Source organism: Xanthomonas sp. LF02-5 (assembly GCF_034105325.1).
GTDB lineage: Bacteria > Pseudomonadota > Gammaproteobacteria > Xanthomonadales > Xanthomonadaceae > Xanthomonas_A > Xanthomonas_A sontii.
On sequence record NZ_JAXGGF010000002.1, the window covers coordinates 647586 to 705256 of the forward strand.

Annotated in this window: 26 protein-coding genes and 2 pseudogenes (2 of these 28 cut by a window edge); 20 read left to right on the top strand and 8 right to left on the bottom strand. The window is 65.4% G+C overall.

What is annotated here, in order from left to right; genetic code table 11:
• From SLW52_RS08935 to SLW52_RS08945, 3 genes are all read right to left on the bottom strand, one after another.
• Positions 1-589 carry the 5' portion of a YggN family protein gene (locus SLW52_RS08935; protein WP_267084836.1) on the bottom strand. It extends 254 nt beyond the left edge of the window, so only the first 589 of its 843 coding nucleotides appear in the window; it begins with the start codon at positions 587-589; its stop codon lies beyond the left edge, outside the window.
• Between the two features lie 215 nt (positions 590-804).
• Positions 805-3477 (bottom strand): glycerol-3-phosphate 1-O-acyltransferase PlsB, encoded by a 2673-nt coding sequence (gene plsB / locus SLW52_RS08940; RefSeq protein ID WP_267084835.1) that lies wholly within the window; start codon positions 3475-3477, stop codon positions 805-807.
• Positions 3477-4415 carry a hypothetical protein gene (locus SLW52_RS08945; RefSeq protein WP_267121614.1) on the bottom strand — a complete coding sequence of 313 codons (939 nt, stop codon included), beginning with the start codon at positions 4413-4415 and terminating at the stop codon, positions 3477-3479. Before SLW52_RS08945 ends, plsB begins: the two co-directional genes overlap by 1 nt.
• Positions 4416-4793: 378 nt before the next feature.
• Here SLW52_RS08945 and SLW52_RS08950 point away from each other — a divergent pair, with 378 nt between their 5' ends.
• The 4 genes from SLW52_RS08950 (at position 4794) to SLW52_RS08965 (ending at position 13667) form a co-directional block, all read left to right on the top strand.
• Entirely contained in the window at positions 4794-7859 is a 3066-nt protein-coding gene (locus SLW52_RS08950) for a discoidin domain-containing protein (protein ID WP_267121613.1), read from the top strand.
• Positions 7856-8917 carry a LacI family DNA-binding transcriptional regulator gene (locus tag SLW52_RS08955; protein WP_267084832.1) on the top strand — a complete coding sequence of 354 codons (1062 nt, stop codon included), beginning with the start codon at positions 7856-7858 and terminating at the stop codon, positions 8915-8917. Before SLW52_RS08950 ends, SLW52_RS08955 begins: the two co-directional genes overlap by 4 nt.
• A gap of 90 nt (positions 8918-9007) precedes the next feature.
• On the top strand, positions 9008-12031 hold the full coding sequence (locus SLW52_RS08960) for a TonB-dependent receptor (RefSeq protein ID WP_267098893.1): 3024 nt from the start codon (positions 9008-9010) through the stop codon (positions 12029-12031).
• Between the two features lie 118 nt (positions 12032-12149).
• Positions 12150-13667, top strand: coding sequence for a tryptophan halogenase family protein (locus tag SLW52_RS08965; RefSeq protein ID WP_267121611.1), 1518 nt, complete (start codon positions 12150-12152; stop codon positions 13665-13667).
• Between the two features lie 187 nt (positions 13668-13854).
• Here the strand turns inward: SLW52_RS08965 and pyrF are convergent, their stop codons facing one another.
• From pyrF to SLW52_RS08980, 3 genes are all read right to left on the bottom strand, one after another.
• Positions 13855-14589, bottom strand: coding sequence for an orotidine-5'-phosphate decarboxylase (gene pyrF, locus SLW52_RS08970; RefSeq protein ID WP_043093730.1), 735 nt, complete (start codon positions 14587-14589; stop codon positions 13855-13857).
• Positions 14586-15500, bottom strand: a complete 915-nt coding sequence (locus tag SLW52_RS08975) for a 5'-nucleotidase, lipoprotein e(P4) family (RefSeq protein ID WP_295967565.1) — start codon at positions 15498-15500, stop codon at positions 14586-14588. The genes pyrF and SLW52_RS08975 overlap by 4 nt, the downstream gene beginning before the upstream one ends.
• Before the next feature lie 95 nt (positions 15501-15595).
• Complete coding sequence (locus tag SLW52_RS08980) at positions 15596-16201, bottom strand: hypothetical protein (RefSeq protein WP_320740041.1); 606 nt, start codon at positions 16199-16201, stop codon at positions 15596-15598.
• Between the two features lie 343 nt (positions 16202-16544).
• Between SLW52_RS08980 and SLW52_RS08985 the strand changes: the two genes are divergently transcribed.
• The 14 genes and pseudogenes from SLW52_RS08985 to SLW52_RS09050 all read left to right on the top strand — a co-directional run bounded on the left by SLW52_RS08985 (position 16545) and on the right by SLW52_RS09050 (position 51509).
• Positions 16545-18185 carry a ShlB/FhaC/HecB family hemolysin secretion/activation protein gene (locus SLW52_RS08985; RefSeq protein WP_320740088.1) on the top strand — a complete coding sequence of 547 codons (1641 nt, stop codon included), beginning with the start codon at positions 16545-16547 and terminating at the stop codon, positions 18183-18185.
• Positions 18186-18264: 79 nt separating this feature from the next.
• Positions 18265-33894, top strand: coding sequence for a hemagglutinin repeat-containing protein (locus tag SLW52_RS08990; protein ID WP_320740042.1), 15630 nt, complete (start codon positions 18265-18267; stop codon positions 33892-33894).
• Positions 33891-34682 (top strand): hypothetical protein, encoded by a 792-nt coding sequence (locus SLW52_RS08995; protein ID WP_267098885.1) that lies wholly within the window; start codon positions 33891-33893, stop codon positions 34680-34682. Before SLW52_RS08990 ends, SLW52_RS08995 begins: the two co-directional genes overlap by 4 nt.
• A 143-nt stretch (positions 34683-34825) precedes the next feature.
• Complete coding sequence (locus tag SLW52_RS09000; RefSeq protein ID WP_320740089.1) at positions 34826-38269, top strand: hemagglutinin repeat-containing protein; 3444 nt, start codon at positions 34826-34828, stop codon at positions 38267-38269.
• Positions 38250-38666 carry a hypothetical protein gene (locus SLW52_RS09005; protein WP_153751371.1) on the top strand — a complete coding sequence of 139 codons (417 nt, stop codon included), beginning with the start codon at positions 38250-38252 and terminating at the stop codon, positions 38664-38666. The genes SLW52_RS09000 and SLW52_RS09005 overlap by 20 nt, the downstream gene beginning before the upstream one ends.
• A gap of 650 nt (positions 38667-39316) precedes the next feature.
• Positions 39317-39523, top strand: a complete 207-nt coding sequence (locus SLW52_RS09010) for a hypothetical protein (protein WP_320740043.1) — start codon at positions 39317-39319, stop codon at positions 39521-39523.
• A gap of 241 nt (positions 39524-39764) precedes the next feature.
• Positions 39765-44117 (top strand): hemagglutinin repeat-containing protein, encoded by a 4353-nt coding sequence (locus SLW52_RS09015; RefSeq protein WP_320740090.1) that lies wholly within the window; start codon positions 39765-39767, stop codon positions 44115-44117.
• 4 nt (positions 44118-44121) lie between these two features.
• Complete coding sequence (locus SLW52_RS09020) at positions 44122-44598, top strand: hypothetical protein (RefSeq protein WP_320740044.1); 477 nt, start codon at positions 44122-44124, stop codon at positions 44596-44598.
• A 165-nt stretch (positions 44599-44763) separates the two neighbouring features.
• Positions 44764-48259 (top strand): annotated as a pseudogene (locus SLW52_RS09025) (hemagglutinin repeat-containing protein); the annotation flags it as partial.
• Positions 48260-48419: 160 nt separating this feature from the next.
• The gene (locus SLW52_RS09030) at positions 48420-48731 is read left to right on the top strand and encodes a hypothetical protein (protein WP_320740046.1); all 312 of its coding nucleotides are present in this window, start codon (positions 48420-48422) and stop codon (positions 48729-48731) included.
• Positions 48732-48995: 264 nt separating this feature from the next.
• Positions 48996-49331: pseudogene (locus SLW52_RS09035) on the top strand (integrase core domain-containing protein); the annotation flags it as partial.
• Positions 49332-49457: 126 nt separating this feature from the next.
• Entirely contained in the window at positions 49458-49928 is a 471-nt protein-coding gene (locus SLW52_RS09040) for a hypothetical protein (RefSeq protein ID WP_320740048.1), read from the top strand.
• A 266-nt stretch (positions 49929-50194) separates the two neighbouring features.
• Complete coding sequence (locus SLW52_RS09045; protein ID WP_320740049.1) at positions 50195-50614, top strand: hypothetical protein; 420 nt, start codon at positions 50195-50197, stop codon at positions 50612-50614.
• 244 nt (positions 50615-50858) lie between these two features.
• Positions 50859-51509 (top strand): DUF480 domain-containing protein, encoded by a 651-nt coding sequence (locus SLW52_RS09050; protein WP_320740050.1) that lies wholly within the window; start codon positions 50859-50861, stop codon positions 51507-51509.
• A gap of 161 nt (positions 51510-51670) precedes the next feature.
• Here SLW52_RS09050 and SLW52_RS09055 read toward each other — a convergent pair whose 3' ends face one another.
• Both SLW52_RS09055 and SLW52_RS09060 read right to left on the bottom strand, forming a co-directional pair.
• Complete coding sequence (locus SLW52_RS09055) at positions 51671-52213, bottom strand: DinB family protein (protein ID WP_152238360.1); 543 nt, start codon at positions 52211-52213, stop codon at positions 51671-51673.
• Positions 52214-52215: 2 nt separating this feature from the next.
• On the bottom strand, positions 52216-52752 hold the full coding sequence (locus SLW52_RS09060) for a GNAT family N-acetyltransferase (RefSeq protein ID WP_320740053.1): 537 nt from the start codon (positions 52750-52752) through the stop codon (positions 52216-52218).
• A gap of 215 nt (positions 52753-52967) precedes the next feature.
• On the opposite strand from SLW52_RS09060, the gene SLW52_RS09065 reads away from it, so the two are divergent.
• Both SLW52_RS09065 and SLW52_RS09070 read left to right on the top strand, forming a co-directional pair.
• Positions 52968-54749 (top strand): autotransporter assembly complex family protein, encoded by a 1782-nt coding sequence (locus SLW52_RS09065; protein WP_320740054.1) that lies wholly within the window; start codon positions 52968-52970, stop codon positions 54747-54749.
• A protein-coding gene (locus SLW52_RS09070) for a translocation/assembly module TamB domain-containing protein (protein ID WP_320740055.1) crosses the window boundary here: on the top strand, positions 54746-57671 show its 5' portion. The gene runs 914 nt beyond the window's last position; the window shows 2926 of its 3840 coding nt (coding positions 1-2926); its start codon is at positions 54746-54748; its stop codon lies off the right edge, out of view. Before SLW52_RS09065 ends, SLW52_RS09070 begins: the two co-directional genes overlap by 4 nt.

Genomic DNA, 57671 nt, shown 5'->3' on the forward strand with positions numbered 1-57671 from the left:
TGCGGTCGGCGCGTTCGCCGATGGCCTCCGCGCGGCCCGTCACGACCTGCCAGAGCACGTGACGGGTGATGCTGCCCACGAAGCTTTCCGCCTGCGTCTCGACATAGTCCTCGAACCGGTCGTCGAACGCCTCCTGGTCCCAGCGCCCCTTGCCGAGGGTGCCGTCGACATAGGCATTGGCGTGCGTGCGCAGCCGTTCGATCTTGCGCGCGTTGCCGGCACTGCCGGTCAGCATCTCCACAACGGAACCCAGCACGTCGTAGCTGAGATCGACCACCTCGTGCGAAAGATCGGCCACCTGCGGCATCAGCGCGCGGGTTTCGTGTTCCATCTCCAGCAGTCGCTGCGCATCGGCGTCGCCGATCTGCTGCACCTGGCGATCCACGCTCAATTCGCCCGCATGGAAGAAGATCTCGCGCGGCCCGTCGCCATCGCTGCGGGTCAGCCAGATGCCGCCAGTGTCGGCGAGCACGTTGAACGGCGTGCTCAGGCCGCACTGGCGCGAGGACACCTGCGGCCGGTGGTCGTGCTTGCCAGCGTCGTCGCCTTGGTCGGCCCACGCGGGCCCGCTGGAGGCGGCAAGCAGCAACAGAGCGAAAAGAGGAGCTGTGCGCATCGCCGGAACCCGCAGCAGGGAGTTTGGAGCATGCTCGGGCCGCACAGGCCCACGGTCGCGTGTCGGAAGTCACTGTGCCGCGACGTCAACCGCCGCGCCGCAGTGATACCAGGGCGCCCTTCTGTTTGGCGCGTCGCCACGCGCCAGGATCTCACCGCATCACGACGGCAAGTGCTGCGACTGTCGCCTCAATCCTGCGGAACCGGCGGCTCCTCCACCTTGGCCGCTTCCGGGCTGACCCGCTCGATGGTGTGGCGCAACTCGCGGCCAAGGATGAACTTCGCGTCCTTCGCCCACGCATCCAGCCGTTCGTCGAACACCAGCTTGCTGTTCTCGTCCGGCCACACCAGCTTCAGTTCGCGCAGTTTCTGGATGAAGCCGCGGAACAGGGTCTTGTCGAAGAACTCCGGCGCCGCCGGTGCGTACAGCAGGCTCAGACGTTGCGCGGCCTGCTGGCACAGGCTCTCCAATTCGCCGGCGCCGAGCTTGCCCGGGCCGTTCTTCACCAGGACCGAGATGGCGATGTAATAGCGCTCGAACGCCTGTTGCAGCGAGTGGCCGATCGCGCGCAGGCGGAACACCTCGTCGGTCTGGCCGGTGTTGCGCGCCAGCACGCTGCCGTCGTCCTCGGCGAGCTGCAGCAGCAGGCCTTCGCGCACGAACACCTCGATGGTGCGTTCGATGCGCTCGGCGAACTGGTCCTCGCTCCACGGCAGGAACAGCTCCGCCTGCAGGAACGGGTACACGGTGCGGCCCAGCCGCAGCAGGCCGGCGCGGCTCATGCGGCGGTTGTTCTGGAAACAGCACGCCACCCACGAGGAGGCGGTGAACAGGTGCAGCACGTTGTTGCGGAAGTAGCTCAGCAGCACCGCGTTGTCGCCGTTGACGCTAAGCACGTCGCCGAGCGGATGCGGCGTGCGGGTGAGCACGTTGATCTCTTCGGCGTGGGCGATGATGCGCTCGGGCGAATGCGGGGTCACCGTGACCCGGTCCGAGTACGGCAGTTCCGCCAGCAGCTTCTTGCACAGTTCGATCTGCGCGATCAGGTCGGCCTCGCCCATGGCGTGCTTGGGCGTGGACAACAGCGCCAGCGCCAGCAGGTTGACCGGGTTGACGTCGGCGGCGGCGTTGATGTGCACCTGGATCTGCTGCGCCAGCGCATCGACGGTGCCGTTCAACCAGGCCGGTTTCTCGTCCTCGCCCAGCGGCTGGCCGTCCCATTCCGGCGCGCGCTGCGCCAGCACCTGGCTCAGCGGAATCGGCTCGCCGAAGTTCACCACCACCTGGCCGTAGTTCTGCTTGAGCACCTTGGGGATGCCCCACAGCAGCGCCCAGATCGATTCCTTCTCCTTGGGCCGGCCGCTGAGTTCGTCGAGGTAGCTGTTGCCTTCCATCAGCTTCTCGTAGCCGACGTAGATCGGCTGGAACAGCACCGGCTTGCGCGGCTGGCGCAGGAACGCGCGCAGGGTCATCGCGATCATGCCGCCCTTGGGCTGCAGCAGGCGGCCGGTGCGCGAGCGCCCGCCCTCGACGAAGTACTCGATCGAGTAGCCACCGGCCACCAGTTGCGCCACGTACTCGCTGAGCACCGCCGAGTACAGCGCGTTGCCCTTGATCGAGCGGCGGATGAAGAACGCGCCGCCCTTGCGCAGCAGGGTGCCGACCACCGGCAGGTTGAGGTTGATGCCGGCCACGATGTGCGGCGGCACGATGCCGCGTTCGTACAGCAGGTAGGACAGCAGCAGGTAGTCCATGTGGCTGCGGTGGCTGGGCACGTAGATCACTTCGTGCCCGGGCGCGGCGTCCTTGAGCTTGTCCAGGTGGTGGACCAGCACGCCCGCGTAGATGCGGTTCCACACGTGGGTCAGCAGGAAGCTGGCCGAGCGCACCACCGGGCTGGAATAGTCGGCGGCGATTTCCCAGGCGTAGGCGTGCGCCTTGCGCCAGGCGTCCACCGGTTTGCTGTTGTCGCGCTTGGCCTGCGCGGCGATGGCCTCGCGCACCGGCTCGGCGGCCAGCACCTGGTCCACCAGCAGGCGCCGGGTCGACAGGTCGGGGCCGATCACCGCCTCGCGGATGCGCCGGAAGTGGGTGCGCAGCACGCGCTGCAGCTTGCGCACGGTGCGCTCGGGCGGCAGCCCTTCCTCCACCGTCTGCCGCATCGACACCGGTGGGGCGAAGCGCACGATGGTGCTGCGGCCGTTGAGCAGCACGCCGAGCAGGCGCCGGAAGCTGCCCACCAGCGCCCAGTTTTCCGAGAACAGCACGGCGAACCAGCCGCTCTGCTTGTCCGGTGCGCGGCCGACGAAGATCGACACCGGCACCAGGTGGATGTCCAGGTCCGGGCGCTCGCGGTGCGCCTGCAGCAGCTTGGCCAGCGAATCGGAGTGGGTCTTGGCGCCGCGCTGCTCCGGCAGCAGCGCGTGGTTGCTGCTGCGCCGGGACAGCGCCAGGTAGGCGCGCTTGCGCCCCAGCGGGTCGCCGGGCAGCGGCACCAGCGGCGAGGGCAGGCCGGATTCGCGGCAGGCCTTGTCCAGGATCAGCGCGTTGGACAGGCCGTAGTCCTCCAGCACGTACACCACCGGGCGGCCGTCGTTGTACTGGCCCGGCTCGGCCGGTTCGATCTTCAGGCCCAGCCAGGGATCGGCCAGGCGGCCGAGCAGGCGCGCCCACAGCGGCCCCTTGGCCTGGCGCGCGGCGGTCGCGGCCACCGGCAGGGTGGAGGGAGCGGCGGTCGAGGAAAGAGACGCGCCGGGGTCGGCCGGGGAGGCGTCGGCGGGCGCACGTGCCGTGTCGGCCGCGCGTGCGGCCGCGGCGTCGTCGGGGAACGGGAGGGGATTCTGTTCTGGCATCGGGGCCATTATCGCTTAGCCGGCGGGACGGGGTCGGCGGCGGGTGCCGCGGCCGCGGCGGCGGTGCCGGCGCTGGCCGCCAGCAGCGCATCCACCTCGCTGAGGGTGTCGCGCAGGTACCAGTGCCCGTCGCGGCGCACCAGCACCGCGGTGGTGTCGATCTGTTCGCCGTCCAGCGGGTACTGGATGCGCACCACCGCCTGGTCGCCCTGCTGGTTGACCAGGCCGGTGCGCAGCGCGCCGGCGCTGGCATCCAGGTCCAGACCGTAGTCGGCCAGCACGGCCTTGAGGTCGGCCAGGAACGGGCCCAGCCGGCGCAGGCTCTCGTCCATGCCCAGGGTGCGCAGGTCGGCATCGTTGCGCACGCCGGTGCGGCGCGCGCCCGCGCACAGCCGCGCGAGCGCCGCCTGGGCGCGTTTGCGCTCGGACAACGGTGCGCGCGCGGCCCAGGCGCTCAGCGCCTGCACCAGTTGCACGTAGTGGCCGCGCTGTTCGGGCGTGTAGTGGCCCTGGTTGCGCAGGAACTGCACGCCGAACAGACCCAGCGAGTGCGCCGCCTGCTTCAGGCTCGCCGCCTGGCCGCCGAACTGCGCGTCGAAGGCGCGCTGCAGCTGGCGCTCGGCGTCCGGCGCGGCGAGGGTGTCGAGCACCTCGGGCAGGCGTTCGGCCAGCGGCAGCTCGGTCAGCGGCCAGCGGCTGCGGTCCTCGCTCCAGGCCTGTTGCAGGCGCTGGTACTGGGCCGGCGGCACCGCGGCGCGGGCGTAACCGAGCAGGTCGTTGCGTTGCAGCGCGTGCGCCAGCGTGCGCACCGCGGCGGCCGGCTCGGCGCTGGCGCCGGGCAGTTCGGCGGGCGCGCGCTTGCATCCGCCCACGGCCAGGGCGAGCATCGCCAACAGCAGGATGCACAGCGCGCGCGAGGAGATGACCCGGGTCGGGCAGGACGACATACGATGCGGGCTCGTTCCCCAAAACGTCCCGCATCTTGCTGGGCGCGGGCGATTCCGGCAAGCCGGGCGGGGGTGTGGCGCGGGGAGCACTGGCAGGCATCCAGGGGGCTGGGCTTGTCGCAGCAGGACATTTCATGACCCGGCGTGGGACCGTCGGGACAGGCATGTCGGCGTATGACCAGACGTGCCAGGGGATTGCACATGTTGCAACGCATCATGTAACCGCTTGCAGTTGCTGCTAACGTCCGCCCACCTCGATTGAGGCGGTGCTGGCCGGGGGACCCAGTGCGATATTCGTCAGAGATCATCCGAGTGCTCGGTCACGGTGGCGCGCGCCGCTGCGCCTGGGTGTTGTCCGCAGTCCTGTACGGACTTGCGATGACGGCCCCGGTGCAGGCGCAGGACGGCCGCCTGCCGCCGCGTGCGCAATGGCAGGCGTCCAGTTCCTCCAAGCAGGTCAAGGCGCAGGCGATCAGCTATCTGATCGACGGCGACGCCAGCACCCGCACCGCCGGCGCCTTCAGTCCCGGCCACTGGTTCCAGATCGACCTGAGCCGCGCCGCGCAGGTCGGCGGCGTGCGCCTGCAATGGGACACCTCCAATCCGGAAGGCTTCCTGCTGCAGACCTCGCGCGATGGCCAGCGCTGGGACACGGTGTACACGATGGCCGATTCGCTGGGCGGCACCGAGACCGTGTTCTTCGCGCCGCATCTGGCCCGCTACCTGCGCCTGGCTGCGCCCGCGCGCAGCGCCGACTGGGGCGTGTCGATCTACGAGATGGAGCCGCTGGGTGCCGGCGCCGTGCAGTTGCGTGGCGTGTCCGCGGCCGACGCCGCGGCGCTGTGGCAGGGCGGTGCCGCGGTGGCGATGCCGGGCACCGGCGCGCAGGCGCGGCAACTGGATATCGCCTTCCCGCGTGCGTTCGACAGCGCCGGCCTGATCGTCGAGTTCGCCGGTGCGCATGGCGCGGCGCAGCTGCAGGCGCAGGACGCCGCGGGCCGCTGGCGCACGCTGGCCGACGACCCGCAGGCCGGCGACAGCGACAGCGCCTACCTGGCCGGCACCGCGCCGCTGCCGGTGCGCGCGCTGCGCCTGCGCGTCGACGCCGCGCCCGGTGGCGTCGCGCCGACCCTGGCGCGCCTGCGCCTGCTGGGGCCGAAGGCGGTGATGACGCCGATGAAGCGCTACCAGGTCGCCGCGCAGCGCGGCACCACCCGCGCGCTGTTCCCGGCCTCGCTGCACATGCAGCAGACCTATTGGACCGCGGTCGGCATCCACGCCGGCCGGCAGAAATCGATCTTCGACGAGTACGGCAACCTGGAGGCGTGGAAGGGCGCGCCGCTGGTACAGCCGCTGTGGCGCGACGCCTCCGGCACCGCCGCCGGCGCCGACGGCCATGCGCTGACCCACGCCTTGCGCGACGGCTGGAAGCCGATGCCGTCGGTGCGCTGGTCGCCGCAGCCGGGGCTGGAACTGCGCAGCGAGACCTTCACGATCGAACGCGACGGCCAGCCGGTGACGCTGCTGCGCCATCGCCTGCGCAACACCGGCACCACCCCGGTCAGCGGCACCCTGTCGCTGCTGGTGCGGCCGATGCAGATGAATCCGCCGTGGCAGAACGGCGGCCTGTCGCCGATCCACGACGTCGCCGTCGACGGCGACGTCGTGCGGGTCAACGGCCGTGCGCTGCTGACCTCGCTGAGCGCGCCCAGCGGCGGCGGCGCCGAGGCGTTCGGCGCGAACGGCGCCACCGAGATCACCCGCCACGTCGTCGCCGGCACGCTGCCGGCGCAGCGCCAGGCCCGCGACGCCGACGGCCTGGCCGCGGCGATGCTGAACTACACGGTGCGCCTGGCGCCGGGCGCGCAACAGGATGTGGTGCTGGCGTTCCCGCTGGGCACCGCCAGCGCCGACGCCCAGGGCCGCCTGCCGCCGGCGCCGCCGCTGGACCGCGACGCCCTGCTCGCCGCCGGCCGTGGCGACGCGGGCCGCAGCTTCGACGCGCTGGCCGAGCAGGTCTCCGCGGACTGGCAGCAGCGCCTGGGCAACGTCGGCCTGCGCCTGCCCGACGCCAGCCTGGTGGACATGCTGCGCGCGCAGGCCGCGTACATGCTGATCAACCAGACCGGCCCGGCGATGCAGCCGGGGCCGCGCAACTACAACCGTTCCTTCATCCGCGACGGCATGGCCACCTCGGCGATCCTGCTGCGGATGGGCCAGGCGCAGGTCGCGCGCGACTACCTGCAGTGGTACAGCGACCACGCGGTGCACCCGAACGGGCTGGTCTCGCCGATCCTCAACGACGACGGCAGCGTCAACGATGGCTTCGGCTCGGACCTGGAGTACGACAGCCAGGGCGAGTACATCACCCTGGTCGCCGACGTCGCGCGGCTGGACGGCGGCCCGGAAAGCGTGCGCGCCTACCTGCCGAAGGTGAAGCTGGCGATGCAGTTCCTGCAGGAACTGCGCGAGCGCACCCTGGTGCCGGGCTACATGGCCGAGCAGCCGGCGCCGGAACGCTTCCGCGGCATCCTCGCCCCGTCGATCAGCCACGAAGGCTATTCCAGCCCCACCCACAGCTACTGGGACGACTACTGGGCGCTGAAGGGCTGGCACGACGGCGCCTGGCTGGCCGACTCGCTGGGCGATGCCGCCACCGCCGCCTGGGCGCGCGAACAGTACGCGGCGCTGCGCAACTCGCTGGCCGCTTCCATCCGCGCCACCATGGCGTGGAAGGGCGCGGACTACATTCCCGCTGCGGCCGACCTGGGCGACGGCGATCCGACCAGCGTCTCGATCGCGCTGGATCCCACCGGCCAGCAGGACCTGCTGCCGGAGGCGGCGCTGCGCACCACTTTCGCGCGCTATCTGGAAGACGTGCGCCAGCGCAAGCAACCCAATGCGCTGTGGGCCTACACCCCGTACGAGATGCGCAACGTGCTGACCTACGTGCATCTGGACCAGCCGCAGGTGGCCGACGAACTGCTGCAGGATCTGCTGCGCGACCGCCGCCCGTTCGAATGGCAGGTGCTGGCCGAGGTGGTGCAGTCGCGGCTGCGCTTCCCGCGCTACCTGGGCGACATGCCGCATACCTGGATCGGCGCCGAGTACGCGCGCGCCCTATTCGGCATGCTCATGCACGAGGGCGACGATGCGCTGGTGCTGCTGCCCGGCGTGCCGCCAGCCTGGCTCGCCGACGATGGCCTGGCCGTGCAGCGCCTGCCCACCGCCTACGGCACGCTCGGCCTGCGTGCGCGCCAGCGCGACGGGCGGCTGCGGGTCGAACTCGACAGCGGCCTGCGCGCTGGCACCGCCGTGCGCGTGGTCTGGCCGACGCGCACGCGGCCGGCGCAGGTGCGCGTGGACGGCCGCCGGATCGACCACTACGACGCCGGCGGCGTGACCCTGTCCAAGCCGTTTCGGACCCTGGAGGCACGCTGGTGAGCCCGCCCCCCGTCCCGGCGCCGGATGCGCGCGCCAACATCACCATCAAGGACGTGGCGCGCCTGGCCAACGTCTCGGTGGCCACCGTGTCGCGCACCATGAACGGGCACCAGCACGTGGCCGAGTCGGTGCGCGCGCGCGTGCTGGAAGCCGCGCGCACCCTGCACTACGTGCCGCACCACGCCGCGCGCAGCCTGAGCAGCCGCCGCACCCACACCATCGGCGTGGTGCTGCCGGACCTGCACGGCGAGTTCTTCTCCGAACTGATCCGCGGCATCGACACGGTGGCGCGCGAGCGCGGCCTGCACCTGCTGGTGTCCAGTTACCACGGCGAACCGGAACAGCAGCGGCTGGCGGTGCGGCGCATGCCCGGGCGCGTGGACGGCTTGCTGATCATGTCGCCGTCCCTGGCCAGCGATGCCGAGGACCCGGCCGACATGCTGCCCGGCACGCTGCCGGCGGTGCTGATGAACTGCGCCGAGCGCATCGGCGAGGCGCAGGTGCTCAACGTCGACAACTACGGCGGCGCACGCGCCATGACCCGCCACCTGCTGGACGTGGGCCATCGCCGCATCGCCTTCATCGCCGGGCCGGACGACAACTTCGACGCGCGCGAGCGCCTGCGCGGCTACCGCGACGAACTGCGCGAGCGCTGCCCGCAGGTGGCGCCGCTGGTGTTGCCCGGCGCCTTCGACGAGGCCTCCGGCTACCGCGCCGGCGAAGCCCTGCTGCAGGGCCAGCGCCCGGACGTGGTGTTCGCCGCCAACGACATGATGGCGCTGGGCTGCCTGTTCGCCTTCACCCATGCGGGGCTGCGCGTGCCCGAGGACATCGCCCTGGCCGGCTTCGACGACGTGCCGATGGCACGCTACGTGCATCCGGCCCTGACGACCATGCGCGTGGACATCGCCGGCTTCGGCGCCCGCGCCATGCAACTGCTGCTCGGTGCGCTGGAGCCGCATGCCGCTCCGGCGGCGTCGGCGGCAGCGGCCAATGCGATCGCTCCGCAACTGATCGTTCGTGCTTCCAGTGCCCAGCGAGGGACCGCCATGGACTGACACCGACGCATGCAGCACCGATGTCGTTTTTTGCACCACCTAGAAGAACACAACAATGATCCCGTTGACCGCCCTGGGAGGGCTTTAGTCATGAAGAAATCGCGTTCCGCCTCCAACCTGCCCGCACGCAGCCTGCTGTGCTGCGCGCTGGCCACCTGCCTGTTCGCCACGATGCCGGCGATGGCCCAGTCCAGCAGCGCGACCCTGCGCGGCCAGGTCGCCGCCGCCCAGGCCGGCACCGAAGTCACCGTCACCAACGTCGCCACCGGCTCGGTGCGTCGCGCGCCGATCGCCGCCAACGGCAACTACACCGTGGTCGGCCTGCCGCCGGGCACCTACAAGGTCGAGGCCAACGGCGTCACCAAGACGGTGACCCTGCAGGTCGCGTCCTCGTCCACCGTCGATCTCGACGCCGGCACCACCGCCGCCGGCGGCAACGCGACCACCCTGGACACCGTCACCGTCAGCGCGCCGCTGCTGAAGGACGTCAAGACCTCGGAAGTGGGCAACGTGGTGTCGCTGCACCAGATCCAGCAGCTGCCGCAGGCCACCCGCAACTTCCTGGAGTTCGCCGACACCGTGCCGGGCATGGTGTTCCAGATCGACGGCAACGGAAACACCAAGCTGCGCGGCGGTGCATCCAATGCCAGCGCCGGCAACCTGTACATCGACGGCGTCGGCCAGAAGAGCTACGTCAAGGGCGGCGGCATCGCCGGCCAGAGCGACACCCAGGGCAACCCGTTCCCGCAGTTGGCGATCGGCGAGTACAAGGTCATCACCTCCAACTACAAGGCGGAGTACGGCCAGATCAGCGGCGCGGCGATCACCGCGGCCACCAAGTCCGGCACCAACGAGTTCCACGGCGAAGCCTTCTACCGTTACACCGACCAGGATCTGCGCGACAAGCGTCCCGACGAAGCGAACGGCAAGATCGATTCGCAGACCAAGGAATACGGCTTCGCCCTGGGCGGCCCGATCATCCAGGACCGCATGCACTTCTTCGTCGCCTACGAAGGCAAGGAGAACGTGGTGCCCAAGAGCGTGCAGGCGGACAGCACCGCGCAGCCTTACGTCGGCCTGCTGCCGTCCAACCTGTCGAGCCAGTTCGGTGCGGCCAACATGCCGTTCACCGAGGACCTGTACTTCGGCAAGATCGATTTCGAACCGACCGATCGCGACCGCATCGAACTGAGCGGCCAGTACCGCGACGAGACCCAGACCGGCAACGTCGGCGGCACTAGCACGCCGGAGCACGGCACCAACAAGATCAACAAGGACAAGCGCGCCAACATCCGTTGGCAGCACAGCGCCGACAACTGGTTCAACGAGCTGATCGTCGGCACCGAGGATTCGGAGAACAACCCGAATCCGAAGAGCATCGGCAATGGCGTCGTCTACAAGTACCTCAACTACAACGATCCCAACGTCGGCGAATACACCTTCCTGGAAACCGGCTCCGCCGGCGGTCTGAACGTGCAGCGCAAGAGCCAGAAGGGCTGGTTCCTGCAGAACGACCTGACCTTCACCAGCTTCCAGTGGCATGGCGAGCACACCATCAAGATGGGCGTCAGCTACAAGGACATCAAGCTGACCTCGCAGGATGCCGCTGCGCTCAACCCGCAGTTCAGCTATGCGGTCAACAACAACGGCGTCGCCGCCACGCCGTATCGCGTGGACTACGTCGCGCCGTACAACACCCCCGGCCAGAAGGCCACGGTGGAGTCGCCGTCCAAGCAGTACGGCATCTACATCCAGGACGACTGGGCGGCGACCGACAAGCTGATGATCAACGTCGGCGTGCGTTGGGACTACGAGGACAGCCCGGCCTACACCGACTTCGTCACCTCGCAGGCCTTCGTCAACGCGCTGTACTCCAACGATCCGGCCAACCCGGGCCAGCCCTGGGCCAACCGCCTGCTGCCCAGCGGCATCAATGTCGCCGACTACATCAGCACCGGTCGCAACCGCAAGAACTTCAAGGATGGCTGGGCACCGCGCCTGGGCTTCTCCTACGACTTCTTCGGCGACGAGAGCTCGGTGCTGCACGGTGGCGCCGGCCGCTCCTACGATCGCAACCTGTTCGAACAGCTGGCGCTGGAAACCAGCAAGGCCGCGCTGTCGCCGGTCGCGGTGTACTTCCAGAACCCGGCTACCGGCCAGTGCTACCGTGGCGACCGCGTCTGCACCGCGTGGGATCCGCGCTACCTCAATGGCGTTGACCAGTTGAACACCATCCCCGGCGTCAGTGGCAGCGCCGAACTGTTCATGTTCAACAACCACCTGAAGACGCCGTACAGCGACCAGTACAGCATCGGCATCACCAACCAGGTCGGGGACTGGCAGACCGACGTGACCTTCCAGCGCGTGCTCAGCTACGACGGCTTCGCCATGTCGCTGATCAACCGCTACCCGGATGGTTCCTACTTCCAGAACGGCAGCGCCCCGTGGGGCCAGCCGGTGCCGGGCTACCAGAACACGATCCTGGGCATGAATGGCCTGGAGCAGCGCAGCAGCCAGGTGCTGCTGTCGGCCGACAAGCCGTACACCAAGGAATCGGGCTGGGGTCTGACCCTGTCGTACACCCACACTAGCGCGCGTCAGAACCGCAACATCGACGAGCCGTACGCGTTCGACAAGGCGACCATCCACGACTATCCGTTCGTGAAGTCCGATGCCGTGTCGGCGCACCGCTTCGTCGCCTCCGGCTCGATCGACGGCCCGTGGGGCCTGACCTTCGGTGCCAAGGTGGTGCTGGCCACGCCGGAGCCGATCAACACCATCGCGTGCTATGGCAAGACCGATCCCGATGGCGCGACCTGCCAGCAGGTGGCGGCGGTGCCGCCGGGCAGCGGCAAGTTCCTGGTCGGCGGCAAGATCTGGGGCTACCGCACGGTCGACTTCCAGGCGACCAAGGACTTCACCGTGTACAACGACTTCAAGTTGACGGCGCGCGTGAACCTGCTCAACGCCTTCAACTTCAAGAACTACGCGTCGTACTCGTACAACGATTTCGGCTCCAATGGCCGTTTCGATCCGAACATCACCATCAACAAGACCGGCGACATCATGTACGTGCCGCGGACGGTGACCTTCGAGATCGGCGCCAAGTTCTGATCCACCGTATGACCCACGCGCGTGCCCGACCGGCGCGCGTGGGGTTTCAACGGACGGGGCCGCGTGGCCCCGTCCGCGTTTGCGGTCGCCTCTTTCCTCGGTACAGGACCCTGCACGCATGATCGCCGCCCCTCTCCGCAACCTGGTCATCGTCGGCGGCGGCACTGCCGGCTGGATGGCCGCTGCCGCGCTGGTGCGTGTGCTGGGCCCCGACTACCGCATCACCTTGATCGAGTCCGAGCAGATCGGCATCGTCGGCGTCGGCGAGGCCACCGTGCCGCACATCAAGGCCTTCAACAATCTGCTCGGCATCAACGAGGCCGAGTTCGTGCGCCATACCCAGGGCAGTTTCAAGCTCGGCATCGAGTTCGCCGACTGGCAACGCCCGGGCACGTCCTACGTGCACGGCTTCGGCACCGAGATCGGGCATCCGCTCGGGCTGCTGCCGTTCCAGCAGTACTGGTTCAAGCAGGCGCTGGCCGGCAAGGCCAGGCCGCTGGGCGCCTACACGCTCAACACCGTCGCCGCCAAGCGCGACCGGTTCATGACCTCGGCCACCGACGTGCCGCCGAATTCGCCGCTGGCCAACATCGCCTACGCCTACCATTTCGATGCGGCGCTGTATGCGGGCTTCCTGCGCCGCTACGCCGAGCAGCGCGGGGTGACCCGGCGCGAAGGCATCGTCGAGGAGGTGCAGCTGCACCCGGAATCGGGCGACGTGCGCGCGGTGCGCCTGGCCTCGGGCGAGGCGATCGCCGGCGACCTGTTCATCGATTGCTCCGGCTTCCGCGGCCTGCTGATCGAGCAGGCGCTGCACACCGGCTACCACGATTTCAGCCATTGGCTGCCGTGCGACCGTGCGCTGGCGGTGCCTTGCGCCAAGGTCGGCCCGCCCACGCCGTACACCCGCGCCACCGCGCGCGCCGCCGGCTGGCAGTGGCGCATCCCGCTGCAGCACCGCACCGGCAACGGCTACGTGTACTGCAGTGCGCACATCAGCGACGACGAGGCCGCGGCCACGCTGCTGGCGAACCTCGACGGCCCGGCCCTGGCCGATCCGCGGCCGCTGCGCTTCGTCACCGGGCGCCGCAAGCAGGTGTGGAACCGCAACGTGGTCGCGCTGGGCCTGGCCAGCGGCTTCATGGAGCCGCTGGAATCGACCAGCATCCACTTGGTCCAGTCCGGCATCTCCAAGCTGCTGGAGCTGTTCCCGCGCGAGGGCATCAGCCCGGTGCTGGTGCGGCGCTACAACGAGCGCATCGCCTTCGAGTTCGACCGCATCCGCGACTTCCTGCTGTTGCACTACCATGCCACCGAGCGCGACGACAGCGCGTTCTGGCGGCACTGCCGCAGCATGCCGATCACCCCGGAGCTGCAGGAGACGCTGGCGCTGTTCCGCGACAGCGGCCGCTTCTACCGCAACGGCGAGGAAATGTTCGCCGAGATCAGCTGGGTGCAGGTGATGGTGGGGCAGGGCATCCTGCCGCGCGCCTACCATCCGCTGGTGGACCAGGTGCCGCAGGCCGATCTGGAGCGCTTCATGGCCAGCGTCGAGCAGACCATCGGCCATTGCGCCGACGCGATGCCGCCGCACCAGGCCTTCATCGACCGCTATTGCGCGGCCAGGCCTGTGTGAGCACGGCCCGCGCCGCGCGGGCACAAAAAAAGAGGCCACGCGCACCAGGCGCGGGCCTCTTCAAATCCGACCGAAGCCGGAGAACGGTATGGCACATCTCCGGCAGAGCCGGACGCTGGGCATGCTACCGGCACGCCGAAGCTAAAGCAACACTTTACAATTTATTGCCTAAGTCATTGATTTAAAATCAATGCACAGCGCCGCCAGCCAGTGTCGCCGCGATCTCCCGCTGGATCGCCTCGGCGGCAGCACGCGGATCGGCCGCCTGGCGGATCGGCCGGCCGACCACGATCGCATCGGCGCCGTCGGCGAAGGCCTGGGCCACGCCGACGGTGCGCTGCTGGTCGTCGCCGACCGGGCCGCCCGGGCGGATGCCGGGGCAGACGATGGAGAAGCCGGCGCCGGTGGCGCGGCGGATCGGCGCCGCTTCCTGGCCGGACGCGATCACGCCGTCGATGCCGGCCGCCTGCGCGGCCAGCGCGCGCTCCACCACCACGTCTTCCGGCGCGCGGTCGATGCCCATCGACGCCAGGTCGGCGCGGCCCATCGAGGTCAGCACGGTCACCGCCAGCAGGCGCATGTCGCTGCCGTTGGCCTCGGCCGCGGCCTGCATCATCGGCGGGTGCCAGCCGTGGATGGTGCAGTAGTCCACCGGCCACTGCGACAGCCGCCGGATCACCCCGCCCACCGTGGCCGGGATGTCGAAGAACTTCAGGTCCACGAACACCCGCTTGCCGCGCCCGGCCAGCGTGTCCAGCACGTCGAAGTATTCGCCCGAGGCCAGCAGTTCCATGCCGATCTTGTAGAACGCCACCGCATCGCCGAGCCGCTCGATCCACTCCAGCGCCTCGCTGCGCCCGGGCACGTCGAGGGCGAAGATCAGGCGCTCGTGCGGCGCCAGCGCCAGCGGCGCGTGACTCACTGCGCCAGCTCCAGCGCCTGCACCTTGGCCTGGTGGCGTGCGGCGCGCGACTGGGTGAAGTCGTTGTTGAACAGCGCCGGCTCCCAGGAGCCGTAGCTGGGGTTGGGCAGCATCCACCAGCGTTCGCCGAACCAGTCGTGGTACTGCTGCAGCAACTGCGCGCGGCCTTCCGGGGTGTTGGCCACGACCTGCGCGAAGTCGCCGAGCTGGTCGCCGAACTGCATCAGCACGCGGTACTGCTGGCCGACCAGCTTGCGCCGGCAGTTCTTCTCCGAGCCGTTCTGCTCGCAGTCCTTGACCACCGTGCCCAGGCCCAGCAGCACGCTGTTGTCGGCCACCGGCAGGCCGGCGCTGCGCAGGTTGGCCAGGGTCGCGTCGGTCAGGTGCACCGCGCGGTTGGTCACGTACAGCACGGTGATGCCCTTGGCGTCGGCCGTCTTGGCGAAATCGACCACGCCGGGAATCGGCTTGGCCTTCTTCTCGGCCACCCACTGGTCCCAGGTGACCTCGTCGTATTCCTTGCCGTTGCGGATCAGCCGCGCCTGGTAGGGCGAGTTGTCCAGCACCGTCTCGTCCACGTCCATCACCACCGCCGGCTTCAACCCGGTGGCGGCGTTGCCGCGTTCCTCCGGCACCAGCGCGTCCCAGTTCGGTTCCTTCAGCGCCGCATCCAGGCGGTCGGCGGCGGCGCGATAGGTCTGCTCGGCCAGGGCCTGGTACTCGGCCGAGCGCTGCATCCACAGCACTGCGTTGAGGTTGTCGTCGGCCGCACCCGGCGTGGCAGCTGCGGGCGTGGCGGCAGCGGCAGGGGCGGCCGGCTTGGCGGCGGGGTCGGCGACCTGCGCCTGCGGCTTGCAGGCGGACAGGGCGAGCACGGCGCAGGCCAGTGCGGTGCGGGCGATCGGCGTCATCGGGCGTGGGAACCTGGGCAAATGAATCGCGGATTTTAGCCGGTTGCGATGACAGGCGCGGCGCAGCGCGCGGTGGCGCAGGCAGGTCGCCGCGCTCAGGGCGCGAACGTCAGTCCGTGCAGGTCCGGGGCGAGCACCGCCTCGATGGGGTCGGCATCGTCGTGGCCGGCATAGGCGCTGAAGCGGATGCGCAGGCGGTCGTCGCGGACCGTGTAGGGCGTCAGGTCGTCGAGGTCGGGCGCGTCCAGATCGATGTTGTCCAGGCAACTGGACACCGGCACCCGCGCCAGGATCGACGGCGTGCCGTGCAGATCGACCACGGTCAGCGCCATCTCCGCACCGGCGCCGCAGTAGCCGTGTCCATCCCCGGGCGAGGAACGGCGCACCGACAGGTACAGCAGGCGGTCGCGCGCCAGATACGGCTGCAACCGGGTCGGCAGCAGGCGGATGGCGCGCGCGCTGCCGATCAGCTCCGGTGCGTAGGCGCGCGGGATGGTTTCCAGCACGGTGGGTGCGCGCCCCGGCACCTGCAGCACGATGCGGCCGGCGCGATAGGCCAGATGCAGGACGCCGCGGCGTGGATCGCAGACCTCGGTCTCGGCCAGCGCGGCCGATGCCGCGCCGCAGCCCGTCGGCGTCGGCGTTGCGGCGCTGTGGGCAGCGGGCGAGGCCAGGGCCAGCAGGAGGAGGAGCGGCAGCATGCGAGGCCTTCGAGGTGTGAGCCAAGAGTGTGGCAGCCGCCGTGGATTGCGCGCCAGTTGTGATGCAGGTCCTTTGCGGAAGTGACGAAATTCTCGCAAGCGCCCGTTTTGCAGGGGATTTACCGACAGCGTGTCGGGAGCCTCCCGATGCCGCCGCGCTGTGGTTTCCACCACACTTCCAAGTATGGAAAACCGCGCGACGCGGCGCCTGGTGCGCTGCGACGCGATCGCGCCTGCACCGCAGGCAAACGCGGGAAGCGTCACAGGGGACGTCGCAGTGGATCGCCGGAGAAAAGGAGCTTCTCGCATTGTGCTGGCTGCGTGCCTGTTCGCCAGCGTGCCCATGGCGCAGGCGCAGGAACCGCCGAGCACGCTCGATCGCCAGGAACAGCTGCGCCAGGCCGAGCAGGTCCAGCGCCAGCAGGAGCAGGACCGGCAGGCGCCGTTCGTCGGCCCGCGCGAGGCCGAAGCGCCGGCGGACATGCGCAGCACCATCTTGCCGACCGAAGCCCTGTGCTTCCCGATCCAGCGCGTCCGCCTCAGCGGCGCCGGTCCCGACGCGGCGCGCTTTTCCTGGCTGTGGCAGTCGCTGCGCCGCTACGAGGGCCGCTGCATCGGCACGGCCGGCATCGACCTGATCCGCCGCCGCGCGCTGGACCAACTGGTCGCGCGCGGCTTCGTCACCACTCGCATCGGCGTTCCGGCGCAGGACCTGTCCCGCGGTGAGCTGCGCTTCGAACTGCTGCCCGGGCGCCTGCGCCAGGTGCGGGTGCAGTCGGCGGACGGCCGTGTGTTCTGGCGCGGTGCGCTGCCGCTGCGGCCGGGCGACGTGCTCGACTTGCGCGCGATCGAGCAGGGCGTGGAGCAGTTCAAGCGGGTGCCGTCGCAGGACGCCAAGATCGATATCGCGCCGGGCGAGCAGCCGGGCGAGTCGGACCTGCTGATCACCATGCAGCGCAGCAAGCGCTGGCGCGCGGTGCTCAACGCCGACGATTCGGGCGTGCAGGCGACCGGCCGCTACCAGGGCGGTGTCGATTTCGCGCTGGATGCGCCGCTGGGCATCAACGACCTGCTCTCGATCGGCTACAACCACGACCTGGTGGACGATGGCGCCGCGCGCGGCACCCGCGGCAACAGCCTGTCCTACAGCGTGCCCTGGGGCTGGTGGACGTTCTCCCTGTCGCTGTCGTCGTATCGCTACCACCAGCAGGTGGACGGCTTCCGCCAGAGCTTCCAGTCCAGCGGCAGCTCCGACAGCGCGCAACTGGATCTGCAGCGGGTGATCCACCGCACCGGCACCAGCAAGACCACGCTGGGCATGGTGGTGGCCAAGCGCGCCGCACGCAGCTACCTGGACGGTGTGGAGATCGGCATCCAGCGCCGTCACACCACCAGTGCCGAGTTCTACCTCAGCCATCGCCATTACCTGGGCAAGCTGCAGCTGGACACGCGCCTTGGGCACCGCCGCGGCACCCCGTGGTTCGACGGGCAATGGACCGGCTACGACCCGGCGGTGGGCTTCCCCGGCTACCGCTACGGCGTCACCACCCTGGATGTCAGCGCCGGCCTGCCGTTCGCGCTGGGCCCGGTGGCGATGAGCTGGGACAGCAGCGTGCATGCGCAGACCTCGCCGCACCTGTTGCTGGGTTCGGAATTCATCACCCTGGGTGGGCGCTACAGCGTGCGCGGCTTCGACGGCGAACGCACCCTCGGCGCCGAGCGCGGCGCGTACTGGCGCAACAGCCTCAACCTGCCGGTGCAGCGCCTGGGCATCACCCCGTACCTGGGCGTGGATGCCGGCCGCATCGCCGGGCCCAGCGCCGCCGGCCTGGCCGGGCGCAGCCTGGTCGGCGGCTTCGTCGGCGTGCGTGGCGCGCGCGGCGGGCTCAGCTGGGATGGCTTCGCCGGCTGGGACCTGCATGCGCCACGCGACTTCCACAGCGCGCAGCCGGCCTACGGCGTGCGCCTGATCTACCAGTTCTGACACGTCCTGCCGCCGGCCGGCGGCAGGCAACGCGATGGGTTTTGCCGCGGTGTGCGGCACGAGAGAGACGACGATGCACATGGACCGTACCGACGACCGCCGCCACTGCCTGCTCGAGCCGCTCAAGCGCGGCCTGGCCGCGCTGCTGTGCTGCACCGTCACCTGGACCTCGCTGCCGCTGTACGCGCAGGTCGCACCGGTCGCCAATCCGGACGGACGCCAGCCCGGCCAGCAGGCCGCCGCCAACGGCGTGCCGGTGGTCGACATCGTCGCCCCCAACGCACGCGGCGTCTCGCACAACCGCTATTCGCGCTTCGACGTCGGCAGCAACGGCCTGATCCTCAACAACAGCGCGCAGATCTCCAAGACCGAACTCGGCGGCTACATCGCCGGCAACGACAACCTGAAGAACAGCGGCGCGGCCACGCTGATCCTCAACGAAGTCACCTCCACCACCAGCCGCCTGCAGGGCTATACCGAAATCGCCGGGGCCAAGGCGCAGTTGGTGATCGCCAATCCCAACGGCATCGTCTGCGACGGCTGCGGCTTCCTCAACACCTCGCGCGTCACCCTGGCCACCGGCACCCCGCTGCTCGGCGCCGACGGCGCCTTGAACGGGTTTTCCATCACCGGCGGTGCGCTGAGCATCGGCAGCAACGGCCTGGACGCGTACAACGTGGACCGCCTGGATCTGCTGTCGCGGCAGTTGAGCGTGGGCGGTTCGGTGTGGGCCAAGGATCTGCTGGCCAGCGCCGGTGCGCAGCGTATCGGCTACGACGGCATGCTGCTGGAGGTGCTGCCGGGCAGCGACGGCGCACCGCCGGCGATCGGCATCGACGTGGCGTACCTGGGCGGCATGTACGCCGACCGCATCCGCCTGATCGCCACCGAAGCCGGTGTCGGCGTGGTCAGCCGCGGCACCCTGTCCGCGCAGAGCGGCAGCCTGCAGATCGACAGCGCCGGCCAGCTCAGCCTGGCCGGCACCGCGGTGGCCCGCGACGACGTCGACCTGCGCGCGGCCGGCGCGCTGAGCCAGCATGGCGTGCTCGGCTCGCAGCAGGCCGGCGTGCGCCTGCGCGCCGCGCAACTGGCGCTGAGCGGCGACACCATCGCCCATGGCCTGCTCGATGCCGCGGCCAGCGGCGCGCTGGCGCACAGCGGGCGCAGCAGCGCCGGCGCCATCAGCTTGTTCGGTTCGGAGCTGGATGCCGGCGGCAGCCTGTACAGCGGCGGCGATCTGGCGCTGAGTGCCAGCGGCGAGTTGCGCAGCAGCGGCAGCGCCTACGCCGGGGGCGCAGCGCAGCTGCAGGCCGGCGCGGCCTGGCTGCAGCGCGCCGGCACCGTGCAGAGCGCCGGCAGCCTCGCGGTGCAGGCGGCGCGGATCGATGCGGCCGGCGTGCTCGACGCCGGCGCCGGCCTCAGCCTGCGCAGCGACGCCGACATGCGCCTGTCCGGCCTCGCGCAGTCCTGGCAGGACGCCAGCGTGCAGGCCGGTGGACGCCTGGACACGCTCGGCCAGCTCAGCGCCGGCGGGCGCCTGGACCTGGGCGCGGCGGCGATCGGCAATGCGGCCGGTGCGGTGGTCTCGGCCGGTGGCGACATCGCGCTGGCGACGCCGGGCGCGCTGGACAACGCCGGCACCCTGTATGCCGGACGCGACCTGCGCATCGACGCGGCCAGCGTCGGCAACACCGGCGGCAGCTACGCCGGGCGTAACGCCACGCTCGCCAGCACTGCGGCGCTGAACAACAGCGGCAGCCTGGTGGCCGGCGCGGCGCTGAGCGTGGACGCGGCGCAACTGCGCAGCAGCGGCGAACTCGGCAGCCAGGGCGGCGATGTCGCACTGCGCAGTCGCGGCGACCTGGCCCTGGCCGGGCAGGTGGCGGCAAAGGGCGCGCTGACCGCGCAGGCCGGCGGCGCCTTGCTGCAATCGGGCACCCTGGGCGCGGGCAGCGCGCAACTGCAGGCGGCGGGCGACGCCACGCTGGATGGTGTGGTGCGCACCGATGGCGATCTGCAGCTGAGTGCCGATGGCCAGTTGCGCAGCAGCGCCACCTTGGGGGCCGGCGGCAACGCCACGCTGCATGCGCAGGGCGCGTTGCTGCAGAGCGGGCAGGTGCAGAGCGGCGGCGCACTGGCGCTGGACGGTGCCAGCATCGCCCAGGCCGGCGTGCTGGATGCCGGCACCACACTGGCGCTGCGCAGCGCCGGCGACCTGTCGCTGGCCGGCACCGTGCAATCGCGTGGCGACCTCGCGCTGAGCAGCGCCGGGGCGCTGCAGAACCAGGCCCAGGTGGTGGCCGGCGGCGCGCTCAGCGCCAACGCCGTCAGCCTGAGCAACGCCGCTGGCGCCAGCCTGTCGGCCCTGGGCGATGCCAGCCTGAGCAGTGCGACCGTGCTGTCCAACGACGGCCACCTGTACGCCGGTGGTGCGCTCGGCCTGCGCGCCGGCAGCCTCGCGCAGACCGGCTCGGCCAATGCCGGCACGACGCTGACGCTGACCGTCGATGGCGCCGTCGCCAACCAGGGCGATCTGGTCGGCGGTGACGCCGTGCAGCTCGATGTGGGCAGTCTCGCCAGCAGCGGCCAGCTCGGCAGCCAGCGCGGCCAGGTCGTGCTGAACAGCCGCGGCGACATGCAACTCGACGGCGTGGTCGTGGCCGCCGGCGCCTTGAACGCGCAGGCGCTCGGCGATCTGCAGCAGCGCGGCAGCCTGCGTGCGGCCGGCGTGCAGCTCGCTGCCGCGGGCAGCCTGGGCGTGGCCGGCACGGTGCAGAGCACCGACACCCTGCAACTGCAGGCGCAACGTGCGTTGCGCGTGGACGGCCAGGCCAGCGCGAGCGGCGCGGTCGGCGTCAGCGCCGCCAGCGTTGCGCTGGGGAACGGCGCCATCCTGCAGAGCGCGACCACCCTGCAGGTGGACACCGCCGCGCTGGACAGCCAGGGCGCGTTGGACGCAGGCACCGATCTGCGCCTGCACAGCACGGGCGACATGCACCTGGCCGGCCTCGCCCAGGCCGGGCGTGACGTCGCGGTGCTGGCCGATGGCACTCTGGACAACCAAGCCAAGGTGTTCGCCGGGCGCGCGCTGCAGCTCACCGCCGCCAGCGCCAGCAACCAGGCGCAAGGCCAGTGGCTCGCGCAGACGACGCTCGACGCCAACGTGCAGGGCAACGTCGACAACGCCGGTCTGGTACAGGCCGGCCAGGCCGCGACCTTGAACGTGGGCAGCCTGCAACAGAGCGGCCGCAGCTATGCCGGCGATACGTTGACCGTGCAGGCGGCCACCGCACTGACCAACAGCGGTGACTTGATCGGCAAGCACGATGTGGCGATCAGCGCCGCCAGCGTGGCCAGCAGCGGCCAGCTCGGCAGCCAGGATGGACAGCTCGGCGTCGTCAGCGCCGGCGATCTGCAAGTGACCGGCACCCAGATCGCCGGCACCGCGCTGCGCCTGCAGGCGGCGGGCGATCTGCTGCACGGCGGTACCAGCAAGGCGCAGTCCGTGCAGCTGGAGGCGGGGCGCGATCTGAGCATGGCCGGCACGGTGCAAAGTGCGTCGACCCTGCAGGCGCAGGCGCTGCGCGCGCTGCAACTGGACGGGCAGGCGCTGGCCGGCGGCAACGTGCAGCTGCGCGGCGCCAGCGTCGGCACCGGCAGCGCCGCGGTGCTGCAGAGCACCGCGGCCATCGCCGTGGACGGCGGCAGCATCGACAGCCAGGGCGCGCTCGACGCCGGCACCGACCTGACCCTGCACAGCCAGGACGCGTTGCGCCTGGCCGGCATCGCCCAGGGCGGCAACGACGTGCGGCTGACCGCCGCCGGTGCGTTCGACAACAGCGCCCGCGTGGTGGCCGGGCGCGATCTGCAGGTGCAAGCGGCGAGCGCGGTCAACCGCGCTGCCGGCACGCTGGCCGCCGGCCGCGGGCTGGATCTGCACATCGATGGACTGCTCGACAACGCCGGCCTGCTGCGCGGCGAGCAGGCGCTGACCCTGCAGGCGGGCAGCCTGCAGCACAGCGGCACGCTCTCCACCGGCCGGGCGCTGACGCTGCGCAGCAGCGGCGCGATGGACAACCGCGGCAACGTGATCGCCGGCGGCGACCTGCTGGTGGACGTGGGCAGCCTCAGCAACAGCGGCCAGCTCGGCAGCCAGAACGGCCAGGTCACGCTCACCAGCCAGGGCGACCTGCAGCTGGGCGGCAGCGTGATCGCCGCGCAGGCATTGAACGCCACCGCGCTGGGCGACCTGCGCCTGGACGGCGTGGCCAAGGCGCGCGCGATCGCCCTGAGCGGGCGCGATGTGGGCGTTGCCGGTGCGTTGCAGAGCGCCACCGGCGCGACGCTGCAGGCGCAGCGCGCGCTCAGCGTCGATGGCCAGGCATTGGCCACCGGCGACCTGCAACTGCAGGGTGCCAGCGTGACCACCGGCAGCGCGGCGGTGCTGCAGAGCACGGCCGGCGCCATCACCCTGCAAGGCGGCAGCCTCGACAGCCGCGGCACGCTCGACGCCGCCACCGATCTGGCCTTGCGCAGCGATGGCACCCTGGCCGTGGCCGGCGTCGCCCAGGCCGGGCGCGACGTCGCGCTCGCCGCAGGCACCCAGCTGACCAATGCCGCGCAGGTGCTGGCCGGCCGCGACCTCAGCGTCGCCGCCACCGGCATCGCCAATGCCCAAGGCGGCAGCCTCGCCGCGAAGGGCGCGCTGGCCCTGACCACCGCCGGCACCCTCGCCAACGCCGGCAACCTGCAGTCCGGCCAGGCCATGACCCTGCAGGTCGGCGATCTGCAGCACAGCGGCCAGGCCTACGCCGGCGACACGCTGAGCCTGCGCGCCAGCGGCGCCATCGACAGCCAGGGCGAGCTGATCGCCAAGCGCGACCTGCAGCTCGACGCCGCGCGCATCGCCAGCACCGGCCAGCTCGGCAGCCAGAGCGGCCAGGTGGCGCTGACCAGCCAGGGTGATCTGACATTGGGCGGCACCGTCGCCGCCGCCAGCGGACTCAGCGCGCAGGCGCAGGGCGATCTGCTGCAGACCGGCACGCTCAGCGCACAGGCGCTGGACCTGCGCGCCGGGCGCGACCTGGCGCTGGGCGGCCAGCTCGCCACTACGCAGGGATTGCAGGCACAGGCGCAGCGCGACCTGCAAGTAAACGGCAGCATCAGCGCCGGCCAGGACGCCACCCTGCAGGCCGGCGGCACCCTGCGCAGCGGCAGCCAGAGCGTGCTGCACAGCGCCGGCGCGCTGCAATTGAACGGCGCGGCCATCGACAGCCAGGGCACCGTCGACGCCGGCACCACGCTGGCGATGACCAGCACCGGCGATCTCGCCCTCGGCGGCCTGGTGCAGGCCGCTTCGACGCTCGACCTGCGTGCCACCGGCGCACTCACCAACGCCGCCCAGCTGGTCGCCGGCAGCGACCTGAGCCTCACCGCCGCCAGTGCCACCAACAGCGGCAGCGGCACGCTCGCTGCCCTGGGCAACGCCACCTTCACCGTGAGCGGCCTGCTCAGCAACGCCGGCGCGCTGCGTGCGCGCCAGCGCCTGCAGCTGGACGTCGGTTCGCTGCAGCAGACCGGCCGCAGCTACGGCGTGCAGCGCCTGGCGCTGACCGCCAACGGTGCGGTCGACAACCGCGGCGACCTGATCGCCGGCAGCGCCTTGCGTGTGCAGGCAGCCAGCGTCGCCAGCAGCGGCCAGCTCGGCAGCGAAACCGGCGACGTGGCCCTGGTCAGCCAGGGCGATCTGAACCTGGGGGGCACCCTGGCCTCGGCCGGCGTGTTCAGCGCACAGGCCGGCGGCGCGCTCAACCAGAGCGGCGCCTTGAGCGCGGCGACCACGCTGCAACTGCAGGCGCACGGCGACCTGACCGTGGCCGGCACCCTCAACGCCAACCAGGTCGTGCTCGGCAGCGACGCCAGCGTGCTCCAGCACGGCACCGTCAGTGGCGCGGACATCGCGCTGCAGGGCCAGCGCATCGACAACGCCGGGCAGACCCTGTCCAGCGGCAATCTGCGCCTGAGCGGCGGCGATGTCGCCATCGGCGGCGTGGCCGCGGCCGGCGTGCGCGCCGATGGCAGCCTCGGCAACAGCGGCGCGCTGACCCTGCATGCCGATGGCACGCTCAGCGCCAGCGGCCGCCTGATCGCCGCCGGCAACCTCGCTGCCGATGCCACGCAACTCGCGCTGGCCGGCAGCACCGCCCGCGTCGGCGGCAACGCCACGCTGACCGCAAGCGGCGACGTCGACCATCGCGGCGCCGACCTGCTGGCCGGCGGCCTGCTCACCGTGCGCGCCGGTGGCGCGCTGGACAACAGCGCGCTCAACGGCGTCGGCGGCACGCTGCAGGCGGCGGGCCTGGACCTGGGCGCGGCGACGCTGCGCAACGGCAGCGGCAGCCTGGTGCAGAGCGGCAGCGGCACCACCCGCATTGCCGTCACCGGCGCGTTCGACAACACCAGCGGCCGCCTGGTCAGCAACGGCGGCGACCTGCAACTCGGTGCCGCGTCCATCAACAACGCGCAAGGGCGCATCGAGCACGCCGGTAGCGGCACGCTCACGGTCAGCAGCAGCGGCGCCCTCGGCAATGCCGGCGGGCGCATCCTCACCCAGGGCCAGCTGCAGCTCAGCACCGGCAACACGTTCGACAACCAGGGCGGCGCCATCGCCGCGGCCGGCGATGCCAGCGTCACCGCGGCCGGCCTGGGCAACATCGGCGGCAGCGTGTCCGCACGCGGCTTGAATGTGCAACTGGGCAGCGGTGCGCTCGACAACCGCCTCGGCGTGGTGCAGGCCACCGGCGGCAGCCTGGTGCTGCGCGCCGACAGCCTCGAAAACCGCGGCGGCACCATGCAGGCGCTGAGCAGCGGTGGTGCGGGTGGCGACCTGCGCGTGGATCTGGCGCATACGTTGAACAACGACGCGGGCGTGATCGGCGCCAGCACCGATCTGACCCTGAACGCGGAGAACGCGAGCAACAGCGGCGGGACCCTGCAGGCCGGGCGCGACCTGGCGTTGAACGCGCGCGGCCAGCTCGACAACCACCAGAGCGGCCGCATCGGCGCCGCTCGCGACCTCAGCGTCGCCGTCACCGGCGCGCTGCTCAACAGCGGCGGCCAGCTCGACAGCGGCAACGCCATGACCCTGTCCGGCGGCCGCATCGACAACAGCCAGGGCAGCATCGTCAACAACGGCGGCGGCCTGACCCGGCTCACCACCGGCGGCGAGTTGCGCAACGTCGGCGGCAGCCTGGGCGGGCGCGGCAGCGTCGTGCTCGACGCCGCCAACATCGCCAACGGCAGCGGGCAACTGGTCGCCGGCGGCGACCTGATCGCCAACACCAATGCGCTCGACAACCAGGGCGGCAGCGTCTACGCCGGCGGCAGCATGCTGTTGCAGCGGAGCGGCGCCACGCTCGACAACCGCAACGGCAGGATCAAGGCCGAACAGGCGGTGCGCCTGAATCTGCAGAGCCTGAGCAACAGCGGCGGGCAGATCGGCGCCGGCAGCAGCGCCGGCGGCGCGGGCGACGTGGTCATCGACACCGTCGGCTTCGACGGCGGCGGCAGCATCCTCGGCCAGAACCTGCTCGACCTGACCATCCGCAGCGATTACACCCATCGAGCCGGTGCCGACATCACCAGCAACGGCGACTTCCGCCTGGCGGTGGGCGGCAACTTCGTCAACGCCTCGACGCTGCAGGCCGGGCGCAGCCTGGGCATCAATGCTAGCAGCATCAACAACGTGGCCGGCGCCAGCATGCGCTCGGGCAACGTGCAGTTGAACACCGGCGGCAGCGTCAGCAACGCCGGCGACCTCTCCGCCAGCGGCAACCTGCAGGTCACTGCCGGGTCGGTGTCCAATACCGGCAGCCTGGTCGGCGGCAACGTGCTGGTGGACACCGGCACCCTGGTCAACGGCGCCGACCTGGGCGGCGCCACCGACAACGCCGCCTACGGCAGCGCGCTGATCGGCGCCACCAGCGGCATGACCCTGCTGGTGCGCGACCAGTTGGTCAACCGCGATGCGCGCATCTTCAGCCTCGGCAACATCGCCATCGGCGCCGCGCGCGACGGCAACGGCACGCTCACCGCGCGCACCGGCACGCTGGACAACGTCTCCGGCAGCATCGAGGCCGATGGCAGCATCCTGATTGCGGCGAACCAGATCAACAATCGGCGAAGGGTGCTGAATACCCAGACCGGCCCGCTGTCGGATGCGGACAAAGCAGCGGCTAATGCAGCGATGCCGAGCGAGCGGATCGACAGCAGAAGCATCGTCTATCCCAAGGTCCCGTACTACATCTATTACCCGTATCGTGGCGAGGCGCCAGGCGTATTCCGCAGCTATTCTGTTGAGCAGCGCGAACGCCTGATCGCGGCTAGCGCCGAAGGGCGCATCGCGGCCGGTGGCAACATCGCCCTGTCCGGCAGCGTGACCAACAATGCATCGACGATTGCTGCTGCTGGCGCGCTGATGGTCAACCAGCGCGGTGTCGCAGGTCTTTACGACGGCATGGTCACTGGCAACGAGTCCGTGGCGAACCAGGCGCTGGCGCTGAAGCAGCAGGTTGTTCAGCGCGATGTGGAGCACAAGGTCACTGCCTACATCGACGACTGTGCGGGAACGCCTGTATCGGGAATCAACAAGGGCAAAAAACCGATCTGCGGGTACGACGAGACGCAGGTGGAACTATCCAGCACCACCGTCGACTCCAGCTACATCGCCCTCGCCGCCAACATGACCGGTGGTCAGGGCGTGGCGATCAGCGGCGCCACCATCAGCAACGGCGCGGTCGGCAGCGACGGCCGCAGCATCGGCGGCGCCTCCTTCAACGCCACCCAGGGCGGGGCCCTGAACCGGTACGGCACGATGAGCGCCGACGGCGCCGGCGGTATCGCCGTGCAGGCGCAGACCGCTGCGACGCCGACCAAGGCCAACGTGGGCAACCATATCGCCACCGCCAGCCTGGGTGCCATCCGCATCGACGACGGCCAGGCCACCCTGGTCGGTGGCAGCAGCGCCACTGCGTCCCAGGTCCAGGCCAGCGGCGTGCAGGCCCAGCTCGGCGGCAGCGGCAGCGGCAGCCGCAGCCAGGTCCAGGCCGGCACCGCGCAGGCGGTGCTGACCGCCGGCAGCGTGCCAGGCCAGTACCAGCAGATCGACCCGGGCACCGGCCAACTGCCACAGGTGGTCGGTGGCGTCGGCGCGCCGCTGGGCAACATCGTGCTGCCGATGGGCGGGCTGTACCGCCTGGTCGGCAGCAACGGCGCCAGCGTCAACACGCTGGGTCGCGCCGCCAACGGCCTGGGCGGGGTCAAGGCCAACACCAGCGCCCCCGGCCGCCGCTACCTGATCGAGACCGATCCGCGCTTCGTCGACTACAACAACTTCATCAGCAGCGATTACCTGCTGGACAAACTCGGCGTGGATCCGCAGTGGACCCAGACCCGCTTGGGCGACGGCTTCTACGAACAGCGCCTGGTGCTGGACCAGATCACCCAGCTCACCGGCCGCCGCTACCTGGGCAACTACGCCGACGGCGTGGCCCAGTACCGCGCCCTGCTCGATGGCGGCGTGGCCGAAGCCGGCACGCTGCACCTGAGCGTGGGCGTGGCGCTGACCGCCGACCAGGTCGCCGCGCTGACCCACGACATCGTGTGGATGGTGGAACAGGAGTATCAGGGCCAGAAGGTGCTGGTGCCGGTGGTGTACCTGTCGTCGAAGACCGCGCTGACCCTGCGCAGCGACGGCGCATTGCTGGCCAGCGACAACGGCGACGTCTCGCTCAACGCCACGGCCGGCCTGAGCAACACCGGCACCATCGGCGGCGCCAATGTCAGCGCCACCGCCGGTAACCTGCTCAACCAGGGCCGCATCGTGTCCAGCGGCACCGTGCAGTTGCAGGCCAATCAGGACCTGCTCAACCTCGGCGGCCAGATCGCTGGCCGCGACGTGCTGCTCAGTGCCGGCCGCGACCTCACCAGCACCACCCGCGACGCCCTCGCCGGCGGCGACCTGCGTTCGGGCATCACTGCCAGCAACAACCTGCTGCTGCAGGCCGGCCGCGACCTCAGCCTCACCGGCACCACCGTGCAGGCCGGCAACAGCGCCGCACTGCTGGCGGGCAACAACCTCACGCTGCAGCCGACCGCCCTGCGCGATGAGTCCGGCCTGACCCGCGGCGGCGATGGCACCAGCCTGACCGTCGGCAACAACCTGTCCCTGCATGCCGGCAACGACCTGCAACTGCACGGCGTGGCGATCGCCGCCGGCGGCGACGCCGCATTGCAGGCCGGGCACGACCTGTCGCTGACCCCGGTCACCGACGCCAACGGCAAGGCCACGGTGCGCACCAGCATCGCCACCGGCGGCAGTCTGCAACTGGCCGCCGGCAACGACCTCACCATCCGCCAGGCGCAGGTCAAGGCCGATGGCAACCTGATCGCCACGGCTGGGCACGATCTCAATGTCACGTCGGTGCTGGGCGACAGCCGCACCGTCACCGACCAGAGCCGCCAGGGCAAGACCAGGGTCGTCACCACCACGACCACCCAGGACCTCGACCAGCAGGCGCTCACCGCCGGCGGCAACCTGGTGCTGAGCGCGGGCCACGACGTCAACCTGACCGCGGCCAAGCTCGACGCCGGCAAGGGTTTGGCGGTGGTCGCCGGCAACGACCTCAACAGCACCACGCTGACCACGGTCGACAGCAGCACCACCCTGGAGACGCGCAAGCGCTTCAAGCAGACCACCAGCACCCGCGACGAGACCGTCCACGGCAGCGAGTTCACCGCTGGCGGCGACATCGCCCTGCAGTCCGGCCACGACGTGAACCTGACCGCGGCCAACCTGTTCACCGACAAGGGCGCGCTGGCCGTGTCCGCCGGCAACGACGTCAACCTGCTCGCCGCGCAGGAGCAGCACGACGCCGTGCAGGACATGCAGAAGAAGAAAAAGGGCTTCCTGTCCAGCAAGACCACCACCACGCATGACGAGTGGCACGACAGCCTTGCTGTCGGCACCTCGCTGGACGCCGGCAGCGTGCAGATCAAGGCAGGCAACGACATCGCCGTGGTCGGCTCGACCGTGCTGGCCCAGCAGGACGCGCGCCTGGTGGCCGGCAACGATGTGGCCATCGTCTCGGCGCAGGACCAGAGCAGCGAGGCGCACAGCAGCGCCCAGAAGAAGTCTGGCTTCAGCGCCAGCTTCTCCGGCGGCGTGGCCAGCCTCGGCTACGGCAAGTCGCGCAGCAGCAGCGACAGCAGCACCGAGAGCACCACCCAGGTGGCCTCGGCGGTCGGTGCCAAGAACGGGAATCTGCTGATCAGTGCCGGCGATCAACTGACCATCGGCGCCTCCGACGTGGCCGCGGGCAAGGACCTGACCCTGGCGGCCAAGGACATCGCGCTGCTCGCGGCCCAGGACACGGTGGACAACCAGTCCAATCAGTCGAGCAAGTCCAGCGGCTTCTCCATCGGTGTGACCTACGACCCGGCCGCGGCGTATCGCAGCGCACGCGATTCGGCGACCAGCAACATGCCCGACAGCGGCTCGACCATGGGCAAGCTCAGCCGGCGCGCCGAAGGCGATACGGCCGGCACCGCGGCCGCGCTGACGCCGGTGGTGATCCAGGCCGGTTCGCACCGCTCCAACGCCAACCAGAACGACAGCACCAGCACTGCGCGGGTGAGCCAAGTCAGCGCCGGCGGCAACCTGACCCTGCTCGCCAGCGACGGCTCGATCACCAGCCAGGGCACGCAACTGTCGGCCGAGGGCAACGCGCTGTTGCTGGCGAGCCAGAACATCGACCTGGGCGTGGCGCATACCACCGAGTCCAGCGGCAACGACAGCCGCGGCAAGGGCTGGAGCTTTAACAATGCGGCGGGCCTGCCGTTCGGCAACTACAACCAGAAAGGCAATGGCAACGGCCAGACCGACACCATCACCGGCACGCAACTGTCGGTGGGCGGCAACGCCAGCCTGAGCACGACCCAGGGCGACATCACCCTGACCGCGAGCAATATCGCGGCACAGGGCGATGTGACCATGCACGCCGCCGGCGACCTGACCATCCAGAGCGGGCAGGACACCGCCGGCAACGCCAACGTCTCGGACAACAAGGCGATCGGCACGGTGGTCATCTCCGACACCGAGCGCTTCTCCGGCTATCACACAGAGAAGCACCGCGACGACAACGCCACGGTGACGCAGGTGGCCAGCAGCGTCGGCAGCCTGGGCGGCAACGTCAATCTGAGCGCGGGCGGCACCTATACGCAGAGCGCCAGCAACGTGGTCGCGGCCAAAGACGTGGACGTGACTGCCGCGTCGATCCAGTTGCTCACCGCCAACGACAGCCACGCCGCGTCCTCGCAGGACGACACGCTGAAAATCGGCGCGTTCGCGCGGGTGAAATCGCCACTGATCGACCTGATCAACAACGTCGATGCGGCGCGCAACTCCGATGGCAGGCTGTCGGCGATGCAGGGCATGGCGGCAGCGGCCAACGGCTATCAAGCGGCCAGCGCCATCAGCAGCATGGCCGGCGGCGCCGGCAGCGGCGCGCTGGTCAGCGTGGAAGCGGGCGTGGGCTACGCCACCAGTACGGAGAAGTACAAGGCCGGCAGCCAGACCGCGCAAGGTTCGACCATCAGCGGCGGCGGCAACGTCAGCCTGACCAGCACCAGCGGCGACCTGCACGTTGTGCAGGGCAACCTGAAGGCCGGCGACACCCTGAGCCTGGACGCAGCACGCGATCTGGTGCTGGAAGCAGGCAAGTCCTCGGGCTCGGAACAGAGCAAGGGCAGCAACGCCGGATTGGAGGTGGGCGTGGGCGCCTCGGTCGGCGCGCAGACCGGCGTCTATGCCTATGTGCAGGCCAGCGTCGGTAGTCACTCCTCCAACGCCGACAGCGCCACGTGGAAGAACACGGAGCTGGCCGCGCAGAACATCTCCCTCACCTCGAAGGGCGACACCACGTTGCGTGGTGCGGTAGCCAAGGCCGACCGCATCGACGTGCAGACCGGCGGCGACCTGACCATCGAGTCGCTGCAGGACACCTCGAACATCCAGTCCAATGAGAGCGGCTATGGCGGCCGCATCCAGGTGTCCTTCGGTACCGCGTGGGACGCCAGCGGCTACGCCAGCACGGCCAAGGCCAACGGCAACTCCTCCGGCGTGACCGAACAGTCGGGCCTGTTCGCGGGCAAGGGCGGCTACCACGTCGACGCAGGCAACTTGAACCTGATCGGCGGCGCGATCGCCAGCACCAATGCGGACAACAGCGACCTGACTGCCACTTCGCTGACCTTCAGCGACCTACAGAACCGGATGGGCTACTCGGCCAGCTCCGGCAGTCTCGCTGGCGGGTTCGGTAGTAGCGGCACGCCGGCCACCGATGCCAACGGCAACCCGGTGGCAGTGAGCGCGGGCGACCAGGCCAAGAACATTGGCAGCAACATCGCCAATGGGAACTATGGCGCAGCCAACAGCGGCGGGCTGGGCGGCAGCTTGCCGATGTACGAAAGCGGCAACGACAGCACGACCACGCGCGCCACGCTGACCGAAGGCAACATCACGATCGGCGGCAAGCGCACCACGGCAGCGGAGACGGGCATCAACACCGATGCCAGCAAGGCGAACGAGGCGCTGGCGACGCTGCCGGACGTGCGCAAGGTGTTGGCCGAGCAGCAGGCGATGGGCGCGGCAGCTGGGACGGTGCTGGAGACCAGTCGGCAGGTGGCTGGCGACATCGCGGCCAGTGCAGCGAAGAAGACCGCCGAGGCGCGCGATGCCTACCTGAAAGGCCTCAATAGCGATGAGCAAGAGGCATTCGCAAAGCTGGATGCGACGGCGCAGCAGAACGTGCTGCTTAGTCAGAGCACGGCTTACAGCGACGCTTACGCCAAAGAAAAGCAATGGGGCACGGGGGGCGAATACAACCGCGCCTTGCAGGCAGTTACCACTGCACTGGTCGGTGGCGTGTCCGGTCAGAGCGGCAAGCAGGTGGCGAGCAACGCGCTGGCGCCGTATGCGGCGCAACTGATTGGGCAGACCTTCGACGCCAACCATGGTAGCGATCCGAACAAGTCGCTGCAGTTGCTGTCGCACGCGCTGCTGGGTGCGGTGTTGGCCGAGGCGAATGGAAGTTCCGCCGTAGGCGGTGCACTTACTGGAGCGGGTGGCGAAGCTGCAGCGCAATACCTGACCAAGACGCTCTATGGCGCCGACACCAAGCCGAGCGATCTATCCGAGCAGGACAAGCAGACGATCCTGGCGTTGTCGCAGGCGGTCGGTGCGTTGGTCGGCGGAATGACGGGCGGGAGCTTGAGTGATGCGGCGGTGGGAAGCACGGTCGCCAGGAATGCCGTTGAGAATAATTTCCTAGGTGATGAGCAAAAGAAGCAACTGGATGCGTTGCGTGCTAAATCTAAGACAAATGGACTGAACGCACAGGAGGCAAGAGATCTCGTCATTCTGGATGTCAGCGACCAAGTCAGCGATGGTTTGTTGCAGAAGTATCGTTCGGGAGAGCAACTAACCCCAGCACAGATGCAGGATCTGCAGATCTATCTCGGCGCATATGCGGCACAGAATGGCGCCGACGCAGCGTGGGGACTCATCAAAAATGGCTCGAATCCAAATTATGGATTTCCGTATGCGGGTTTGAGCGCAGACGAGCGCGCGTATGGCGATGCAAATTTCACTTGGAGAGACACGCTATTCGGGCACGACAAGAGCAGCAATGAACAAGCGTTTGTTGACGCGCGAAACAAGTCAGGCCTGTATTACAACACCGCTCCGAATGAGAGCTTGACCCCTAGCGGCCTGCAGTTCTCAAGCAATATGGCAATTCTCGATACGCTCGGGAACAGTGTAGCGGCGGGCTTAGCTTACATCGGCGCAAGCTATTTCGGAGCGAGTGATAGGACTCGCGATGCATTGACATTTACTGTTGGGCAGCTAGCTGAGATTGGCTCCTCTTTCGTGCTGCCGAAGACCGGCTTATCACCTATTTTCGGTCAAACATCTATCGATGCATTGCCCATAAAAAATCTACCGCCGATTAGCGCAGTTGTTGATGATGAGATCGGGTCCCTGAATCGTATAGGACAGAATAATACAAACGCTTGGGCAAATTACTTCCATCAGCGAATTAATGAGCGCGCCAACGATGTGCCACTTCAGACTAGAACAACTAATGGCGTCGACCTGGATTATCGTCTGCCTGATCCTGCTGCAGGCTTGGATTATACGCCAAAGTTGTTGAGTTCCAATAATCCAAACATTGCAAATTCGCATCAGAATGGTTATGTGGAAGAACTGCGTTTGGCTAATACTGTTGCTAATCTGCCGGATCAAGTTGTAGTCAAATATGGTGATGCCGTTGGTGCGCATGGTGCCGATGTTGTTTCCGTAAATGTAGCAACAGGTGAGGTTACTTTGTGGGATAATAAGTTTCGTAGTGGCTCAAGTAGAGTTGGTTCTTCGCCTACTTTTTCAGAGAATTCAAGCGCATTAGAAGGTGCAATTGATGGCTCTATTAGGGATATAAGAAATTCTAATTTGCCACTTGAAGTAAAAGAAAAAGCCGTTCAAAATTTATTGAGTGGAAATTTCACTGCTAACACGGTAGGTTCCGGGTCTGCTAAAAACTCGGAAACGGCGGTGTTCCGCGGCAATAAGGTAATTAATAAGGGCAGGAAATGATTTACGACCCTGTGAAATCGAGATTAAAAGGTTTTGAGCCGGGTATGCTCAAATTCTATTTGGAGGAGAAGTATGATGAAAATAGGCCAATGGGCAATCATGCTCGCCACAAAATTGGAATCGTTTTAGATGCGTGGCTTGTAGGACTTCACAAAGAAATAGAGCCCGTCATTAGTCGCGCTAATCAGTGGCTAGATATGGCAATAGAAAGTAGAGAGGAAGAGCGATTTGGAAGTGACCCCAATTCGCATCGAACCGCTTTGCATTGGGCTAGGGCAATCGGAGAATGGCTGGAAAAAAGTAATAATAATGTGCGTTTGTGGGATGTAGCGCGCGTCTCAGAGGAAGCTCGTTGGTACTACAAAGAGCGCCCTTGGCCGGTGAAAGAGGTCCTCCAGCATGGTTTGGACGACTATATGGCGTTTGCCTGCCAGTGCGGCGAATTTCAAGCGGCGATCGAGATGTATGAGAGATGGAAGGAGATGCATGCCCCCATGTTGCTCTCTAAGGTGATAAAACCGGCCGACTTTGCTTACGCACTATGTCTTCATAAGACAGGAATGCAAAAGTTCTCAGATGAGGATTTATTTAAGGCGGGTCTAAAAATATTGCGGACGCATTTGCAGGAGAAATGGCTTGGAGGCGGTCAGTTCATACGTGCTGCGACGTGGCTAAAGATAGTGTATTGGGATAAGGATCAAAGTTTAAGCCCCCTATCGACGGTGTTGAAAGCTTATGAAAATATGCCGAAGGTTAAAAAGCCTGAATTTGTGAAATTAGAAGAATAGTTTTGCAACTCATTAATAGAGTGTATCAAATTAGGTGAAGTGCAATCACAGTTGCTATCTGTTCTTTGAAAATAGAGTGCAAGTCAAACCGTCGTGCTGAGGACGCCGGCGGCACCTGACCCTGCTTCGCCAGCGATGGCTCGATTACCAGCCAGGGCAAGCAACTGTCGGTGGGCGGCAACGCCAGCCTGAGCACGACCAAGGGCGACATCACCCTGACCGCCAGCAACATCGCGGCACAGGGCGATGTGACCATGCACGCCGCCGGCGACCTGACCATCCAGAGCGGGCAGGACACCGCCGGCAACGCCAACGTCTCGGACAACAAGGCCATCGGCACGGTGGTCATCTCCGACACCGAGCGCTTCTCCGGTTATCACACCGAGAAGCACCGCGACGACAACGCCACGGTGACGCAGGTGGCCAGCAGCGTCGGCAGCCTGGGCGGCAACGTCAATCTGAGTGCGGGTGGCACCTACACGCAGAGCGCCAGCAACGTGGTCGCGGCCAAGGACGTGGACGTGACTGCCGCGTCGATCCAGTTGCTCACCGCCAACGACAGCCACGCCGCGTCCTCGCAGGACGACACGCTCAAGATCGGCGCATTCGCGCGGGTGAAATCGCCGCTGATCGACCTGATCAACAACGTCGATGCGGCGCGCAACTCCGACGGCAGGCTGTCGGCGATGCAGGGCATGGCGGCAGTGGCCAACGGCTATCAGACCGCCAGTGCGATCAGCAGCATCGCGCAAAACGGTGGCAGCGGCGCGCTGGTCAGCGTGGAAGCGGGCGTGGGCTACGCCACCAGCACGGAGAAGTACAAGGCCGGCAGCCAGACCGCGCAAGGGTCGACCATCAGCGGCGGCGGCAACGTCAGCCTGACCAGCACCAATGGCGATCTGCACGTGGTGCAGGGCAACCTGAAGGCCGGCGACACCCTGAGCCTGGACGCAGCGCGCGACCTGGTGCTGGAAGCAGGCAAGTCCTCAAGTTCGGAACAGAGCAAGGGCAGCAACGCCGGATTGGAAGTGGGCGTGGGCGCCTCGGTCGGCGCGCAGACCGGCGTCTATGCCTATGCGCAGGCCAGCGTCGGTAGTCACTCCTCCAACGCCGACAGCGCTACGTGGAAGAACACGGAGCTGGCCGCGCAGAACATCTCCCTTACCTCGAAGGGCGACACCACGTTGCGTGGTGCGGTAGCCAAGGCCGACCGCATCGACGTGCAGACCGGCGGCGACCTGACCATCGAGTCTCTGCAGGACACCTCGAACATCCAGTCCAAGGAGAGCGGCTATGGCGGCCGCATCCAGGTGTCCTTTGGTACCGCGTGGGATGCCAGCGGCTACGCCAGCACGGCCAAGGCCAACGGCAACTCCACCGGCGTGACCGAGCAATCGGGCCTGTTCGCCGGCAAGGGCGGCTACCACGTCGACGCGGGCAACGTGAACCTGATCGGCGGCGCGATCGCCAGCAACAATGCGGACAACAGTGAACTGACCGCCACCTCGCTGACCTTCAGCGACCTGCAGAACCGGATGGGCTACTCGGCCAGCTCCGGCAGCCTCGCCGGCGGGTTCGGTAGTAGCGGTACTGGTCAATCGTCCACCGGAGCCGATGGCAGCACGGTGGGCGGGCAGGCACGAGACATCGGCAACACGATTGCCAACGGCAATTACGGTCAAGTCAACAGCGGCGGGCTGGGCGGCGGACTGCCCATGTCCCAGAGCGGCAACGACAGCACGACCACGCGCGCCACGCTGACCGAAGGCAACATCACGATCGGCGGCAAGCGCACCACGGCAGCAGAGACGGGCATCAACACCGATGCCAGCAAGGCGAACGAGGTGTTGGCGACCCTGCCGGACGTGCGCAAGGTGCTGGCCGAGCAGCAGGCGATGGGTGCGGCCGCTGGGACGGTGCTGGAGACCAGTCGGCAGGTGGCTGGCGACATCGCGGCTAACGCGGCGAAGAAGACCGCCGAGGCCGGCGATGCGTACCTGCAGGAACTGGCGAAGAACGATCCGGATCAGGCAAAGATCGTCGCAGGCATGAGCGGTCCGGACAGGCAGGCGTACCTGCTGGCCAACAGCGCTGACTACCGAGCGGCCTACACCACCCAAACGCAATGGGGGACCGGCGGCGATTACAGCCGTGCGTTGCAGGCGGTGACTACCGCTCTGGTGGGCGGGGTGTCGGGCCAGAGCGGCACGCAGGTGGCGAGCAACACGCTGGCGCCGTATGCGGCGCAATTGATCGGGCAGACGTTCGACGCCAACCACGGCAGCGACCCCAACGCGGCGTTGCAAGTGCTGTCGCACGCACTGCTGGGCGCGGTGCTGGCCGAAGCTAATGGCAGCAACGGAGCAGGCGGTGCGCTGGCTGGAGCGGGCGGCGAAGCTGCCGCCCAATACCTCACCAAGACGCTCTACGGCGCCGACGCCAAGCCGAGCGATCTGTCCGAGCAGGAGAAGCAGACGATCCTGGCGTTGTCGCAGGCGGTTGGCGCGCTGGTCGGCGGGATCACGGGCGGAAGCTTGAATGACGCCGCGGTCGGCAGCACGATCGCGCGCAATGCGGTGGAGAACAACTGGCTGAAGGCAGAAGAAAACAAGCTTAAGAAAGAAGTTCAGGCTGAATGTGGTCCCCAAAATCCACTTGCCTGCCAACTGCTGGAAGAACTTGTCAAGTTGGATAAGACCCGAGACGAAGGCTATGCCGCTCAGGTCGCGCTGGTGAACGCCCAGATGGACGCGGAAGGAGGTCAGCACTCGCAGGAGCGATTCGACCAACTAATGGCGAGCTACTGGGCTGCCAACGGCGTGGGCGGTCCAGAGGACGCCATCCCTGATAGCACGGTGTCCCGCACATTCCCCACGAACGGGCAGAAGCTCTACAACGCACTCGATAAAATCCCGGGTGGCCTGCCTGGCATGGGCATATTTGGGATGATGCTTCCAGGGATTCTGGATCAAACCGGAACCACCGTCGCCGCATGGCAAGATCTTTATAAGCCTGGTCAGGCAACTAACTACTTCACTGGTGCATCGGTATCGGGCACATCTGCATTCGATGAGCGATTCCTCGGTGCTGCCACTGTCGCTGAGATCTTTCTGACATCGGGTGGCAGCACCGTTGCGCGGACGGGACTTAGAGAGGTTGCCGATGCAGCTGGCAGCACCAGTGAAAGATCGGTTCTTCATTCATCTGCTATTGCTGATAGTGAAGCTAGCGCGCCTCCGCTCATTCGCTCCGATGGAATGGCTGATGCTGCTTCCGGTGCAAGGCTGAGAGAATATCTGCTCGCATCTATGTCTAAGCCGGAAGTTTCTAATCCGAGGCTATCTTCTATCATAGACACACTTTACCGTGATGGAGCGAAGATCGGTTCTGGCAGTACTGCTGATGCTGTCAGACATGAATTGAAAACTGGCCAATCAGTTGGTGGGAAGTTTCATTCTCAAAAAGCGGCGGATAGCATAATAGCGCTTCAAAGATGGCTTGACGAAAATCCTGGCGCATCATTTTCAGATAGATCTGCTGCTCAACATGTGATGGAGGATATGAAAAATGCTCTCAGAGGAAAGTAAAGCAAAAATAAAGGATTTTTATCTAGTCTTCTCTATGAACTTTCCCGCCCATAAAATTGAGGAAAGTTGTTCTTATTTTTTGCCTGAGCTGGAGGGGGATGTTCCTTGGACCTTGATATTTTCTTCACTAGGAAATGTTGTAGGCGAAGAAATTAAAAGCGGTTCATTTCGGAAAAGGAAAGAAATCTTCGCGCTAATAGAATCAGCAATGAAGTGTGGTGATGAGGGTCTCTCAACTGTAGTTGCTACTGGACTTCTTGAAGAACTGTACAAGCTTGCCGAAAAAGATGAGGCATTAATGAATGAATTGTTAGTTCAGCTTGATGGTGAATCGGTAAGTTATCTAAAGGGCTGGCTTGAATGGTCTGGTGGAAAATGGGGGCGGACATGTTCGTGAATATTTTCCTCTAATTAATTAAGGTGGGGAGCAGAAATTTATATTAGAAGCACTGACAAAAAGTCACTTGGACAAGTATGTGCCTCCAAATGGTGCTGACGTATGTTTGAGTTTGGGACCTCTGGCGAAAAACATTAAAGTTATTGTGCGCCGGGAACAAATAAGTCAATAAATGAATATCCCGTCAAGCAGGGTTAGAGATGCTCTGTCCAAGATGTGAACAAGGCGATATTTGCAAAGTTAAAATTAAATCCACTGGGAGACTGCTGTACATCTGCCAAGAATGTGAAGCTACATGGTTCTCGTCTGAGGCTGTAGGACTTGAGCCATTCGTGGATTTCGGAACATACATGGAAACCCTAGGGCTTCCACCATTGTGGAGTTCCCTGGATGTAGTATCTGATTGTTGAAAGAGGCGAGTTTGTTGATATTGGAATCACTACTAAAAAGCAGTTCCAAGATTTTATTGAAAATATAGTCGGCGACCCCGCGATTGAGCGTCGCCAAGCGGTTGACGGGACTACTTATTATCTTGATTGCTCAACAAAAACTATTGTAATACGCGGGCGTAGAGGCGAAGCTACGGCATTTAGGCCTGATGTAGGTGGTGTTGGCTGGGAAAAATATTTAAAAACTCAGGTGCCTAATAAATGAAAGATAGTATCGATAATCCTGTTGAATTTAATATTTTGGTCACCGAAAGAGAGCTCAGGTATTTTATATCTTGCGGAATAGCTTTAATTCAAAACGTGCCAGAGGATTCACTTCCAACTTACTGCGGTCTTAGTAATAATGAAATTATAGATGTATCTATGAGGCTTCGGGAATTTGCGGATAGGAAGGGCATAGAAATTTAAATTTTATATTTAGTTTTAAATTTCGAGGGTGCTGTTCAACGCAAAAAGCGATTTGGCCAGCGGCGGCGTCCTACTCAGCAATAGATATATGTAGTTCAATCATGAGTGACGTTTTAGGTGGGATTTATATTTGGCGCTATCAAAATCGAAGATGACAGATGGATGAGCGTTTAGCGAGAGCCGATGCAATGAGGCGATTGCTAGGGATTAAGGCCGCCTTGTAGATCGGCCACGACCTGTTCTGACCCCGGTCGCCGACGCCAACGGCAAGGCCACGGTGCGCACCAGCATCGCCACCGGCGGCAGTCTGCAACTGGCCGCCGGCAACGACCTCACCATCCGCCAGGCCCAAGTGAAGGCCGATGGCAACCTGATCGCCGCGGCCGGGCGCGATCTCAATGTGACCTCGGTGCTGGAGGACAGCCGCACCGTCACCGACCAGAGCCGCCAGGGCAAGACCAGGGCCGTCACCACCACGACCACTCAGGACATCGACCAGCAGGCGCTCACCGCCGGCGGCAACCTGGTGCTCAGCGCCGGCCACGACGTCAACCTGACCGCCGCCAAGCTCGACGCCGGCAAGGGTTTGGCGGTGGTCGCAGGCAACGACCTCAACAGCACCACGCTGACCACGGTCGACAGCAGCACCACCCTGCAGACGCGCAAGCGCTTCAAGCAGACCACCAGCACCCGCGACGAGACCGTCCACGGCACCGAGTTCACCGCCGGCGGCGACATCGCCCTGCAGTCCGGCCACGACGTGAACCTGACTGCGGCCAACCTGTTCACCGACAAGGGCGCGCTGGCCGTGTCCGCCGGCAACGACGTCAACCTGCTCGCCGAGCAGGAGCAGCATGACGCCGTGCAGGACATGCAGAAGAAGAAAAAGGGCTTCCTGTCCAGCAAGACCACCACCACGCATGACGAGTGGCACGACAGCACCGCGGTGGCAACCACGCTCAGTGGCGACACCGTGCAGATCGCCGCCGGCCACGACCTGCTGTCGCAGGGCGCGCAGGTCGCCGGCACCGGCAATATGGTCGTTGCTGCGGGCTACGACCTGACGCTGGAGACGGCGCAGAACACGCATAGCGAGGAGCACGAGAAGAAGACGAAGAAGTCCGGCATGTTCGGCAGCGGCGGGATCGGCGTGACGTTCGGCACGCAGAAGATCCAGAACAATGCCGACACCGCCGATGTCACGCATGTGGGCAGCACGGTCGGCAGCGTGGCGGGCGACGTCACGCTGGTCGCGGGCAATCGTTACGCGCAGACTGGCAGCGACGTGCTGGCCAATGCCGGCGACATCACGGTGAAGGCAAAGGACATCGCCATCACCGAGGTCCACGACACCACCGATGCCGAGCAGCGCAGCAAGTTCAGCCAAGGCGGCCTGTCGATCACGCTCAGTTCCGCAGCACTGAACCTGGCCCAGTCCGCTTACGACACGGCCAAGGCAGGCTCCAAAGTCAGTGGCGATGCGCGCATGCAGGCGCTGGCGGCGGGATCCGCGGCCTACAGCGCCTATGGCGCCGCCAGCTCGCTGAGTCAGACCGGAAGCGCACTGGCCAGCGGCAGCGCCGCAAGCGCTGCGCAAGGCGCGAACATCAGCATCGCCGTGACGGTGGGTGGCAGCAAGAGCGAGAGCAAGAGTACCCAGTCGGCGGACCAGGCCAAGGGCTCCAAGCTACAGGCCGGTGGCGACGTCAACCTGATCGCCACGGGCGGCGGCGACGCGAGCAACCTGCTGGTACGCGGCAGCGACGTCACCGCTGGCCACGACCTGCTCCTGGCCGCCGATCACGATGTCACCATCGAGGCGGCGAAGAACACGGCCGAACAGCACAGCACCAGCAAGAGCAGCAGCGCTGCGGTCGGCGTTGCGATCACCTATGGCACTGATGGGCTCGCGGCGGGCGTGACGTTGAGCGCCAGCGGAGCGCGTGGCAAGGCCAATGGCGAGGATGTCAGTTACACCAACAGCCATGTGGCCGCGGGCGATAACGCCACGATCATCAGCGGCAACGACACCACGCTCAAGGGCGCGCAGGTCTCCGCGGACAAGGTGATCGCCGATGTCGGCGGCAACCTCAACATCGAGAGCCTGCAGGACACCAGCAGCTACGCCAGCAAGGACAAGTCGATCGGTGGCAACGTCACGTTCGGCATCGGGTTCAGTGCCAGCGCCAGCTACAGCAGCAACAAGGTCAATGGCGACTACGCCAGCGTCACCGAGCAGAGCGGCATCCAGGCCAGCAAGGGCGGGTTCGACATCACCGTGGGCGGCAACACCGACCTGAAGGGCGCGGTGATCGCCAGCAGCCAGGATGCGATCGACCAAGGCAAGAACCGCCTGAGCACCGGCACGCTGACGTACAGCGACATCGCCAACACCAGCAGCTATGACGCCAAGGGCATCAGCCTGTCGGGCGGCTACAGCGTCGGCACCGACGACGATAAGGCCAAGGGCAGTGAGGGCCAGACACCTTCCACCACCAACAATGGCAGCAAGTGGTCCTGGCAGAACTACAACACCGGTGCCAACGGCAGTGCGGCCGGCTACGGCCATGAGAGTGGGAACTCGCAATCCACCACGCACAGCGGCATCAGTGGCGGGGCGCTGGCCATCACCGACGAAGCGGGGCAGCAAGCCAAGGCCGGCAAGAGCGTGGGCGACACGCTGGCAGGCCTGAAGCGGGATGTCGTCACCGGTGATGACGCCAATGGCCTGACCAAGCAATGGGATGGGCAGAAGTTGCAGGAGCGTTTGGCGGCGCAGGCGCAGATCACGGCGACGTTCGGGCAGCAGGCCACGCAAGCGGTTGGCAACTATGCTCAAAAGAAGATGACGGAAGCAGCGGCCTTGAGGCTGCAGGCTGACAGCACGGTAGATCCGGAACAGAAAGCGCAACTCACCGCACAGGCCGACCAACTGGAAAGCCAGTGGGGCGCCAATGGCAGTTTGCGTGTGTTGGCGCACACCGTGGTCGGGGGACTCACAGGCGGGCTAGAGGGTGCGACGGGCGCCGCTGCAGGCACGCTCGCCGCGCCCGCCGTGGCAACCGCGTTGCGGGAGGCAGGCGTCACCGGGCCGTTGGCGGATACGTTGACTGCCTTGGCGTCGACGGCGGCGGGTGCGGTGGCGGGCGGCACTGCGGGTGCTGCGACGGCCAGCAATGAGGTGGTGAACAACTATCTCAGTCACGCCGAGCGGATGGAATATCTGAAGGCGGCGTTGGAGTGCGCACAGACTGGCGAGTCGTGTGGAGTGGCCGCCGGCTACGAAGTCAAATCCAACGAGAGAAACGAAGTGCTCAAGGATGCTTGCACCGATCGCACGAGTGCGGGATGTCAGGCGGCATTGGCAGATGCTCTCAACGCCGCCGACGATCAGAAGGCGCATCAAGCAGATTACATGTCTTGGCTGATGGAGAATGGCGCCAAGATCAAGGCGCTGAGCGGTGTAGCGAGTAACGAGACGCTGGAATACGGCGTGGTGACCCACACCACCACGGAGGACCTTCAGCACAAGATCGTATGCGCGATGGCAGGTAGCAATTGCAGCGACCCAGCGCTCAAGCTACAGACGTACTTAGGCAATGTTCCTCTGGGTTACGCGGCGCAGGATGCGTTGCTGCGAGCCGCGTTGACCGGGGCTGGAACGCAGGTGGGCTCGGTAACCAGAACGGGAGAAACCATCGCCGGAGTCGTTGCAGGAATTTGGAGCCTGACACCCTACGAGCGTTTTAAGAGCAGTTACGACGATCTTGGCTATTTGCAGGAAAATGGGATCGGCGCCTACATGGATCGAAACCTCGATCAAGGCGCCAAGTTGCTGCATGCTGTAAAGGACTACGCTTCAAGTTTCGGGTCGGCGGTCGCCACTGGAGCACTTGGCTCTTGGGACATCTATGACCTGTATGAGCAGGGGAAGACCCAGGGCAAGATTGGCGTCGATATCCTCAGTCTCCTTGTGCCCGCAGGCGCGGTTGGCGAGGCCGGTACGGTTGCGGCAAAGGCAGGAACTACCTTTACGGCAGACGAGCTGATTGCCGCGTACAGACAACTGAAGCCTGTTGTAAATGAGGGCGCAGCAGATGCGGTAACCCTGAGCCGTGCGGGCAGTGGAGAGGGAGTATTTGACAAAAGTAGAATTGGATCTTATGAACCCTCAAGTGCTGTTATTGGTCAATTAAATCCGTCGTCTTGCGTTGCCGCCAGCTGTCGAATGGCGACAGGAATGGGAGATATTCCAGAGGCATATGTGCGAAATGCGATTAATACGGAAAAATCCGGTACTGCGCTTTCCGATGTGCCAAAAGGACTAACCGATCTCGGGTTTGAGGGTGAAGTGAGACATGTTAAAAATATAACTATTGATTTAATATCAGAATCTACAATGGAAGGATCTTCGGTCATTGTTAATGTTGAAACTTCCACGGGAGGTATTCATGCTATAGTCGTTGACAAAGTTTCTAATGGGAGGGCGTACATACGAGATCCATGGCCTCTAGGGGTAGGGTCTTCGTACTCCGTTCCAGTAGATGATCTAAAATCCGTTTTGACTGGAAACTCGTTAATAATCAAGCCATAAAAGTATGAGTATTTTTAGAGATCCAATTTATTGCGACCTGTATAGCTCAGGATCGGTTTCTTCAAAAAAGCTTAGATTCCTGGGATTGTATGATAAAAGCTTTGAATATAAAGAAGGCGCATGCATATCTGGTTATTTTGGCGTTAAAGTGGATAGAATAAGTTTGGTTAGAATAATTGTTGATTTGAGGTCGGAAGGCTTTAATTGCCTTAGTATACCAATGTGTTACAAGACTTCTCGCTTACTTACTGTGTCCGAATGTTTAAATATTGGAAGAAAATATGCTGCAAATAACAACATAAGCATTTCGGAAATAGAAAGAATGCTTCCTGATCTACCTTTTTGCTTTAATTTTGATGTGACGGGCGGCGTCGAAGAGAGAGCAGGAGGTATCGTTCGTGTAGATAAGCTAGATGGTCACATATGGACCCTTTCAGAGGTTGAAGAATATATGCATGACTACAATGGATTGCTAATATAAACGGAAACCCAGCAAAAAAGGCTGAATCGCGCACCAGCATCTCCGTCGGCGGTAGCTTGCAACCACCTCGGCAGCAGCACCGAGGAGACGCGCAATCGCTTCAAGCAGACCACCAGCACCCGCGACGAGACCGTCCACGGCAGCGAGTTCACCGCTGGCGGCGACATCGCCCTGCAGGCGGGCCACGACGTGAACCTGACCGCCGCCAACATGTTCACCGGCAAGGCGCGCTGGCCGTGTCCGCCGGCAACGACGTCAACCTGCTCGCCGCGCAGGAGCAGCACGACGCCGTGCAGGACATGCAGAAAAAGAAAAAGGGCTTCCTGTCCAGCAAGACCACGACCACGCATGACGAGTGGCACGACAGCACCGCCGTGGCGACCACGCTCAGCGGCGACACCGTGCAGATCGCCGCGGGCCATGACCTGCTCTCGCAAGGCGCGCAGGTCGCCGGCACCGGCAATGTGGTGGTGGCCGCGGGCAACGCCTGACGCTGGAGACGGCGCAGAACACGCATAGCGAAGAGCACGACAAGAAGGTCAAGAAGACCGGCCTGTACAGCGGCGGCGGCTTCAGCGTCACCCTGGGCGCGAGCAAGCAGACCAATACACTCAACACCACCGAGGTGAGCCAGAGCGGCAGCCTGGTGGGCAGTACCGATGGCTCCGTCACCCTCACCGCCGGCAATGCCGTGGCGATCACCGGCAGCGACGTGCTGAGCAAGACCGGCACAGCCATCGTCGGCAAGGACGTGACTATCGCCGCGGTCGAGAACCGCGTGGACACGGTGCAGACGTCCAAGCAGCAGAGTGCGGGGATCACCCTTGGATTGACCGGTGGCTTGGTCGATGCGGCGCAAACCGCGTATGGGGCGGTCAAGCGTGGCTCGGACGTAGACGACGATCGGCTCAAGGCGCTTTACGCGGCGAAGGCCGGTTACGCGATCGGCGATGCGGCTGGCCTGGCCAGCAACGGCCTGAAGGGCTACAACGGCGAAGCAGTTGCGGGCAACATGACGAGAACCGGTGAGGCGTCAGCCGATGGTGCCCAGGGAGCGGCCAATGCCACCGGCGTGAGCCTGCGCATCGGCATCGGTGCCAGCAGCGCGTCCAGCAAGACGACGACCCACGAAGAGACCACCGGCGGCAGCCGCATCCTCAGCGACGGCAATGTGACCATCGCGGCCACGGGCGGCGATCTCAACGTCATCGGCAGCAAGATCGCCGGCGACAACGTCGCATTGGCGGCGGCGAACAACCTCAACCTGCTGAGTCAGCAAGAAACCAACACGACCAAGTCGGAAAACAAGAACGCCGGCGGCGAGATCGGTGTCAGCGTCGGCGCAACGACCGGCTACTACCTGACCGTGTCGGCCGGCAAGGGCAACGCCAAGGGCAACAGCAACCTCCACACCGAAAGCGTGGTCACGGCCAACGACACGCTGACCTTGGCCAGCGGCAACGACACCACGATCAAGGGCGCGCAAGCGATCGGCGACACCGTGCTGGCCAAAGTTGGTGGCGACCTGCTGATCCAGAGCGAGCAGGACACCAACGACTACAAGAGCAAGCAGCAGCAGGCCAGCCTGACCCTGGCGACCGGCTCCGGGAGTGGTGGCAGCTACAGCCAGCAAAAGGTCAACAGCAACTACATCAGCGTCAAGGAACAGAGCGGCATCCAGGCGGGCAAGGGTGGATTCGATATCACCGTCGGCGGCGACACCCATCTCATTGGCGGCGCCATTGCCAGCACCGCCGACGCCGAGAAGAACCGCCTGTCCACCAACGGCTTGACGGTGGACGACCTGCAGAACAAGGCCGAGTACAAGAGCAGTGGCGTGTCGGTCGGCGGTGGGACCGGAAGCAGCATGGTCAGTGTTGCCGCGCGTACCGGGCTGAGCATGTTGGGTAACAGCAGCGACAGCAGCAGTAGCACCACCAAGAGCGACATCGCCGCTGGCACGGTGGAGGTGCGCAACGGCGATACCGCGGCGCTGTCGGGCCTGGACCGTAAGGCCACCGAGCTACAGCAGTCGGGCCTGAAGGAAATCTTCGACGAGAAGAAGCTGGCAGAGCAGAAGGAGTTGGCCGCTGTGGCGGGCGAGGTCGGGTTCCGTGTTGCTGGCGATGTTGCCGTAGCCATGCAGCATAAGGCGCAAACAGATCTCGCCCAGGCCCAGGCGGCCGGCGATCAAGCGGGGATCGATGACGCATTGTCGCGCTTGGCAAGCTGGGGTGATGGTGGAACTGCGAAGACCCTGTTGCATGGCGTCACTGGCGCTGCGGTAGCGGCGCTCGGTGGTGGCGATGCGCTCAGCGGAGCAGTTGGCGCCGCCGTCTCCGAAAAAGCAAAGCAGGCGATGTTCGACTACCTGCTCGCTCAAGGACTCTCGCCGAACGACCCAACGTTCAAGAGCGTGATGGAACTGGGCAGTGCCGCATTGGGGGGACTGGTTGGTCAGCAGACTGGCGCCAGTACTGCATTGGCAGGCGAACAGTTCAATCGACAGCTCCATCCAATCGAACTCAGCTTCATCGCGGCGAAAGCCGACGACTACGCTGCATACGCCGGTATCAGCGAGAAAGAAGCGGTGCAATTGTTGATTAATGCGACCCTGGACCAAGTAGATAACGATGCGCAGCAGCGCACGAGGAGCAAGGACGCGGCAACATACCAAGCGGCTGCGAATTGGCTTGCCAATGAAGCGGCAAACGTCAATCTGGGCTTCGTTAATGAAAAGGGTCAGTCGCAACAAGCATTTACAGCGACTATTAGCCAGTTCTATGACTCGACTTTATTCGATGGTCCTTATCGCGGAACCATCTTCACTAAGTTGACGGACAAGGTCTTGGGGACCAATTGGACTGGAACATTCTCGATCTCGAATGATAAGTATCTTTCCACTGCAGCTGATCTTAAGTTGGAGGGACAGTACCAAGAATGGCGCGCGACCCGGCCAGCGGACGTCTCAAAGTGGAGCGACGAAGATCTGAACACGATGGTTGGGTTCGTTCATAAGAACGATCTGCGGAAGATGGCGCAGATCGGCATCTTTGGTCCACCTGGTGCTACGTGGGTATCGTTGGCGGACGGCGACTACAAGACTGTTGTCAATGATGCGGCAGTGAATATTGCAAGTGGCGTCGTGCCTGTGGGTTCGGTGGGCCGCTCCGTTGAACACACTGCAGAAGCTGTGTCAGACGTTTCTAGTGAAGTTAGAAATGCGGATAGAGTGGCTGATGCAAACATTTTAGATAAAATCGGTGACAAAAAAATCACTGGCGCAGTAAATGTAGACACTCCAATCGTAAAAGTTAATACTGGAGGCGCCATAAAGGGTACTCATGAATATGAGTTGCTTAACAATCCTGGCGCGAGAGCGGCAAATACAAGGTATGAGCTTGATAATGGTAAATCTTTCACGACTAACAGTGCTGGCCAGGTAGAGGAACTCACCTTCACACCAGTTAAAAATAAGGTGCCACGAGACGCGAGACAAACGGAAGCAGGAAAGCAAGGGCGCACTACAGATGTTGGCGGACATGCCCAAGCGTGTAGTCAGGGAGGAACCTGTGACGGTTATAATTTGTCCCGCAGGACGGAAATTTCAATAATTCCGCTTATAAAGTATTTTATGAGAATGAAATCAAAAAAGCGCTAAATGATCCGAGGGTAACTGTGGGCCCAACTACCATAAGATTCAATAGAGCCGCCCCCAATTCGCCGAGGCCGGATACAATATCTGTAACGTATACTATTGATGGAAAAACAAAAACGAAGGTTTTTGAAAATGAAGCTAATAAAATACCATGGGATGAGAAATGATCACTGAAGACTTTAATATAATCAAAGAGATTTTTTCAATTATAGATGATGGCATCGTCGATGGTTATGATTATTTCACTTTTGAGGTTAAAGTTGAAGTTGGTTACATCGAAACCCAGTTGACAGTTGAAAGAAACGGAATTGCGACAACTGATGTCAAGACAGATATAAATTATGCAGTTTTATATGCGCTAGTAAAGCGTCTTAGAGAAAGCGCTGCGCAACGTGGGGAATGTTGGGCTTCTTTTGTTATTTCTTACAGAATTGGTGAGCAAGTAAAAACAAATTTTAAATACAGCAGGCAATAATAATTGCAACGCGGTAATGGTGTGTCCTGCTGTAGGGCGGCAGCGACGTGCTGGCCAATGCCGGCGACATCACGGTGAAGGCAAAGGACATCGCCATCACCGAGGTCCACGACACCACCGATGCCGAGCAGCGCAGCAAGTTCAGCCAAGGTGGCCTGTCGATCACGCTCAGTTCCGCAGCACTGAACCTGGCCCAATCCGCTTACGGCTCGGCCAAGGCCGGCTCGAAGGTCAGTGACGATGCGCGCATGCAGGCACTGGCGGCGGGGTTTGCGGCAGGTGATCCACACCGGCAACGGCAAGGAGTTCTGCGGCAAGACGATGGTGACGTGGGCACACGCGCGCGGTGTGCAGCTGCGCTTGATCCAGCCAGGCAAGCCGAACCAGAACGCCTACATCGAGAGCTTCAACGGCCGCCTGCGCGACGAATGCCTCAACGAGCACTGGTTCCCGACGCTGCTGCACGCCCGCACTGAGATCGGGACCTGGCGACGGGAATACAACGAGGAGCGACCGAAGAAGATCTTGGGCGGCCTGATCCCGGCCGCCTATGCCCAGCAGCTAGCGGCCAAAGCCGCTACGATGAAACCCGGACTCTAAAGAGCCCCGCTACTGAAAGCGGGGGGACGTCGGTCCCCCGAAAAAAAATGGAGTTGCTCGAATTTTAATTGAATACGCAAGAAATATGGGCGTTGAAATAAGGGATGTTAGCAAAAAGGTGTACAAATGAATTTTTATTACTGCCGCGCTTGGTCTAGATCTGAAAAAATTCCTTTGGAGGCTTATTCGAAGGAAGTCGCTGAAAATCGGCATGAGCAACGTGAGCCATACACAGTGCTGGTCAATTCGGCTTCCTCTCCGTCAGCGTTTGCAGAGATCCTTTTAAAAAAAGGATTTGTTTGCGTCGGCTTTCTGGACAATTTACTTAGGGAATATATCTCGTATCAGTTCAAGTCCATTGAAGGGGGGCGTTGGTTTTTGGTAATCGCGGTTTATAGAAGCTATATTGCCGAAGCACAGGAAATTGCAGCTGCTGATACTTATATTTTTAAGCCAGAAGGCGATCTTTTTATTAGGCGGGATAAGTTCAATCCTCGCGAGTCTGAGGTTGCGGATTCAAAATTCAATCATGATAAGAACTACGAGAAATTTTCTGAATTCGGTGACTACCAAGGAATTTTTAAAATAGAAAGATGAATCGGACGTGCCTAGGGGTAATGACATCGATACCTCTGGTTTGGCTGACTTCCCTGAGTGCTTCCAGGCTACAGGACAATGAAGTGGGGAGGAGTCGCTGCGAATAAGGCTGGCGCGCTTCCGGACAGGTTTAGGCGTGTCCTGAATAACGAGGGCGGTGTTGTAATCCAAGGCTCAAGGCGTTCTGTCGCTAATGTCCTTAATGTCTAAGAGCTCTTTAAAGAAAATATTATAGAGAAGATTTCCTAAATTATCGGAGGTGGCGCGTGGAAATTTTTCTTTTTGAGTTTTCTTTAAAGGCCAGGTTTTCTTACCCGGATGTAGCCAGCGCGGCATTGAGTTGCATCGGCGAGCACGTAGGCTCTGCATTTGACCACTCACTGTATCTCGGTCTTTCTCCGGAAGAGCAAAAAAAATCCATTGGGTTAGAGGTTATTTGCGCGAATTCTGGGTACAGAACTTTAGTTAACGGCATTTCTTGCATTGAGTTGTACGGTAATTTGTTGGTTGAGTTTGCCTCATGCATGTCTTTCATTCTAAAAACAGAAGTTGTGATTGGGGATTACCTTGTGGATGTCGATATGGTTACCGGGCGGTATCTCATATATTATCCAGACGGATCATTTAGGCATGCTTATGAAGTAAAAAATGGAGGCGGGGTTTTTGACGTGGCTGCCATAGATTAGTTGCTGATTTTAAAACGATATAATTTTCAGATCCATCGAGCGGCGCCATTCAAGTATAATGGCCAATCATAACATTTTTGCTATTTGCCTTTCTGTAAAAGATAATGATGCGCTTATCATGCGCAGCCTACTGGAAGCTATCTTTTGGTACTAGAAAAATGCGTTGGTGAGTGCGGCATTGATCTACAGAGCCGTAACTCGCCAAACACTATGATTCGCCCCTGACCAGCAAGCAGTCCATACGATGACCGACACCCCCGCCGTCCCCGTCCTTTCCACCATCGAAGCCCGCGCCCTCGGCTGCCTGATCGAAAAGGAGGCGACCACGCCGGATGCGTATCCGCTCACGGTCAATGCGACGGTGGTGGCGGCCAATCAGAAGACCTCGCGCGAGCCGGTGATGTCGTTGAGCCCGGGCGATGTGCAGCATGCGCTGCGGCAACTGGAGGGGCGCGGGTTGGTGCGGCAGCAGTTCTCTTCGCGCGCCGAGCGCTACGAGCATCGGTTGGCGTCGGCGCTGGATCTGACCCAGCAACAGGTGGCCTTGCTCGGCCTGCTGCTGTTGCGCGGCCCGCAGACGGTCAATGAGTTGCTGACGCGCGCCGAGCGCATGGCGCGCTTCGCCGATGCGGACGACGTCCGCCATCAGTTGGAACGGCTGGCGCAGCGTCAGTTGGCGGTGCAGTTGCCGCGTGCAAGCGGGCAGCGCGAGGACCGCTACATGCATTTGCTGACCGGTCCGGTGGATGCAGAGGCGCTGGCGGCCACGTTCAAGGCGCGGCCGACCGCCTCGGGCAACGATGAGTTGGAAGGGCGGGTGCAGGCGCTGGAGGCCGAGGTGGCGGAGCTGCGCGAGATCGTGGCGCAGTTGCAGGCGCAGCTTGCGCACGAGTGACGCTGCGTGGATGGGCTTCTAAACGAAGCCTCTGGTTAATCAAAGAACGCTCACTTGTAGGAGCGGCGGCAGACCCCCCGCAAAACCGCGGCAAGGCGCGTTACTACAGGTGCCCTAAACATCAAGGCACGCACCCAACGCAGCGCCCCGCGATCGCAGGATCACTCCACCTCCACCTGCGGAATCACCGCCAGCATGTCGGTGACACCGACATCGGCACCCGCCTGGCTCAGCAGGGTGGTGGCCTGGCCACGATGGTGGGTCTGGTGGTTGAAGAAGTGCAGCAGCAGGTCGACGAAGCGCCGGCCGTGCGATTCGCCTCGGGTGTTGCGATAGCGCAGCGCCACGTCGAGGTCGTCGGCATGCAGTTGCGACATCCACTCGGCGATCGTCGCATCCAGGGACTCGCGTTGCGTCCGCAGGTCCGCCAGGCAGTCGGCCTGCGGCGCATCCAGGGCGGTGGGGACCGGCGTGGCGGCGATGGCCTGCAGCGCCGGGTGCCGTGCCGGATGCTGGGCGAAGCGCTGCAGCCAGATCGTATCGGCCACCACCAGGTGATTGAGCGTACCCAACAGCGACCCGAAGAAGGCGCCGCGCGGCTCGGTGATCGCGGCGTCCGGCAGGGTCGCGGCCGCGGCGTAGAGACGCTGGTTCATCCACTGGCTGTAGTCGGCGAACAGCTGCAGTGTGTGCAAGGTGTCCATGCTCAGGTGTGCTCCTGGGGTGCGTGCAGTTCGCACAGATGGAGTTCGACCTCGGCCGCCTCCGGACTCAGGCGTACGTGCCCCTGGGCGACGAAGCCCAGCGCGACGAGCAGCCGCAGCGAGCGCGCGTTGCCGGGGGCCACGATCGCATAGACGCGCGGCAGCGCCAGCACGGTGCGTGCGTAGTCCAGGACCGCGCGGGCCGCTTCGCTGGCGTAGCCCTGGCCCGCATAGGGCTGCAGCAGGGCATAGCCCAGGTCGGGCGCGGGCAGGGTCGGCCGCAGTACCAGCCCGGCCACGCCGAGCCAGGCGCCGTCGGCGCGGCGTTCCACGGCATACAGGCCGAAGCCGTGCTCGGCGTAGCTGCGCACGGAGCCGTCGGCGAGATAGCGGCTGGCCTGCGCTTCGTCGCGCACCCCACGGTCGCCGATGTGCGCCAGGAAGCCGGGGTCGTTGAGCAGGGCCAGCATCGGCGCGGCGTCGCGCTCGGGGTCCAGTCGGCGCAGTACGAGGCGCGCGGTGGCGATCACGGTGGACATGCGGCGTTCCTGCGGGTCGGGGCGCCAGCGTGGCGCCGTCGCCGTGGCTTGGCAAGGGCGCAGGCGCAGCGCGGTTCCCGCCGTAGACGCTCCGAATGCCGTGAGTCCGGAAAGCACGGATGCCCCTGCGCAAATGCCGTGCACCCGACATCCCGGTCACGTGTAACAAACGTCTAGTTAACAGCTTCACATGGGGTGCCGGTATTCTGACGCCCATGCGACCCATCCCCCGTCTCGCCACCTTCCTGTCCCTGCTCTCCCTGGCCGGCCTCGCCGAGGCCCGTGGCGTCATCGAAAAGGTGCAGATCCAGGGCCTGAACAAGGACGAGGACGCGGCGATGATCGAGAACATCCAGGTCTCGCTGTCGCTGTACGACGCCATCGGCAAGGACCAGGGCGAGTCGCGCCTGGAGTATCTGCTGAGCCAGGCCGAACGGCAGACCCGGCAGGCGCTGGAGCCGTTCGGCTACTTCACTCCCAAGATCACCGTCGACGCGCCACGCCAGGACGACAAGCTGACCGTGGTGGTGCACGTGGACAAGGGCGAGCCGATCCGGGTGCGCAATTTCCAGGTGGGCATCACCGGCCCGGCCGAGGACGACCGCTACCTGGGCGAGGACCTGAAGAACTTCCGGCCGCGCAAGGGCGATATCTTCGTCAGCAGCGTCTACGAGACCAGCAAGGTCACCATCACCCGGCGCCTGGCCGAGCGCGGCTACTTCGATGCCGACTTCACCCAGCGCAAGGTCGAGGTGACCCGCGCCGACCACGCCGCCGACATCGACCTGAGCTGGGACAGCGGCCGCCGCTACAACATGGGCCCGATCCGCTTCCACCAGGATTACTTCAACCAGAAGCTGTTCGACCCGCTGGTGTACTGGCAGGAAGGCAGCTACTACCACGAGGGCAAGCTCGACCGCCTGCGCGAGTCGCTGGTCAAGCTCGACTACTTCAGCGTCATCGACATCCAGCCCAAGCCGGAAGAAGCCGACGCCAACGGCGACGTGCCGGTGGACGTCAACCTCACCCGCGCCAAGCGCAGCATCTACACCGCCGGCCTCAGCTACGGCAGCGAGAGCGGCGCCGGCGTGCGCCTGGGCGTGGATCGCCGCTACGTCAACGCGCGCGGGCACAAGCTCAGCACCCAGCTGGACTATGCGCAGAAGCGCAAGAGCTTCATCACCAGCTACCGGATCCCGGCGTTCCGCTGGCTCGACGGCTGGTACACCACCTCGCTGCGCGTGTACGACGAGCAGACCGATTACATCGACCTGCGCAACGTCAAGCTCACCGGCAGCCGCAGCGGCCAGATCAACGAGCACTGGACCGCCATCGCCTCGATCAACGCGCTGCGCGAACGCTGGCGCTACGCCACCGACGAGGTGTTCGACGGCGCGCTGTACCAGACTTCCACGTTGTTCTATCCGCAGATCGAAGCCGACTACGTCGGCGTGGACGACAAGGTGTTCCCGCGCAAGGGCTTCAGCGGCAACATCAGCCTGCGCGGCGGGGCCGAGGGTGTGGGCTCGGATGCCAGCTTCGTGCAGGCGCACATGCGGGTGAACTGGTTCCACGGCATCGGCGACAACGACCGCCTGATCCTGCGCGGCGAAGCCGGCAGTACCTGGACAGACGCGCTGGTGGCGATGCCGCCGAGCCTGCGGTTCTTCGCCGGCGGCGACAACAGCATCCGCGGCTATGCGTTCCGAGAAGTCGGCCCGCGCACGCCGCGGCCGGACCGTTTCGCGCTCGGCGCCAAGCACATCCTCACCGGCAGCGCCGAGTACGAGCACTACTTCAAGGGCGGGCCCTGGGGCGGCGCGGTATTCGTCGATAGCGGCAGCGCCTTCGACGACACGCCGGACTGGCACACCGGCGTCGGCTTCGGCCTGCGCTGGCGTTCGCCGGTCGGCCCGGTGCGGGTGGACATCGCCCACGGCCTCAATGATCCCGACTCGCAGTTCCAGCTCTATCTCAACATCGGAGCCAACCTGTGAGCGCGCCGATCGAGCCGACGTCGCCCACCTCGCCGCCGCCACGGCGCCCGCGCTTCTATCGGCGCAAGCGCTTCTGGTGGGGCTCGGCGCTGACCGTGGCCGGCCTGGTGCTGCTGGCGGCGATCGCGCTGTACTGGCTACTGCAGACCGTGGCCGGGCGCGACGTGCTGCTGGCGCAGGTGGTGGCGCGGCTGCCGGCCGGCTCCACGCTCACCTGGGAGCGCGCCGAAGGACCGCTGGCCGGTCCGCTGACGTTGCACAACCTGGATTTCCGCTACAACGAGATCCACTTCACCGCCGAGCGCGCCTACCTGGATCCTGACATCCGCCCGCTGCTCGGACGCAAGCTGCAACTGGACGCGCTGGAGCTGACCAACGCCACGCTCAACCTGGCCAAGAGCGACGAGCCGTTCGAACTGCCGCGCTGGCCGCAGTCGCTGCCGCAGATCGAAGTGCCGCTGGCGCTGCAGGCCGACCGCATCGCCATCGACGGCCTGCGCATCACCCAGGCGCAGCAGCCGATGATCGACATCCGCACGCTGCGCGGCGGCGTGGAAGTGGCCAGCGGCGAGTTCCACGCCACTCAGGTGGTGGTGAACAGCGATCGCGGCGATTTCCGTATCAATGGCGATTACCTGCCGGGACAGGACTACAAGGCCGACCTCACCGCCAGCGCCGTGCTGCCGGCCGCACGCGGGCGCACCCCGGCGCGCCTGGGCCTGGTCGCGCGCGGCGACCTGGACAAGATGGAAGTGGCCATCGCCGGCAACGCGCCGGCGCCGCTGCGCACCACCCTGGTGTTCACCGGCCGCACCGATCCGGTGTGGGAATTCGCCGCCAGCAGCAGGGCACTGGATCCGTCGCTGCTGGTGCCGCCGGTCGAGGACGCGCCCGCGTCCGTGCCGCTGGCCTTCGACCTGCGCGCCAAGGGCAAGGGCGGTAACGCCGATCTGCAGGGCGAACTGTCGCGCGACGGGCAGAAAATTGTTCTTGATCCCTCGCACCTGAGCCTGGACAACCAGGTGCTCACCGTCGCGCCCCTGCAGCTGCGCGCCTTCGACGGGCAACTGCGCCTGCGCGGCACCGCCGATCTGCGCGACCCGGACAACGCGCAGTTGCGCTTTGCGGTCAACGCCAGCGGCATGAGCTTCGCCAGCGCACCGGATCCGTCCACCCCGGACGCACCGGCGGTGCCGATCAAGCTGGTCGAAGCCAACCTGGGCGTGGCCGGCACGATGAAACAGTGGGCCACCTACGGCGAAGCCACCGTCGCCCGCGGCAAGGACAGCGCCAAGTTGCAGTTGGACGTGCGCGGCGACGATCGCCAGGCGCAGCTGAAGCAGGTGCGCGCGACCATGCCCAGCGGCACGCTCGACCTGGGCGGCAACGTGGCCTGGGTGCCGGAGTTGAACTGGGACGTGCAAGGCACGCTGGCCGGCTTCGACCCCGGCTATTTCGCACCGGGCTGGGACGGCAAGCTGTCCGGCACCTTCGCCTCGCAGGGCAAGCAGTTGCCGGCGCGACCGGACGGCAGCGCCGCCGGCTATCAGGCCACGCTCGACATCCCGCGCTTGAACGGACGCCTGCGCAGCCGCCCGCTCGACGCCAACGCCAAGCTCGCCCTGCAAGGCAGCCAGGGCGAAGGCAAGCTGCAACTGAGCCTGGGCGACAGCCGCCTGCAGGCGCAGGGCAAGGTCGGCGACCAGCTCGACGTGGACGCGCAACTGCAGCCGCTGCAACTGGCCGACTTGCTGCCTGGCGGCGCCGGCAGCCTGCGCGGCAGCGTGCAGGTCAAGGGCCGCCGCGACGCGCCCGATCTCACCGCCGACCTCACCGGCAACGGCGTGAAGTGGGACAGCTACAGTGCCGACAGCCTCAGCCTGCGCGGTCGCCTGCCCTGGCGCGGCAATGGCGGCGAACTCGCCCTGCGCGGCAGTGCGATCAATGCCGGCGTGCTGCTGCAGACGCTGAGCGTGGATGCGCGCGGCGCGGTCGAGAACCTGCAACTCGACGCCAAGACCGAGAACGACATGGGCGCGCTGGCCCTGGCCGGGCAGGTGCGCCGCGACGGCGCGCGCTGGCAGGGCGCCTTGAACACGCTGCGCATCGCCCCGGCCAAGGGCGAACCGTGGCAACTGCGGCAGCCTGCCAATTTCAGCGTGGCCGGCAGCGCCTTCAGCGTCTCCGAGAGCTGCCTGGCCCCGGGCAGCGGCGGTGCGTTGTGCGTGTCCGCCGATTGGCCGAAGCAGGGCCTGACCCTGCGCGGTGATGCGCTGCCGCTGGCCTTGGTGCAGCCGTGGCTGCCGCCGAGCAACGGCCGCAAGATGTATCTGCGCGGTGACCTGTCCATCGACGGCAGCTTCAAGCCGGCCGGCAACGCCTGGCAGGGTTCGCTGCGCCTGGCCTCGCGCGAAGGCGGCCTGCGCCTGGGCGACAACGCGCGCGGCGAACTGCTGCGCTACGACCAGTTCAGTTTCGTCACCGATTTCAGCGCCCAGCACATCCATTCCAAGCTCGGCATCGGCTTCCAGGGCGACGGCTTCGTCGACGCCACCGTCGACACCGGCTGGGACGCGTACGCGCCGCTGACCGGCGAGATCTACATGAACATGGCGCGGCTGTACTGGCTGGAGCTGTTCTCGCCCGATCTGGTGCGGCCCAAGGGGCTGGTCGAAGGCCACGTCAGCCTGCGCGGCACCCGCTCGCAGCCGGCGATGGGCGGCGACGCCACGCTGAGCAACTTCACCGGCGAACTGCCGGCGCTGGGCCTGACCCTGAGCGAAGGCAAGGGCCGCTTCGACGCGCAGCCGGACGGCTCGGCGCGCATCGTCGCCTCGGTGAAGTCCGGCGAAGGCACGCTCAACGTCGATGGCGGGCTGTCCTGGTACGGCGACCGCACGCCGCTGCAGTTGAACATCCGCG

Bases quoted from the DNA above. Each gene is read 5' to 3' on its own strand.
- SLW52_RS09040 (WP_320740048.1), top strand. From the start codon at position 49,458: ATGAATTTTTATTACTGCCGCGCTTGGTCTAGATCTGAAAAAATTCCT.
- SLW52_RS08960 (WP_267098893.1), top strand. From the start codon at position 9,008: ATGAAGAAATCGCGTTCCGCCTCCAACCTGCCCGCACGCAGCCTGCTG.
- SLW52_RS09020 (WP_320740044.1), top strand. From the start codon at position 44,122: ATGAGTATTTTTAGAGATCCAATTTATTGCGACCTGTATAGCTCAGGA.
- SLW52_RS09050 (WP_320740050.1), top strand. From the start codon at position 50,859: ATGACCGACACCCCCGCCGTCCCCGTCCTTTCCACCATCGAAGCCCGC.
- plsB (WP_267084835.1), bottom strand. From the start codon at position 3,477: ATGGCCCCGATGCCAGAACAGAATCCCCTCCCGTTCCCCGACGACGCC.
- SLW52_RS08950 (WP_267121613.1), top strand. From the start codon at position 4,794: ATGACGGCCCCGGTGCAGGCGCAGGACGGCCGCCTGCCGCCGCGTGCG.
- SLW52_RS08980 (WP_320740041.1), bottom strand. From the start codon at position 16,201: ATGCTGCCGCTCCTCCTCCTGCTGGCCCTGGCCTCGCCCGCTGCCCAC.
- SLW52_RS09060 (WP_320740053.1), bottom strand. From the start codon at position 52,752: ATGTCCACCGTGATCGCCACCGCGCGCCTCGTACTGCGCCGACTGGAC.
- SLW52_RS08995 (WP_267098885.1), top strand. From the start codon at position 33,891: ATGATTTACGACCCTGTGAAATCGAGATTAAAAGGTTTTGAGCCGGGT.
- SLW52_RS08990 (WP_320740042.1), top strand. From the start codon at position 18,265: ATGGACCGTACCGACGACCGCCGCCACTGCCTGCTCGAGCCGCTCAAG.
- SLW52_RS09065 (WP_320740054.1), top strand. From the start codon at position 52,968: ATGCGACCCATCCCCCGTCTCGCCACCTTCCTGTCCCTGCTCTCCCTG.
- SLW52_RS08945 (WP_267121614.1), bottom strand. From the start codon at position 4,415: ATGTCGTCCTGCCCGACCCGGGTCATCTCCTCGCGCGCGCTGTGCATC.
- SLW52_RS08965 (WP_267121611.1), top strand. From the start codon at position 12,150: ATGATCGCCGCCCCTCTCCGCAACCTGGTCATCGTCGGCGGCGGCACT.
- SLW52_RS08975 (WP_295967565.1), bottom strand. From the start codon at position 15,500: ATGACGCCGATCGCCCGCACCGCACTGGCCTGCGCCGTGCTCGCCCTG.
- SLW52_RS09030 (WP_320740046.1), top strand. From the start codon at position 48,420: ATGATCACTGAAGACTTTAATATAATCAAAGAGATTTTTTCAATTATA.
- SLW52_RS09010 (WP_320740043.1), top strand. From the start codon at position 39,317: ATGAAAGATAGTATCGATAATCCTGTTGAATTTAATATTTTGGTCACC.
- SLW52_RS08985 (WP_320740088.1), top strand. From the start codon at position 16,545: ATGGCGCAGGCGCAGGAACCGCCGAGCACGCTCGATCGCCAGGAACAG.
- SLW52_RS09005 (WP_153751371.1), top strand. From the start codon at position 38,250: ATGCTCTCAGAGGAAAGTAAAGCAAAAATAAAGGATTTTTATCTAGTC.
- SLW52_RS09055 (WP_152238360.1), bottom strand. From the start codon at position 52,213: ATGGACACCTTGCACACACTGCAGCTGTTCGCCGACTACAGCCAGTGG.